The sequence below is a fragment of the Chloroflexota bacterium genome (genome assembly GCA_014360905.1).
In the GTDB taxonomy this organism is placed as follows: Bacteria; Chloroflexota; Anaerolineae; order UBA2200; family UBA2200; genus JACIWX01.
The window spans coordinates 115,343-160,141 of sequence record JACIWW010000003.1 but is presented as its reverse complement, the minus strand read 5'-3'; the positions used below and the strand labels follow the sequence as shown (position 1 = coordinate 160,141).

The 44,799-nt window shown below is 54.5% G+C and carries 38 protein-coding genes, 1 tRNA gene and 1 riboswitch (1 of these 40 running past the window's edge); of the genes, 21 read left to right on the top strand and 18 right to left on the bottom strand.

Features of this window, described 5'->3' with window-relative positions; all coding sequences use genetic code 11:
- From H5T67_02555 to gltA, 7 genes are all read left to right on the top strand, one after another.
- Positions 1 to 169: hypothetical protein (locus H5T67_02555; GenBank protein MBC7244202.1), on the top strand; the 169-nt coding region annotated here is incomplete at its 5' end.
- Between the two features lie 177 nt (positions 170 to 346).
- On the top strand, positions 347 to 4,165 hold the full coding sequence (locus H5T67_02550) for a DNRLRE domain-containing protein (protein ID MBC7244201.1): 3,819 nt from the start codon (positions 347 to 349) through the stop codon (positions 4,163 to 4,165).
- Between the two features lie 243 nt (positions 4,166 to 4,408).
- Positions 4,409 to 6,091, top strand: a complete 1,683-nt coding sequence (locus H5T67_02545; protein ID MBC7244200.1) for a glutamine--tRNA ligase/YqeY domain fusion protein — start codon at positions 4,409 to 4,411, stop codon at positions 6,089 to 6,091.
- A 34-nt stretch (positions 6,092 to 6,125) separates the two neighbouring features.
- Entirely contained in the window at positions 6,126 to 6,413 is a 288-nt protein-coding gene (locus H5T67_02540) for a hypothetical protein (protein MBC7244199.1), read from the top strand.
- A 6-nt stretch (positions 6,414 to 6,419) separates the two neighbouring features.
- A complete protein-coding gene (locus H5T67_02535; protein ID MBC7244198.1) occupies positions 6,420 to 6,623 on the top strand; it encodes a hypothetical protein in 204 nt (67 codons plus the stop codon).
- A gap of 173 nt (positions 6,624 to 6,796) precedes the next feature.
- Positions 6,797 to 7,654 carry a sulfide/dihydroorotate dehydrogenase-like FAD/NAD-binding protein gene (locus H5T67_02530; GenBank protein ID MBC7244197.1) on the top strand — a complete coding sequence of 286 codons (858 nt, stop codon included), beginning with the start codon at positions 6,797 to 6,799 and terminating at the stop codon, positions 7,652 to 7,654.
- A gap of 2 nt (positions 7,655 to 7,656) precedes the next feature.
- Positions 7,657 to 9,075 (top strand): NADPH-dependent glutamate synthase, encoded by a 1,419-nt coding sequence (gltA, locus tag H5T67_02525; GenBank protein ID MBC7244196.1) that lies wholly within the window; start codon positions 7,657 to 7,659, stop codon positions 9,073 to 9,075.
- Between the two features lie 96 nt (positions 9,076 to 9,171).
- Here the strand turns inward: gltA and pstB are convergent, their stop codons facing one another.
- The 7 genes from pstB to H5T67_02490 form a co-directional block, all read right to left on the bottom strand.
- Positions 9,172 to 9,978, bottom strand: coding sequence for a phosphate ABC transporter ATP-binding protein (gene pstB / locus H5T67_02520; protein MBC7244195.1), 807 nt, complete (start codon positions 9,976 to 9,978; stop codon positions 9,172 to 9,174).
- A gap of 32 nt (positions 9,979 to 10,010) precedes the next feature.
- Positions 10,011 to 11,288, bottom strand: a complete 1,278-nt coding sequence (gene pstA / locus H5T67_02515; protein MBC7244194.1) for a phosphate ABC transporter permease PstA — start codon at positions 11,286 to 11,288, stop codon at positions 10,011 to 10,013.
- Positions 11,285 to 12,220 (bottom strand): phosphate ABC transporter permease subunit PstC, encoded by a 936-nt coding sequence (gene pstC, locus H5T67_02510; GenBank protein MBC7244193.1) that lies wholly within the window; start codon positions 12,218 to 12,220, stop codon positions 11,285 to 11,287. Before pstC ends, pstA begins: the two co-directional genes overlap by 4 nt.
- Positions 12,221 to 12,343: 123 nt before the next feature.
- Entirely contained in the window at positions 12,344 to 13,372 is a 1,029-nt protein-coding gene (gene pstS, locus H5T67_02505; protein MBC7244192.1) for a phosphate ABC transporter substrate-binding protein PstS family protein, read from the bottom strand.
- 124 nt (positions 13,373 to 13,496) lie between these two features.
- The gene (locus H5T67_02500) at positions 13,497 to 15,260 is read right to left on the bottom strand and encodes a HAMP domain-containing protein (protein ID MBC7244191.1); all 1,764 of its coding nucleotides are present in this window, start codon (positions 15,258 to 15,260) and stop codon (positions 13,497 to 13,499) included.
- 5 nt (positions 15,261 to 15,265) lie between these two features.
- Positions 15,266 to 15,982: a response regulator transcription factor gene (locus tag H5T67_02495; GenBank protein ID MBC7244190.1), complete on the bottom strand. Its 717-nt coding sequence runs from the start codon at positions 15,980 to 15,982 to the stop codon at positions 15,266 to 15,268.
- A gap of 160 nt (positions 15,983 to 16,142) precedes the next feature.
- A complete protein-coding gene (locus tag H5T67_02490; protein ID MBC7244189.1) occupies positions 16,143 to 16,724 on the bottom strand; it encodes a hypothetical protein in 582 nt (193 codons plus the stop codon).
- 121 nt (positions 16,725 to 16,845) lie between these two features.
- Between H5T67_02490 and H5T67_02485 the strand changes: the two genes are divergently transcribed.
- Both H5T67_02485 and H5T67_02480 read left to right on the top strand, forming a co-directional pair.
- On the top strand, positions 16,846 to 17,433 hold the full coding sequence (locus H5T67_02485; GenBank protein ID MBC7244188.1) for a transposase: 588 nt from the start codon (positions 16,846 to 16,848) through the stop codon (positions 17,431 to 17,433).
- Between the two features lie 304 nt (positions 17,434 to 17,737).
- The gene (locus H5T67_02480) at positions 17,738 to 18,259 is read left to right on the top strand and encodes a transposase (GenBank protein MBC7244187.1); all 522 of its coding nucleotides are present in this window, start codon (positions 17,738 to 17,740) and stop codon (positions 18,257 to 18,259) included.
- Between the two features lie 119 nt (positions 18,260 to 18,378).
- Here H5T67_02480 and H5T67_02475 read toward each other — a convergent pair whose 3' ends face one another.
- The 11 genes from H5T67_02475 to H5T67_02425 all read right to left on the bottom strand — a co-directional run bounded on the left by H5T67_02475 (position 18,379) and on the right by H5T67_02425 (position 31,264).
- The gene (locus H5T67_02475; protein ID MBC7244186.1) at positions 18,379 to 19,968 is read right to left on the bottom strand and encodes a hypothetical protein; all 1,590 of its coding nucleotides are present in this window, start codon (positions 19,966 to 19,968) and stop codon (positions 18,379 to 18,381) included.
- Positions 19,969 to 19,993: 25 nt separating this feature from the next.
- Positions 19,994 to 21,319: a hypothetical protein gene (locus H5T67_02470; GenBank protein MBC7244185.1), complete on the bottom strand. Its 1,326-nt coding sequence runs from the start codon at positions 21,317 to 21,319 to the stop codon at positions 19,994 to 19,996.
- 195 nt (positions 21,320 to 21,514) lie between these two features.
- On the bottom strand, positions 21,515 to 21,802 hold the full coding sequence (locus H5T67_02465; GenBank protein ID MBC7244184.1) for a hypothetical protein: 288 nt from the start codon (positions 21,800 to 21,802) through the stop codon (positions 21,515 to 21,517).
- A gap of 34 nt (positions 21,803 to 21,836) precedes the next feature.
- Positions 21,837 to 23,456 carry a C10 family peptidase gene (locus tag H5T67_02460; GenBank protein ID MBC7244183.1) on the bottom strand — a complete coding sequence of 540 codons (1,620 nt, stop codon included), beginning with the start codon at positions 23,454 to 23,456 and terminating at the stop codon, positions 21,837 to 21,839.
- A 91-nt stretch (positions 23,457 to 23,547) separates the two neighbouring features.
- A complete protein-coding gene (locus H5T67_02455) occupies positions 23,548 to 24,984 on the bottom strand; it encodes a hypothetical protein (protein MBC7244182.1) in 1,437 nt (478 codons plus the stop codon).
- Positions 24,985 to 25,289: 305 nt separating this feature from the next.
- Positions 25,290 to 26,783: a hypothetical protein gene (locus H5T67_02450; protein MBC7244181.1), complete on the bottom strand. Its 1,494-nt coding sequence runs from the start codon at positions 26,781 to 26,783 to the stop codon at positions 25,290 to 25,292.
- Between the two features lie 6 nt (positions 26,784 to 26,789).
- Positions 26,790 to 27,098, bottom strand: a complete 309-nt coding sequence (locus H5T67_02445) for a hypothetical protein (protein ID MBC7244180.1) — start codon at positions 27,096 to 27,098, stop codon at positions 26,790 to 26,792.
- A 300-nt stretch (positions 27,099 to 27,398) separates the two neighbouring features.
- A complete protein-coding gene (locus H5T67_02440) occupies positions 27,399 to 29,102 on the bottom strand; it encodes a tetratricopeptide repeat protein (protein ID MBC7244179.1) in 1,704 nt (567 codons plus the stop codon).
- Positions 29,103 to 29,361: 259 nt separating this feature from the next.
- Positions 29,362 to 30,051, bottom strand: a complete 690-nt coding sequence (locus tag H5T67_02435; GenBank protein MBC7244178.1) for an AAA family ATPase — start codon at positions 30,049 to 30,051, stop codon at positions 29,362 to 29,364.
- A 366-nt stretch (positions 30,052 to 30,417) separates the two neighbouring features.
- Positions 30,418 to 30,867 carry a winged helix-turn-helix domain-containing protein gene (locus tag H5T67_02430; protein MBC7244177.1) on the bottom strand — a complete coding sequence of 150 codons (450 nt, stop codon included), beginning with the start codon at positions 30,865 to 30,867 and terminating at the stop codon, positions 30,418 to 30,420.
- Between the two features lie 323 nt (positions 30,868 to 31,190).
- Positions 31,191 to 31,264, bottom strand: a tRNA-Asp gene (locus tag H5T67_02425).
- Between the two features lie 653 nt (positions 31,265 to 31,917).
- Between H5T67_02425 and H5T67_02420 the strand changes: the two genes are divergently transcribed.
- The 12 genes from H5T67_02420 to mtnA all read left to right on the top strand — a co-directional run.
- Complete coding sequence (locus tag H5T67_02420) at positions 31,918 to 33,597, top strand: NAD(P)H-hydrate dehydratase (GenBank protein ID MBC7244176.1); 1,680 nt, start codon at positions 31,918 to 31,920, stop codon at positions 33,595 to 33,597.
- 44 nt (positions 33,598 to 33,641) lie between these two features.
- On the top strand, positions 33,642 to 33,881 hold the full coding sequence (locus tag H5T67_02415) for a DUF951 domain-containing protein (GenBank protein ID MBC7244175.1): 240 nt from the start codon (positions 33,642 to 33,644) through the stop codon (positions 33,879 to 33,881).
- A complete protein-coding gene (locus H5T67_02410) occupies positions 33,878 to 35,209 on the top strand; it encodes an MFS transporter (protein MBC7244174.1) in 1,332 nt (443 codons plus the stop codon). The genes H5T67_02415 and H5T67_02410 overlap by 4 nt, the downstream gene beginning before the upstream one ends.
- Positions 35,193 to 36,569, top strand: a complete 1,377-nt coding sequence (gene mnmE / locus H5T67_02405; GenBank protein MBC7244173.1) for a tRNA uridine-5-carboxymethylaminomethyl(34) synthesis GTPase MnmE — start codon at positions 35,193 to 35,195, stop codon at positions 36,567 to 36,569. The genes H5T67_02410 and mnmE overlap by 17 nt, the downstream gene beginning before the upstream one ends.
- An 81-nt stretch (positions 36,570 to 36,650) precedes the next feature.
- The gene (locus H5T67_02400) at positions 36,651 to 37,748 is read left to right on the top strand and encodes a glycosyltransferase (protein ID MBC7244172.1); all 1,098 of its coding nucleotides are present in this window, start codon (positions 36,651 to 36,653) and stop codon (positions 37,746 to 37,748) included.
- Between the two features lie 12 nt (positions 37,749 to 37,760).
- Positions 37,761 to 38,480 carry a hypothetical protein gene (locus H5T67_02395; GenBank protein ID MBC7244171.1) on the top strand — a complete coding sequence of 240 codons (720 nt, stop codon included), beginning with the start codon at positions 37,761 to 37,763 and terminating at the stop codon, positions 38,478 to 38,480.
- 128 nt (positions 38,481 to 38,608) lie between these two features.
- On the top strand, positions 38,609 to 39,274 hold the full coding sequence (locus H5T67_02390) for a hypothetical protein (GenBank protein ID MBC7244170.1): 666 nt from the start codon (positions 38,609 to 38,611) through the stop codon (positions 39,272 to 39,274).
- A 73-nt stretch (positions 39,275 to 39,347) separates the two neighbouring features.
- Entirely contained in the window at positions 39,348 to 40,049 is a 702-nt protein-coding gene (locus tag H5T67_02385) for a CpsD/CapB family tyrosine-protein kinase (protein MBC7244169.1), read from the top strand.
- 55 nt (positions 40,050 to 40,104) lie between these two features.
- Positions 40,105 to 41,169 (top strand): glucose-1-phosphate thymidylyltransferase, encoded by a 1,065-nt coding sequence (locus H5T67_02380; GenBank protein MBC7244168.1) that lies wholly within the window; start codon positions 40,105 to 40,107, stop codon positions 41,167 to 41,169.
- The gene (locus tag H5T67_02375) at positions 41,166 to 42,560 is read left to right on the top strand and encodes a B12-binding domain-containing radical SAM protein (GenBank protein ID MBC7244167.1); all 1,395 of its coding nucleotides are present in this window, start codon (positions 41,166 to 41,168) and stop codon (positions 42,558 to 42,560) included. The genes H5T67_02380 and H5T67_02375 overlap by 4 nt, the downstream gene beginning before the upstream one ends.
- A 64-nt stretch (positions 42,561 to 42,624) precedes the next feature.
- Positions 42,625 to 43,656 carry a dTDP-glucose 4,6-dehydratase gene (rfbB, locus tag H5T67_02370; GenBank protein MBC7244166.1) on the top strand — a complete coding sequence of 344 codons (1,032 nt, stop codon included), beginning with the start codon at positions 42,625 to 42,627 and terminating at the stop codon, positions 43,654 to 43,656.
- Positions 43,657 to 44,003: 347 nt separating this feature from the next.
- Positions 44,004 to 44,207: riboswitch (SAM riboswitch) on the top strand.
- A 61-nt stretch (positions 44,208 to 44,268) separates the two neighbouring features.
- Positions 44,269 to 44,799, top strand: the start of a protein-coding gene (mtnA, locus tag H5T67_02365; GenBank protein ID MBC7244165.1) for an S-methyl-5-thioribose-1-phosphate isomerase. 549 nt of this gene lie beyond the right edge of the window; only the first 531 of its 1,080 coding nucleotides appear in the window; its start codon is at positions 44,269 to 44,271; its stop codon lies beyond the right edge, outside the window.

Below are 44,799 nucleotides of genomic sequence, written 5' to 3'. Positions count from 1 at the left end.
CCATTTGGGGTATACTGGGGATGAGCATATCGCCTTGCTACCACCTATCCTGCTCGACCCAATTAGTACCGACCTGCTGCTCGCTTGTGACAAAGAGGCTGGTAACGATCTATTGGCCACTTACAACCACTACTTCAGGCAAGTATTAGTAAGGTTGTTCTACCACTAAACATGCAGACAAGACTTGGCCATCTTACAATCCCTGCATGCTCAATTTGGGACAGTTTTTGTAACCAAATCGTAACAAATGAGATAAATCAGCGTCATACGTTATGAATACAAATACACCATGGACAAAACGCACGTCCATCCACATACTCATGATCATGCAACCAGGAGGTCGTCCATGAAGCGCGTTCGTTGGCCATTGCCTTGCTCCCGCTGCATTGATGGCAAATTGATAGTGCTCTTGATCTGCGCCCTTTGTGCCTTGCTCATAGGGAAAACCATAACCCCGACCAGCCAAGCAGAAACGGCCACTAAATTGCCGCCTTTCCAGATTGATCCCACGTTGCCGGACCAAATTGTCCTGAATCCTGAGCAAGGTCTGGGGCAATGCCATTGGGTCGATCCTGCTATCCTGTCGTATCCCCATGTCAGTTGGGCTTATGACGCAAGCATAGGAGTGAGCGGCTGGCGTACTATCGAGCCACAGAATGGCGTATTCTATTGGGGACCAATAGACGCAAACATCGACAAAGCGCGCAAGTTAGGAAAACGCATCTGGTTGCAGGTCTTGACCACGGAAGGTGCAACGCCACAATGGGCGGTGGATGCAGGAGTGCAACTCATTGGCTCAAGGGGAGGCACTCCTGTCCCCTGGAATACAACCTACCAGAGATTGCTTCGGAGGGTCGTGCATGCCATGGCGGCCCGTTACGACGGCAACCCAACAGTTGAGGCTATTGTGATGATGGCCGGCGGCTGCTACGGCGAGATGACCATCTGCGATAGGGCGAAGGATGAAGCTGCCTGGTTAGCAGCCGGTTATACTGATGCCAAATTCGTAGAAGCTGTCAAGCAGATTATTGACATCTACCTGGAGGAAGAATACATATGGGAAGATGGGAGGCGGACTCATGGCTTCCTCAAGACACCCGTGGTACTCCAATTGGGTGCAGGTTTATATGGCATGGAGGCAGCGCGCAAGCCAGTAGTAGATTATGCCATGGCAAAATATGGTATGCGCGTTTGGCTCAAATTCAACGGTCTTAGTGGCCCAGGCAAAGTGGATGAACTCTACGCCATGTACAACACAACCACTCGAGTGGGCTATGAACCAGCAGCTACCGAGGATTTTCTCAATAGACCCGATTACTACATCCGCATGGCATTGGATCACCATTCCAGTTACCTCTGCTTACAGAGCACCTACTTCAATATCACCGATGCCAAATGGCAGGAAGCGCGCGAACTAGCAGCACGCTATCTAGGGGCACAAATAGTCTTCAAGGGAATCGAAGCCCCATCAGCGGTACTGGCTGGTCAGCAGTACGTCTTTGCCACCGAATGGGTGAACCGGGGTACTGTGCCATTGATGCGCGCACGGCGAGAAGGGATTCGGGACATCCCAGTTTCCTATGACCTCCAGATTGCTTTTGTTGATCGCACAACCAACCAGACCGTGTTCGCGTATAACTTTACCCCTTCCGTACCCACGACAAACTGGTATTCTGCACAGCCGGTGCGTATTGAGCAACCAATCCTCATTCCTGCTTCCATTCCTCCTGGTGAATATGACCTGAGGATCGCGCTGGTGAATATTATCCAGCCAGAGGACAGTGGCTGGCATTATTTCCGCCTAGTGAATACGGAATTGGCTGATGGCAAGGGCAGGTATACTGTGGGTAGGATCACGGTCCTTAGCGATGGCACACCACCGCCTACTGCTATCCCGACCTCTACGCGAACCACGACGCCTACCCGAACCGTCACTCCAACACCGACTCGCACAGCCACCGCTGCCCAAACGGCGACCCTCACGCCTGTTCGCACACCGACATCAACCAGTACCGCAACACTGACTCCATCGCCAACCACTGGCTTTTGGCAGACCACGATCGTTTTGCAGCAAGGACAAAACGGTTATGCCGGTACCGAAGATACCTACATCTATCTCTATGACACTGGCAACAATTATTGTATGGACAGCCTACTGAAAGTTGGACAGAAGCAGCAACTTGCTACTCTCTTGCGCTTTGATCTGTCACCCATTCCGGCCAACGCTCTTGTCACGGAGGCCCGGTTGGAACTGTATGCATTGGGCTGGAGCGGCTTCGATATGACTATTGAAGCCTTCGCTGTGCTGCGCAATGTAAAGCATTGTGAGGCCACATGGAATCAGGCTGCATACAGCAACCTATGGGGACAACCTGGCTGCAATGATCCTGGCACGGATCGGCGGAGTATGCCCGAGAGCAGTGTGCTGACCAAAGGAGTGGGCCAGTGGTATGGGTTCGATGTGACGGCTATTGTACGCTCCTGGCTAGAAGGCAGCTTGGGCAACAATGGAGTGCTCTTGCGAGGCACATCAGCTGTATCAAGCAATGCTTTCTACTTCGCCAGCGCTCAGCACAATACCCTCGCATTGCGTCCCAAGTTGATCGTCACATATCGCCTGACTGGCAGCCCTACACCGACGCCCCGTACCAGTCCAACGCCTACTCTGACCCCATTCGTCACGCCAACCAGTACAATGTCAGGAAACGTTACAACAACCCCCACTGCTACACCCACTCCATCACCTGTACCTGTCGGCACCGAGACTACTATTATTTTGCAACAGGGAGTCAATGGCTATCTGGGCTATGAAGATACCTATATTCATATTTGGAACCCCGACACAAACTATTGCTCATTGAACACGTTTCGCATGGGTTATCGGCAGCAGTACGCAGCCTTGCTGCACTTTGACTTGTCGCCCATCCCGGCCAATGCCTTGGTTACAGAGGCCTACCTCGAGCTTTACGCGGTGGGCTGGAGTGGATTTGACATGGCGATTGATGCGTACAATGTTTTGCGCCACATAAATGCCTGTCAGGCCACTTGGAACCAGGCAAGCATTGGCAATCCATGGGGCGCCCCAGGATGCAATGACACCGTAACCGACCGATCTACCACGCCTGAGGCGAGCGTGACCACTCAGGGTCTTTACAAATGGTATCAATTTCGCCTGACCACGCTCGTCCAGGACTGGATAAGTGGACGCTGGGCGAACAACGGATTGCTTCTGCGCGGCGCTTCGTCTTCATCAAGCAACATATTCTACTTTGCCAGTGCTCAGTATGAACCCGCTGCCTTACGCCCCAGGCTAGTCATCACGTACCGCCTTGCTACAAGCCCTACGTCAACCCCAGGAGCTAGTCCCACTCCAACGTTCCAATTCAGTCCTACTTGCACGCCAACACTCAGCCCTACTCAAACGCTCCTGGCAAGTCCTACAGCGACTTTGCTGGGTAGCCCCACGCCAACACAGACTCCCAGCGCAACGCGCACTATTACGAGCACACCAACCCATAGTCCGACTGCAACTCCTACAGTGAATACTCCTACCCCAGGTGCAACATCAACGCCGGGTGGTATTGAGACAACAGTGACTCTGCAGCAGGGCAACAATGCGTACATAGGCTGCCAGGACACCTACATATTCCTGCAAGAACCGGATAACAACTACTGCACACTCAATACGTGGAAGGTCGGCTACCGACAACAACACACCGCTTGGCTCCATTTCGACCTGTCCCCCATACCTGCCAACGCCATCGTCACTCAGGCTTCCCTCCAGATATATGCTGTGGCCTGGGGAGGCTCCGACATCGCCATGGAAGTCTACCGCGTCTTGCGCAAGGTCAACGCCTGCGAAGCAACCTGGAACCAGGCAGAGGCAGGCAACCCTTGGGGCGCACCAGGCGCCAACGATACCAAGACCGACCGCGCCGCCCTGCCAGACAGCAATGGGACAACCTGGGGCATCCCCGGTTGGTACGCCTTCGACATCACCATGCTGGTGCAGGATTGGCTCAACGGGCATTTTGCCAATTATGGCCTGCTCTTGCGTGGGGCATCGCCCACGGCTACTGGCATCTTTTACTTCGCCAGTGCCGAGCACCAATCGGTAGACTTGCGCCCCAAACTGGTCATTACTTATTTTGAACCTACACCTTAGCCTTCGCTGTCCGTGTCTGCAAGAGATGCGACGACAGGCAGCTCATCCTCTGGCCTTCTTTCCCAATGCCAAGGATAAATCACGTGGGCTTGCCGAGGGCTCAAAAACGTGATATAATTGCCATGCTGGCTCGCTAAAGTGCGTCGCCTTAAGCTTCTGTAGTCGAGCCATTCACTATGCCTTATGGTGATGCGACAGCAGAGCTTGCTTGGATCATTTCAACCCAAAAGCGAGGAGTATGGCATGACTGAGTCCACCCCCTCTGATTTCATCCGAGACATTATCCGAGAAGACTTGAGAACGAATAAATACGGCGGCCGAGTGCACACGCGGTTTCCACCGGAGCCAAATGGTTACTTGCACATTGGTCACGCCAAGTCAATATGCCTCAACTTTGGTGTGGCAGAGGAATTCAGCGGACTGTGCAACTTGCGCTTCGATGACACGAATCCTACCAAAGAGAGCAGCGAGTACGTCGAAGCTATCAAACACGATATCAAATGGCTTGGCTTCGATTGGGAGGACCGAGAGTACTACGCGTCCGACTACTTCGAGCAGCTTTACGAATACGCGGTACAGTTGATCAAGGCAGGCAAGGCTTATGTGTGCGACCTGAGCCAAGAGGAGATCAAGGAATATCGAGGCACCCTCACCGAGCCTGGCCGAGACAGCCCGTACCGCAATCGCTCGGTGGAAGAGAACCTGAATTTGTTTGCGCGCATGCGTGCTGGCGAGTTTCCGGATGGTGCTCGTGTCCTGCGTGCCAAGATTGACATGTCTTCGCCCAACGTACTCATGCGCGATCCGGTGATCTACCGCATTCTCCATGCCACGCACCATCGCACCGGTGATAAATGGTGCATCTATCCCATGTATGACTTTACCCATTGTCTCTCGGATTCGATTGAAGGGATCACGCATTCGCTCTGCACGTTGGAATTCGAGAACAACCGTGAGCTATATGACTGGTTCCTCGACCAGTTGGGAGTGTACCATCCACAGCAGATCGAGTTCGCGCGGCTCAATCTCACTTACACAGTGATGAGCAAGCGCATCCTGAAGCAACTGGTGGAAGGAGGTTACGTCCGGGGCTGGGATGATCCTCGTATGCCTACTCTTTCTGGCCTGCGGCGACGTGGCTATACCCCAGAGGCTATCCGCAGCTTCTGCGACACCATCGGCGTGGCCAGGACCAACAGTGTTGTTGACATTGAACTGCTTGAGCACCACGTGCGGGAGGATCTGAACAAACGGGCCCCTCGTGTTATGGCCGTGTTACGCCCGCTGCGGTTGGTCATAGACAACTATCCAGAGGGTCAGGTAGAAGAGGTAGAGGCGGAGAACAACCCTGAAGATCCTTCCATGGGGACGCGCAAGGTGCCATTCTCACGTGTACTCTATATTGAGCGGGAAGACTTTCAGGAAGATCCGCCGAAAGGATGGTTTCGCTTGGCGCCGGGTCAGGAAGTGAGACTGAAACATGCCTACTATGTGAAATGCGTACAGGTTGTTAAAGATGAACAAACCGACGAGGTCATTGAACTGCACTGCACCTATGACCCTGTATCTCGAGGCGGTTGGACTAGCGACGGTCGCAAAGTCAAGGGAACCTTGCATTGGGTTTCTGCTGCTCATGCGCTGCAGGCCGAGGTGCGCCTGTACGACCGTCTCTTCACCGTGCCCAACCCGCTTGACCAAGGGAACGATTTCTTGAACTATGTGAATCCTAACTCCCTAGAGGTTTTGACATCATGTCGGGTAGAGCCAAGCCTAGCTGGTGCCCAGCCTGGAAGCAAGTACCAGTTCTTGAGACTAGGCTACTTCTGCGTTGACCCTGATTCGTGTGATGGGAAGCTCGTCTTCAATCGCACGGTCTCGTTGCGCGATACATGGGCCAAGATTCAGCAGACCAAGCAAGCAGAGTAGACGAGCTGCATTCTGTGTCGTGAAGGTACAGCAGATGGATGCAACGAGATTGACTCTCTGGCGTGACGCTGCCCTGATTCTTCTCACCTTGGAGGCTATTGCCCTGGTCCTGCTGCCAGGGGTTGCGTTATATCGGATCCTGCCTGCTGTGCGCCAATTGAGCATGCAGGCACGGACATGGCTGTTCAAAGGACGCTTGACAGTGTGGAAGATCCAGCGGGTAACGCAGCGCGTTATGGGTACAGTGGCTGCACCGTTTATCTGGTGGCGTAGCACCACAGAGGGTATCAATCGGGCTTTCAAGCACCTAGGCTGGAGGTGAGTTGCGATGAGGTACGGTAGACAAAGGCGCACAGCGTTGTTGGGTGCCATCCTGGGAGCATTCCTTGGTTCCATGCTTGCTCTGCTTTACTATCGTTGGGCTAGCCAGCGTCAACAAGAAGAAGGTGAACCAATTGAGGCCAGGCAGATCATCCGTTTTAGTTTGTCTCTCATTCCTGTATTGCGTCAGTTCTTGAAGCTGATCTCGTAAAGCCCAAACCTAATAAGGGGAAACGCTTTACCTGGGCTCGATTTGATTGACTTGTCAAAACTTTAGTCTAAAATAATGCACGGTGTATGTCGAAGAACTCGAAACGCACGATCATCTTGAGCTAGGCAGACTATGGCGGCTATAGACATCATACAACACAAGGAGGCTAGAAAGTGTATCGCATCACTGCCAAGGAAGTGCTGGCACCTGTAACAAAGTTGTTCAAAGTACATGCCCCGGAAGTAGCACGAAAGGCCAAAGCAGGACAATTTGTTATCGTGCGCGTGGATGAAAGGGGAGAGCGCATCCCGCTCACCATCGCTGACTACGACCCTGATTCTGGCGAGCTAACCATGGTATTCCAGGAAGTAGGCAAAACGACCAAATATCTGGGCACGAAGAATGTCGGCGATGAACTGGCTAGCCTAACTGGCCCCTTGGGGCGCCCGACGGAGATCGAAGATTACGGCACGGTCATCTGCGTCGGCGGAGGAGTGGGTATTGCCCCCATTTATCCCATTGCTCGCGCTCTTCGCGAGGCAGGCAACACCGTTATCTCCATTATCGGTGCACGGAACAAGGACCTGCTCTTCTGGGAGGATAAGATGCGCTCGGTGAGTGATGAATTGATCGTCTGCACAGACGATGGGAGTTACGCTCGCAAGGCCCTGGTAACGGAACCGCTTAAGGAGGTCCTCGAATCGGGACGCAAGGTAGATATAGTATGGGCTATCGGCCCGGCGATCATGATGAAGTTCTGTTCCCTGACCACAAAACCCTTTGGGGTCAAGACCATCGTCAGCCTGAACTCGATTATGGTGGACGGCACGGGAATGTGCGGTGCATGTCGGGTCGAGGTCGGGGGCAAGACGCACTTTGTCTGTGTGGACGGGCCGGAATTTGATGGGCATGAGGTAGACTGGAATCTGCTACTGGAGCGCCAACGCATCTACCTAGAGCAGGAAAAGCGCGCCCTGGAGAAGTTCGAGCGAGAACATCAACAGGCATGCCCTTGTGAGGAGGTTCGGTAAATATGGCTAAAGTTGCACCTAGGAATGAGATGCCGCGTCAGGACCCCAAAGTGCGCGCCCGCAACTTTAACGAAGTGGCACTGGGCTACAGCCATGAGCAGGCAGTAGCCGAAGCGAATCGCTGCTTGCAGTGCAAGAAACCCACGTGCATTGAGGGTTGCCCGGTGCAAGTACGCATCCCCGAGTTCATCTTCGCTCTGCGCGAAGGGGATATGTGGGGTGCTGTAACGGCATTGAAGGACAAGAATAACCTACCAGCGATTTGTGGGCGCGTGTGTCCGCAAGAGACCCAGTGCGAAGCATCCTGTGTGTTGGGCAAGAAATTCGAACCCGTAGCGATTGGCCGTCTGGAGCGGTATGTGGCCGACTGGGAGATTGCACAGGGCGTGCGCACGCCCACCGTCGCTCCTCCCAATGGCAAGAGCGTGGCCGTGATTGGTTCTGGCCCAGCCGGGCTGACCTGTGCTGGCGACTTGGCTAAGATGGGCTACAGGGTAACCATTTTCGAATCGCTACATGCGCCGGGTGGCGTGCTCATCTACGGCATCCCCGAATTCCGCTTGCCCAAGTCCATTGTAGCTACTGAGGTCAAGTACGTGCAGAGCCTGGGCGTGGAGATAAAGCTAAATACGGTAGTCGGCAAGTTGTACACCGTGGACGAACTGCTCGCCCATGGCTACGATGCTGTTTTCCTTGGGACAGGAGCAGGTCTGCCCATGTTTATGAACATCCCTGGCGAGAACTATAACGGGGTATACAGTGCCAACGAGTTCCTGACCAGGGTCAACTTGATGAAAGCCTACCTGTTCCCCGAATACGATACTCCTATCATGATTGGACGACGGGTGGCGGTGATCGGCGCAGGCAATGTGGCGATGGACGCTGCTCGCTGCGCTCTGCGCCTGGGCGCTGAAGAGGTGCACATCATTTACCGCCGCACCAAAGCAGAAGCGCCTGCACGCGCTGAGGAATTGGCCAATGCCGAGGAAGAGGGCATCCAGTTCCACTATCTGACTACGCCAGTCGAGGTCTTGGGCACAGAGAAAGGCTGGGTGCGCGGCATTCGCCTGCAGAAGCAGCAATTGGGCGAGCCTGATGCCAGCGGCAGGCCGCGGCCTGTACCCATCCCGGGCTCGGAGTACGACATGGAAGTGGACATGGTCATCATGGCTCTAGGCACACGCCCTAACCCCATGGTTTTCACTGACACGCCGGATTTGGAGCGAACTAAACATGGTACAGTAGTGGCAAACGAGGAAACAGGGCGCACCAAAAAACCACGGGTGTGGGCTGGTGGCGACATTGTAACGGGTGCTGCCACAGTCATTAGCGCCATGGGCGCCGGTAAGCGCGCGGCCGCAGACATTGATGCCTATCTGAGGGACCCCTCACAACCATGGTGGGTAGAGAAAACAGAATAGGAATGTAAAACGGGGGCTGGTTTTCAGCCAGCTCCCGTTTCATATCCTTCCTAGGTTTTTCACGGGTAGAAACTCGATGCATTCCATGACCTGTACTCATCCAAACCTTCCTGTTATGTAATCTTCTGTGCGTTTGTCTCTCGGATTAGTGAAAACATCGCGAGTTAAGCCATATTCCACCAAGTATCCTGCTCGATCTGTATCCATCATCAAGAAGGCGGTATAGTCCGAAACACGAGCTGCCTGTTGCATATTGTGTGTCACGATGATGATGGTGTAATTCTGTACCAACTCCTGCATGAGATCCTCTATCTTGAGCGTGGCGATAGGGTCCAATGCGGAAGCCGGTTCATCCATGAGGATAATCTCAGGACGGATCGCAATAGCACGGGCAATGCACAATCGCTGTTGCTGCCCGCCTGATAGGGTCAGGGCATTCTCACGAAGCTTGTCTTTCACCTCATCCCACAAAGCAGCCTGGCGCAGGCATTGCTCCACTAAGGTGTCCATATCTCCGCGGAACCCGTTGATACGTGCACCCCAAGCAACGTTTTCATAGATCGTCTTGGGAAATGGGTTGGGCTTCTGGAAGACCATGCCAATGCGTCGTCGCACCTCCACCGGATCAACATCCGGTTCATAAATGTTGTGCCCGGCAAAGAGCACTTGCCCTTCCACGCGGCTGTTTGGAATCAAATCGTTCATGCGGTTGAAAGTGCGCAGCAAAGTGCTCTTTCCACACCCCGATGGCCCAATAATTGCGGTGATCTTGCAGCGCTGAATGCTCATATTGATATCCTTGATAGCGCGAAAGTCGCCGTAGTATACGCTTAGTCCACGTGTCTCAATGGTATAATCCCCTTCAGACTCCATAGCACAGGAACCTACTGAGGACGGCAACATGCTATGATCCACAATCGTAGTGATTAGATTCATTACACTGACCTCCTGTATCGGTTGCGGAGCAACACAGCGAATGAATTGAGCGAAAGAAGCAAGAGCAATAGGACAATGATCGCTGCCGCTGCAACATGGCGGAATTGGCTTTGAGGTCGAGAGGTCCATTGGTATATCTGAACCGGCAAAACAGTAAACTTGGAAAACGGGCTAGCGGGGTCTAGCGAGACGAAAGTGGATGCTCCTACTACTACGAGGGGCGCAGTCTCTCCAATGGCTCGCGAAATCGCTAGAATAGTACCCGTGAGAATGCCCGGCATAGCATAGGGAAGCACATGGTGCCAGGTTGTCTCCCATCTGGTTGCACCCAAAGCATAACTCGCCTCACGAAGCGATCGAGGCACCGCCCGAATAGCTTCTCGAGCATTGGTGATAAGCAAAGGAAGAACAAGCAGGACCAATGTCAAGGAGGCAGAAAGCACCGTACGCCCGTTGGCGGTGGCAGGGTCGCCAACTCCAAAGATGGCGCCGCTTGTCAATGGCTCCAAAGCCCGTACAAAGACTGCCAAGCCCAGCATTCCGTAGATGATGGACGGCACACCGCCCAGATTGCTAATGTTCGTTTGGATAAAGCGCGTCACGACATTGTCTTTTGCATATTCTTCCAGATAAATGGCTGCACCCAGCCCCAGTGGAAACGCTACTAGAATGGTGATGGAAATTACCCACAAAGAACCAAGAATAGCGGTGCGAACGCCTGCTAGGGCTGGCACGCTGGACTGATGCCCGCGAATAAAATCGGGATTGATCCATGCGCGGAACTGTAACTTTCCCTTCGGGTATTGTTCCGCAACAAGGGCTGCGATCTCATTTCGATGAAGGATGGATTCCGTAAGCCGCCAAGTCAGCACAATCTCGGGTCTAATCACCCTTTCCTGCACCAGTTGATAGACATTTTCCCAGTCGCGCACGGCAAAGGGGATTTCGCTTTCCAATCGTCGCATCACTCCCTTGGAAACGTACTGCTCTAGAATAGACACCAGTTGTTCTTTAGTCAGATTCTCCAGAGGAACTCCATTGATCGCAAGGGTCTCTGGATCGATCTGATTCTGAACGACCACTAGGCCGAAAGACTGGTCTATGATATTGTAGAGCAGAGCCGTCAATACAATGATTCCGATAATGGTAGATGTTAAAAACAACCAATGCCATACCTTGCCTTTCCGGTGGCGCAAGGCGATCTGGTGCTGAAGGGATTCTCCCTCAGGAAGATAACCCTCTAAAGGATATACTCGACATTTCACGGGGGTGTTCATTCATACACCTCCCGGAAACGCTCTACAAAAAGACGGCTGATGAAGTTGAGCGTCAATGTAATGAGGAACAGCAGCAATCCGAGAGCAAATAGACTGTTGTAGTCAATGGAATCATAACTCAGATCGCCACCGCTGATGCGCACGATGTGTCCGGTCATGGTCTCTGCGGCTTTGAACGGGTTGAAAGTGAAGGCTGGTCCCGCACCTGCAGCAATAGCCACGATCATCGTTTCGCCGACGGCGCGTGAGACTGCTAGGATAAATGCAGCCGCGATGCCCGAAAGCGCTGCCGGCACTACTACCTGCACTGCCGTTTCCAGTTTGGTCGCTCCCATAGCATACGAAGCCTCACGCAACGAACGCGGAACGGCGCTAAGTGCATCCTCGGACATGGAACTGACCAAGGGTAAGATGAGAATGCCCATGACCATGCCCGCCGAAGCCGTGTTGTAGATCTCCACCACGTTGTCTCCGAAGATAGCCCGCAGGAGAGGAGTCATAAAGGTAAGTGCAAAGTACCCATAGACAACCGTTGGAATACCAGCCAGTATCTCCAGGGTAGGTTTCAGTACGCTGCGCGCACGCTCAGAAGCGTACTCGCTAAGATAGATTGCTACGGCCAGCCCTAGTGGAAGAGCAACGAGCATTGCGATGGTTGTGGTCATCATCGTGGCATTCACCAGAGGCCAGACTCCAAAACGTCCAATGGCCGGTTGCCAAACCGTGGTGGTGAAAAACTCGCGGAGATCAACCTCGTGGCTGCCAAAGAAAAGCCAGGATTCCTCCCCTAGCACGATCACCAGTGCAAGCGTTGTTAGAATCGAGACTCCCGCGCAGAAATAAAGAAAGGTCTGAATAAGGCTTTCCCTTACGCGTCTGCGCTTGCGCAGATAGCGTGGGGCTGTCTCTTCCTTCTTACTTCGTGTGCCCATTTGTAAGTCATTTATTCGGGTGTGCACGCTGATAGCCCTCCCATCTCCGGGGATTGTGCCAATAGCAGAAAAGGGGAAAGGGGAAGGAAGTGTGCCTCCCTTCCCCATATTGGCGAAAGTCCGCTACTGACCCACTGCTTCTAGCCAAGCTTTCTTGGAAGCATTCAGGGCCTCTTCGCTGGCCGGGAAGTATCCAACCTTGCGGATCACCTCGTTGACATTGGTCAGGTAGTAGTTGATGAACGCTGCCACCTGAGGCTTCTCGCGCATGATCTTCGCTGTTGAGTAGATGAATAGTGGTCGTGCCAATGGATACTTGCCACTGTCCACTGTCTCTGGCGTAGGAGCAATTCCATCAATCGAAAGCACGTTCATCTTGTCTGCATTCTCCTGATAATAGGCAAAGCCAAAGTACCCGATCGCATACGGGCTGCCCAACACACCCTGCACAAGCACATTGTCATCCTCGCTGAGCTGCAGATTGGCTGCTTCCAGCAACAACTCTTTCTTCTTGCCTAAGACCTCTTCCACGAAGAAGTCAAACGTGCCACTGTCCGTCCCAGGACTGAAGCGCAGGATGTTCTCCTTCGGCCATGATGGATCTACATCCGACCACCTCATTGCTTCGTTCGAAAAGATTTTTGCCAACTGCTCCATAGTCACATTCTGTAAGAAGGTGTTCCTCTTGCTAACCACTACCGCTACTGCATCCGTGCCAATGCGAAACGCGATGGGCTCGCGACCAATTGCCCGACAAGAATCTACCTCGCTGCTCTTGATCGGACGGCTGGCGTTGGCAATGTCCGTCTCCCCTGCCTTGCAGAAGCGCTCAAATCCCGCACCACTGCCAATGCTGTCAATGGTGATGTTTCCTTTGTATCCTTCATCTTTGAACATCTCGGCAATCGCCTCGGAAAGAGGGTACACAGTAGAACTGCCTGCCGTTACAATATCGCCCTTGACCTCGAGAGGATTCACCTCCGGAAGTACAATACCCGTGGCAGGCTTGGTCGGCACTACGGTGGGCGCTTGCGTTGGTGTGCTCTTCGGTACGAGGATAGGCGATGGTGTGGGTGTTGCCGTTGGCTGTGCGGGGGTGCACGCCGAAAGCAGTAACGACAACAGTAGGGTTACAAACAGAATTCTGCGCATGGTAGTCTCCTCCTAATTTCTTGCTAATTTTCATTCTATCCAGAAGAGATACTACCACACGGAGTTTAACGCTGTATCAAGGATATGTTAAAGCTTTGTTAAACTTTAGCCAGAACTACTCCATTTAATCGTTCCACAGAGGCAATGTAAAAGAGAATGTGCTTCCCTGATCCTCACCTTCGCTCTGAGCCCAGATGCGTCCGCCATGAGCTTGAACAATGTGCTTTGCAATGGCTAGCCCAAGTCCCGTGCCCTCACCAGATCGTGCGCGGTCTGCTTTGTAGAAACGTTCAAAGATACGAGGCAGGTCCTCCGCAGAGATGCCCATACCGGTATCACGCACGGAAATGACCATCTCCTGCCCTACAACCTCCGCCGAGATTTCCACTTGACCGCCCGATGGAGTGAATTTGATCGCATTGTGCACCAAGTTCGTGATGACTTGTTGCACTCGTTCGATATCCGCATGCACAGGGGGAAGAGCTGACGGAATAGTAACACTCAGATGCAACCCGGCACGCTCAGCTTGAGGGCGCAGCCGCTCCACGGGCGGCAATACCACCTCTGCTACCGCCGCAGACGTCAATTGCAAAGGAACTTGCCCTGACTCAATACGTGACAACTCTAACAGCTCCTTCACCATCTGAGTGAGTGCATCCACCTCGGTCTCCATGCGGTTTAGAAAGCGCAGGGCCGCTTCCTTGTCATCTAAAGCTCCATCGCGCAGTGTTTCTACTAATGCCTTCAGCGAGGCAAGAGGAGTACGGAGTTCATGCGAGACGTTGCTGACAAAATCGCGTCGTATCGTTTCTAGCCGCCGAATCTGGGTAAGGTCTTGAAGAATGACCAGAATTCCGGCTTTGCCTCCACCACGGATAGGGGTCACGATAACCCGCAGGAAAGGCCCTTGGCGGTACATCTCAACAGTGTCCTCTTGTTCCTGGCCGTCATCCTGGCTGCGTCGTACCAACTCGATTATTCTATGATGTCGAACTATCTGAGCAAAAGAGCGCCCCATTGCCTCTTTTTCAGTTGTGCCCAGCAGCCTAGCCGCAGCAGCATTGATCAATAAAATTCGCCCGGCACCATCCACGATGAGCGCACCATCCGCCATGTACGCCTGAACAGTAGCGAAAAGGTTCTTCTCCTCTTCCAACGCGGTCATCTTTTCCCGAAGTTGCGCCGCCATGCGATTGAAAGCTCTGCCCAATTGCCCTATTTCATCGCGTGTGACTGGAGTTACCGAAACGCTCAAATCACCTCCCGCCATTTGTTCGGCCTCGCTGGTTAGCCGACGAATAGGACTCACAGTGCGCTCGACAATGAGCAAGGCAAGAAATGCTGCAACTACGGACGCTGCTATTGCAACTAACAAGATGCTCTGATGCAGTCGCGCCGTATAGAGCTCGACCTGGCGTAAAGGACGCGCCACTCGGACAATAGCCGTGATTGTCTCATCCGACTTTACCAGAACTGCAGTGTACATCATCTCGTACCCTAGGGTTGCACTAAAACGCGCGCTGTTACCTCGTCCCTCAGCCAGGGCTTGTTGAACTTCTGGCCGCCACAGGTGATTATCCATGCGCGCCCGATCTTCATGCGAATCGCCCAGCACAACGCCATCGGGTGCAATAATGGTGATACGTGCCTCGATCTCACGTGCCCATTGACTAGCCAAGGCGTCCAATTCATCTGCTGTTGCTCCTTGTGCTATAGATCGTTCCAAAGCATTGCCAACCAAACGCGCTTCGGAAAGAAGCTGCGCTTGCACATCAGCCTTGTACACCTCGTGCAGGAAATGGTTCAGATAGATTGTGAGGGCGATCATGATCAAGGCCACAAGCAGTATATAGGGAATGGCTATACGCCAACGGATGTTGTGGAACATGGCATCTATCCTTCAAAACGGTATCCAAGGCCACGCACAGTAACAATGCGCGTCGGGTGTGCGGGGTCAGGTTCGATCTTCTCGCGCAACCAGCGGATATGCACATCTACCGTTCTGGTTCCCCCAGCAAAGTCCCAGCCCCACACACGCTCGAGGATCAAATCACGGGACAAGACCCTGCCACGGTTACGCGCTAAGAAGACAAGAAGTTCGTACTCCTTTGGCTTGAGGGGCACAATCGTACCTGCTCGCCGCAGCTCAGCTCGGGTCAGATCCAGAACCAGATCACCAAAAACGAACCTTTTGGCATCAGGCGCGGCCGCCATTGCCATATCCTCTCTGATCAAGCGCACGCGGCGCAGCAGAGCCTTCACTCTAGCCAGGAGCTCTCGCATGGAAAAAGGCTTGGTCATGTAATCGTCCGCACCCACTTCCAGGCCTACAACCTTGTCAATTTCCTCATCACGAGCGGTGAGCATGAGAATGGGTATGTTCATCTCCTGGCGCAAGATGCGGCACACCTCAAACCCATCTATCTTGGGAATCATCACATCCAGGAGGATTACATCTGGGCGTTCCCTTCGGGCTAGCTCTACCGCACTCATCCCATCGGTGGCTGTGATAACCGAATAACCTTGACGGCGCAGGTTGTACTGCAGCGTCTCGAGGAGAATAGGATCATCCTCTACGACCAAGATCTTGTCCTTGACTTCTGACTCCATTTTTACACTATCCACCAATTCTCTTGCAGAACAGAAATCGTTAAGTCATTTTAACATAGATATTTACACCGAGCAAAGATGCGCTAATCTTAGGCGGTTGCATATATTGTTGCTGGAGTTTAAAGATGACAGGCGGCCCGATCTCTGGCAAATAAGGAAGCTATACAGCCAGGAGGTCGAGGCCGCCATGAATGTTATCGAGAGTGCACGGGAATTTGTCAAGGAGCTGTTGGAGCCCACTGATCCGCGGCGTTGTCCCTACTGCGGTCGGCGCATGACCAAGAGGCATGGCTTCTACATCGTCACCATCCGTGATGTGGGCGGAGTGCACCAGGAGAAGGTGCAGCGCTATTGGTGTCATCTTTGCCGGTGCAGCTATTCCCCACCTGACCCCCGCCGCGAAGCACGGGCCCGCTACACCAGGCAGGTGCGGCGCAAGGCCCTCGATCTGTACTTCCACGTCGGTGCTTCTGTGCGCGCTGCTGCGCAGTGGCTGCGCTCGGAGATCAACCAGGGCACAGAACGCGCTTTGATCTGGAATCCTTTGCTGCCTCTCAGCCCTCCTGCGGAAACGACCGCCCGCTTGAGCCACACCAGCGTTTGGCGCTGGGAACAGCAGGCGGCTCAGCAAGTCGAGAAGCAGGCCCAACAAGGCCGTTGGCAGCACTTGATCCGCTTCAGCGGCGCGCTGGTGGCCGCTGCGTCTGCCAGCTACATCCGTGGCGTGCCTACTCCGCTGCACCTCATCGCCGATGCTGTCACCCGTGTCGGCCTGGTGGTGGGTCGCTTGCGCACGGAGAGCGAGGCCGTGATCGCCGGTCAGTTCCGTCTCGCTCTGGCCTGGTGGGCCTTGGGCAGAAGATGTGCGCGTGCTCGTGAGCGACGGAGCCGTTTCTTATCGCTATGTCTTGGATCGGGTCTTGCGCTGGGCCAAACAGCAGCGCAGCCTCTTTCACCTGTGGCGCAACATCAGCCCGCACCTGCAAGCCTTCGCCGAACGAGCCGCCGACGAAGCTATGGACATCCTCCAAGATATGCTCCATGCCGTCTGGGATGCACTCTCCCTCCAGGAAGCCCAAGAAGCTTTCTCAGCCCTCCAAAGCGTATGGTCTCATGTCCCCTCCTTGCAGCCAGCCATTCAACTCATCGGCAAGGCCCTAGAAGAAGCCCTGTTGCACACTAGCCAGGTGGTAGACGGCATGGGCCGTACCAGTAACGTCGCTGAACGCTTCTTCCGACGCTACCGACAACGAGTGCGCCGCATGGGTTGCTTCATGAGCAACGGCGGATGCGATGCTTTCAACCTCCTCTGGCTCACGTACATCAACCTGGAGCCTTATCAACTGCGCCGGGAGCAAAAACGAACCTATCGCTATCCCGGTTTGTGCCCGCTGCAGGTGGCAGCAACAGATACGCAAGCCGTCACCTGGCTAGATGCGCTCGGCATCTGACCAGCCCAGGCATCCTGCCTCGTCAACCGCGCCCTTCTGCCCTATGCACACCTCTGTTGCTCCTCCGTGCCTTTTTGTCCTATTCGCACCCCCGCAGCAACATTCAACGCAACCGCCTAGTACTGAGGGTGTTGAAAGTCTCGTTTTTGAGGACAAGCCAGAAGGGGTTAAACTGTGGTATAGCCAATGCCATAAGTGGGGGGATGAAGATGAGACACGAGAGATTCAAACCGCACACCAACAATTCCTTTTTCGGTGACTTTCTGTATGAGCAGGTTGTACCGTACCTGCGGATCACTTCTTAGTGCAACTGAAGCAGGTCATCCCCTGGCAATGTTTCACCTACAAACTGATTAAGTATTACCAAGGGCAAGGACAGCAGGGCCGACCGCCTTACGATCCCGCCCTCGTGCTCAAGATGCTTCTGCTTGCTTACCTCTACAACCTCTCGGAGCGCCAAGTGGAAGAGTATAGCAACTTCTACCTGCCTGCCAAGCACTTCTTAGCGCTTTCTTTCAGCACGCAAAATGTCACTAAAATGTTACGGTTCAGTCAAATGATAATATCACCGAGGGAACCGTGCCTAATAGAGAAGATGGCCATTGACGAGCGATACAAGTATCCACGCGTCAAGCAGAAGCCATATCTCCGGGAAGCGCAAGGAACACAGCCAGATGCGAGACGAGATGGAGCAGGTCACTGGAGCGGAGTTGCAGCCGGCCTGATCATCACAGTTCGTCGCCAGCATGCTACGCGAGTTGATCGCGTCGGGAGCAATCGGTGGCATCAACCGCGAATGGGCCTGGGAAGGCTCAACTGGCCGTGAGGTGCGCGTCGCCGTCGTGGACAAAGGGACTAGACCCCCCGAGCGGAGCGGCTGCGCTTGAGCCACAAGCCCTGGGGCTCCTCTTTGGACAAAAAACTCTTTACCTCGCCAAGTGCATCTCAGGGAATCTTGAGTTCGCCACCATTTTTCAAGATAAATTGGGAGGCTATTTTCATGCCTTTGGTAATTTCTTCATTGGAGACAAACTTTATCGTTCCTGTCCTCCCATCTGCATTCAGAATGCCATTTGCTTTGATTTTCCCACCTGAAACAAATCTCACTGTAACACCATGGCAAACAGTTAGAATCTCGCCAGCAGGAACAGTTACAGTACTTGAAACAAGATAGGGGATTTTGGCCGAGCACAAAGGGCCCAACCTTCTATCATAGATTTCTCCTTCCAAGTGCCACAAGATAGCACCATTGGCTTTATCCAGGACTAATTTGGGATTGAGTGGTGCGTTGCTGGCCTGGTTGTACCAAGCAGTGTATGTACTCCCGTCGAATCCTTGGAAGACGGGCCCACGGGGGCCGCTAGATATGATGCCTATGCTTCCCCATCGCCCCGAATAGCGAATAAACACCTGCCCATTCAATGGGCGAAACTGACCAGCAAGGAGCGTACTGGCTTGTTTTGTCCCCTGGCAGGTCGAGGAGGTGCAGGGATTGTACTCGCCCATGTTGATCAAGCCGCCGTGTCTGCTAGGATTCGGATTAATGGCGTGTTCTACCGATCCAGCCTGTCGCACGTCCCCACTGGTCCAGGTCTTCCACACAGTGCCACCAGCTACATCGGAGGAATCGCGCGGGTCACAGAAACCTAGTCCCCCAGGCACCCTATGGAGCTGACTTGGATTATCGGGGTTGTCGCCCCAGACAATAGTGCCCATATGGGAGCCCCCTGTGTTGTAGTCACACCAGTCTTGTGGAGAAGCAAAAGCGGCATGTCCACCGCCGTCAATGGCCATCAGAATATGCGTGCCCTGGTATAGAGTAAGTTCCGTCACCGATTTGAAAGTACCTGGATGATCATCACGGTGTCGCGAAAACCATGCACCCTTTAGATCGAGGTTGTTATCAAGCTGCACGTGAATCGTTGCATCCCAATCACCACCATGATCACCTACAGTAAAGTCGTTGTAAGAAAAAGCATGCCAATACTGAATCATGACCCCACGCTCAGAAGTGGGATAGGCGTGAAAATATGTTACCCATTCTCTCGGATCCAGGCTGCCAATGCGATAAGCCTCAGCGACATCTGGGAGAACGAAAGTACTTTGATCCGAGTAGCCAGTGGAACCTTCACCATCGGGGTCCTCTGCAATAGTTGAAATGCGTCGATGGTGGGGAGGGTCGCCACAGTGCCGCTCAGGGTGTCCCAATCCCCAACTGTCGGGATGCACCCATGGAGGCCCGATAAGCCTCTCCTGGGAGCCAACCGTTGTGAGTACCAGTTCATTGATGTCGGGCCAGCAATCCTCGTAATACCAAAGGCTGGATCGTTGCAGGATCCAGCCAACGTTGGCCGGGTAGTTGGACTCGCCAGGCTCTATATAAACTACTGGGGCAAATTTCTCCGCCAGGAACTGCTCCACCGCATCATCAATGCCATCACGGTCATCGTCAACGAATGACTCCCCCGCCACACGAGGGCTGACGGCAAGGGTTGCCGCCAGGGCAGCAATTATTATAGCTTCCCTAATTTCCATCAATGCAGTCCTCTTTACTGCTTCATCAATAGACCTTTAGACTGCCACCGTTGCAGATATTTATGGCCCCTTTGGTCGTTAAGCGAACGCGCCCTAGCATTCCGATAGTGGCGGCCCCGTCTCCAGCAAGTAATTGTATCCGTTTGGAAAAGGTAAGCGCCTCCCAATAGGGGCCTATACTAACTGGCTTGATTTTGATCCGTGCGCCGTTCCAGGCCAGGTCGTTAGCCTCACCGACGGTGTTGAACGGCTTGTGTGGTTCACCCGTCTCCTCACCCATATAGGAAGAATCCACATAGATCGTGTTAATATAGTGGTACAGATAGACATCATCCGCGGTCAACTCATTATCAAGCAAGCCGACATGGAGTTGCCCCCCAAATCCTGGTGCCCGTCCGTCATCCAGGTCCCATATCGTTATCCCTTCCGGTTCGTCGAATGCTGGGAAACCTGCACTGTAGCGATAATTAAAGTGACCGAAGCCATTCGTGGATTGGGCTACCCTATGCCAGGTTCGGGTGTCAAACACACTTATTCCGTCATTGCGGTACTGGAATACGCCGCTTTCGCTACCAGACACTATATAAAGTAGACGTCCACTTTCTGAGAACACTCCGCCCTGCGTACGTCCTAACATCAGCGGGGTGCCATCTTCGTCCAAAAGGTTGATGCTAGCAAGAAGTGTCAGATTCACCGGTTTGTTCGGCAGATCGGCCCAGTTTAAAGAGAACTTGTAAATCGACCACGTACAATCCCCCGAAGAATACAGGTTTCCGTCTGGATCTACCGCAACCCACCCCAATGACCGGCCTTCAGGATCTCGACAAGCTCCGAAATTTGGCACACTGGTCATGTTTACATATGCAAGATCATTCGCTCTAAAGAAGGCAAGAACGTTAGGCACCGTATAGGACCTTTCCTTCTCCACGGGCACGATGATATAACCCTGTCCTGCATATCGGTAGTATGAGATATCACCAAAGTGGTTATACCCAAGCTGGGCAAGAGGAGTTTCAGATATCATACGACGAATGACTCCCGGGTATTGATTCTGGTTGTCCGTCACATGTCTCAAATCATATTGCACGGGGACTTTCCAAAGCTGGGGCACTTCATGTGTGTTTGAGGACAAGAACCAATTGTCCTGATCGTGAGTCAGCCCTTGAAACTCATCGGCATAAGGGGTTCCCTCCTGGTCAGGATAGGCTCCATGGAAGAGAAAATAGGACTCATAAGGCTTGCATCCAGGGGACAGGGACGGCTGGGACCAGCCTCCCTGCTCTAGGCTCAGGAGAAGGCAAAAAGACAATAAGACCGTCCACTTGATGAATCTGTATATTCGATTGAACATGGCAAAACCTCGCTCCCTCTTGTCTTGACCTGACATCTGCAATCGAACGATGCTCTGCACTCATGGGAGCACAGACCTATAATGGCGCACAGCGGTCTGCCGTTGAGCTGGAAGCACTGGTTGTGCTCCTTGAGCACGAAACGCTTTACCTTTCCAACCCCTACCCTCTCCCATTTGTGAGAGGAGGACAACGGGCTAACGATTCCTCAACAACGACGGCAGGTAGACCCGGTACCCCGCCACGGCAACACCTACCCCGCCGCTCCAGAAGCCACCACTCAGGGTATAGGGGCCGCCGGCAAGCGCACCTGTATGCGCCTGGCCCACGGTGCCGCTCACGATATAGCTGGACGACACGGATTGGCCTCCCCCGCCGGCGATGACGTGCCAGCTCAAATCGAAGTCGGCCATGGACGCTATCGTTTCTGTGGCAACCAAACAAGCCAGCACTAAACTGGCAGCTATGAAGAGTGTTCTTCTCATGGCTATCTCTCACTTTCTTGCATCGGTTTCCAGATCAACGCACGCGGATACTGCCGTTGCTGTGTAGCTTGATCTTGCCGCCGGCGGCGACCTTGAGCCCGCGCGTGGTAAGGCCTTCTGAGTAAAAGCGGGTCTCGCCCGGCGATCTCCCCTCAATGGTAACGGCCGAAGCGGAACCACCTGTGATGCTAGTGCCCGGCAGGAATTGCACCCATGCGCCGCCCTGGATTGTCGTGTTCACGAAAATCACATCACAGTAAATGTAATGGGGAAGATCGGTGGCGCTATTCCGCGGCCCCAAAGTCCCCCAGGAGACTCCACAATGTCCGGTGCGCGGGTAGATATGACGAATCAACTCCTCTTCGTCCCAAGAACACCCACCCTGCCAACCCGGCGCATTGTCGCAGTCAAAGTTGTCCAAAGTATACCAGGCGGTGTGTGGATCATCCCAACCGTAGTTAGCATGTACCTGATAAAGCCCCCCGGTATTGTCGTACCCATCCACCACTATGGCATGATCAAAATCTGATATAAACACCGCTCCAGTTGCGATACGATATACCACCGGCCGATTGTTATCAATTTCCTGTTTTATTATGTTCCACCACTCATCCAGGCTATAACTATCACGCTCCTCGCAATACGGTTGGTCCAGATCTGGGTTGGAGTAGAAAAAATCATCCTCCAGAGCATCTCTTGCATCGTCAACCAACCAATGGCAGAGCGCGCCATAAGTGATGTCACAGCCATAATCCGTATACATGGCTTGCCCAGCGATAGCACAAAGGGCAGCTACAGCATCAATTTGAGCTTGCGTCACTGGATTGCCATTTTCGTCATTGAACCAGCCATTTGCTCGAACGTACCGGTTGAGCATATTCGGCCAGTCAAAGTAAAAACGAAAGGCTCCAGAATAGTACGGAGGCCAATGAAAGTAGCGCATGACCTGTGCCGTAGCCAGTTGTACACAGCCAACCACCGCATTCGCACATGCTTCATCGCCAATCATCTCTGGACAAGAGAAATTGTAAGGAGCCCTTTGATGCCAACTGGTCTTCAGAAGCGGGCCAACCTGGACGCTGCTTTGAGCATAGAGAGAACGAAGGTTCGTCGGCAGTGAACCAGCGCCTTGCAGAAGGTATAACCATGCCAGGCGGTTGGCAATCGAGGCGGATTCGTCTATTTCCTCCGTTCTCGCTTTCTCCAGCCCGCCGAATTGCTGGATCAAGAACTTTATTTGAGCCTCCGCCACATCTTTCAGCAGATCCGCCATTCCTCCCTCAGCGTCGGGATTCAAGCTGCTATCTATGGAATAGGCACGGATGGGTGGAAAATCCTTCAGAAACGAGATGACGACGTATCCCTGTGGTTGAACCGACGCATAATAGCCCAGGAGCAGATCCCCCCTCCTGAGCTCGGTCAAGTTGTCTATAGAAGGGTGCTTTTCTCCACTCCACTGACCGTCTCGTTCCACAATCAACCGAAGCCAGTTTTCGGCCACGGTTCTGGCCTCTTCGCACGTGGCGATATGGTCATTGTCTGGAGGCGCTGCCATCCCTGTGTAGCGCATCAGTGCGCTGGAAAGGGTGAAGGTTAGCGCCACCACAATGGAGAACAGGGACCGATACGCCCATACGATGGATTTCTCAGACATATGGAACTCCGTATCATTATTTCGCTAGGTAAAGGCCGGCAGCCATCTTCTTGCCAGAAAGAGACTCCCTGGCATTTCGGCGGCACTCATCCTATTGCAAGGTTACCAGGACAAGGATCTGCCCTTTCTGGCCAGCGGGCAGCCCTTCCATCGCCTTACCCAGGATGGCACCCTGCGCCTTCTCATAGTCTTTGGCCACCATGGCATAGCCAGGGGTGGGTGACGTAGTCAACAAGTCTCCAGGCGATACTGCGCCATAGGTCGTATCCACGTTGCAGTAAACCCGGCCGGCCAGCGCCACGTCGTAGTCGAACTGATCCACTCCCAGGCGCACGCCAGAGCCTAAGCCCTTGGCCCCAGTCACGATCCCGGCAACCTTGCGATCATAGGGCGTATTGCTCACGGTCAGTTTTCCGGGCTGGTCAGGGTCTATCACCAGCACGGTACCGGGGAGAATTTCTCCCTGGTCCGAAACATCAAAACCCTCGGCATAATCAAGCCCCTCGCCAAGTTCCAGAATGGTGGCGCCCGTGGCGCGACTGAATACCGCTACATTTCCTCTGAAGCCTCCAGCGTATCCGCTGCTGCTGGAGCCATACACACCGAAGCCGCTGCCGGTATTGACGCCGTACACGCCGCTCTTGTTGGCCCCTGAGCTCTGACCGCGCACGCCGTCGCCGGTGCTGCTGGAGCCAGTCACGCCAGTGCCGCTACTGGTATTGACGCCAGACACGCCAGTGCCGGAGGTGCTGGCACTCTCACCATACACGCCGATGTTGGCGCCGCTGGTAGCGGTGGCGTAGCCAACCACGCCGCGCCAGGGAGCAGTTGCATACACGCCGACGCCGCCGCTGCCGTTGCTGGCGCCATACACGCCAAAGCCGTTCCCGGTATGGAGACCGTACACGCCGCTTTTGTTAGCCCCTGACGTCTCGCCGCGCACACCGTCGCCCGTGCTGCTTATGCCAGTCACGCCGTTCCCGCTGCTGCTGGAGCCATACACACCGAAGCCGCTACCGGTATTGACGCCATACACGCCGCTCTTGTTGGCCCCTGAGCTCTGACCGCGCACGCCGTCGCCCGTGCTGCTTATGCCAGACACACCGTTGCCACTGCTGCTTTGGCCAGCCACCCCGTTGCCGCTGGTATTGCTGAGACCGTACACGCCCGTGCCAGCAGGGCTGTTGCTGGCGCCCTTCACGCCATAGGCCACGCCGCTGGCGGCGCTGGCATAGCCGTACACGCCCGACCCAGAGGTACTGTCACTCTGGCCGTACACGCCGGAAGCGAAGATGTCGCTGGCAGCGGTGTTACGCAGGCCCAGGATTGCGCCGGAGATGTCACCGGTGACATTGGCACCGGGCCGCAGTCCCAGCGCATAGGGCGCCGGCAATAGCGGCTGACGGGGCGAGAGCCACTCGCCGCCGACCCGAATGCGCAGCCAGAGCGCCTGGCCGTTGAAGGCACTCTGTGGCACATCCAACTCTACGGTGAACAGGCCATTGCTCACGGGCACACCACTCTTCACGATGTCGCTCCCTACCTGGCTGCCGGCCGTGGCGTCATTCCAGAGCTGGAACGTCAGGTTGTAGCTGCCACTGAGCGGGTTGCCGGCCGCATCAGTTAGCCGGCCTTGATAGCTGATCTTGTTGGCAACCGTGCCGGCCAGTTGCACGTTCCCCTGCTGCGCTTGTCCTGTCTGCGACGGGTCAGCCACCACACTGCGGCCGGCTATCGCAAGCAAGGCCAGGACCACCATAGCGGCTGTCACAACTGTCGCTGTTTTGCTTTTCATTTTTCAGTTCTCCTTTCTTCTTCTCCTCGTCCGCACGGTTAGCGAAACTTTATCTGTCCGCCATTCCGCACTCTCAACTGTCCGCTCACCTTCATTCCATGAACAATGCAATCTGCCTGAGGGTCTGCCGCCAGAGACATGAAGTAAACCGGCATATCGGATGTCCCATCCACGTTCAATCCATGGCTGGAGTCTACGCCTAGCGTAGTAATCTTTCTCCCGTTCTCCATGAGGATGGACGCATAGGGGAGAACCGTCAATGTTCTTCCTGCCGGCACAGTCACATCTCCAGTGACGCGATAGCGCATATAGCCGAACCAGGGACCACCACCCCAATCCCATACGGAATTACTTACGGCCGAGGTAAAAGCGCCGCCAATGATTAGAGAGGGATCACCGAATAGAATGAGCTTGTGGGGTTCGTCGAACATGTGGCCGACATCCCATTCCGCCGGCTGGCGCGACCAGGTGTGGCTTTGGCCGAGGTTATGCTGGTTGTAGTATTGTTCAATCATGTACTTCCACATGTCCCCCAAGACGACTATATTCTGAGCATGGTAAGCGTAAAAGAAGTGGGTATCAAGAGCGGTAACCCAAGGACGCCCTCCGCTTCTCTCACCCAAGTAGGCGATGGCCCCCGTGGGGCCCACCGGATTGCCGAATAGAATGGACTCTGCAAAGCAAGGGGGATCCAATGGGCACGTCGTGCACAGAGGGCGCTCAACAACGGCAGGACATGTCACCACGCCGTTTTGCAGGGGCGCCGGACGCGGTAGGGAAGTGTGAGGACAAGGGCCGGGATTGAGCACTTCGCCGTTAGCGGTTCCACAATGCGTTACCCCTGCGGTGTCCACGTAAGGGTGCAGACGAGCCAACCAGGCGAACATGCCTGTGTCGCACGCGCCGGCGAATACGACCGGCAGTCTGTCCGTGTTGGTCAGATTGTTGAGAACAGGACTGTAGAAACCCAGACAGGCCCACCCGGAAGAGTTCCCATGTCCTAAATAATTGACGAAGCCAACGCCGTAATTGAAATCGTCGCAGATCACGTCGGGCACGCCGGTCGGAATTGCCGGCTGCCCGACCTTAATCCATAACGTATACCGCTTTATCAGCGCGAAGCCGTCGTTAGCCAGAGCATTGCCCAACGTGTCTTTCAGATCATTGGCATTGAACCACGTTCCTGTGTAGAGAGCAGCCCTTTTGAACCAGGCGCTGGTGGGTACGGTCTTCAATTCATAAGCGATGACCTTATTGACGTAGGCGCTGACCTCTGCCGCCGTTGACGCTGGAATCCTTCCCACGGCGACATCGGGCAGGATGTCTATCTGATCATTGTTGATCTTGCCATCGGGAGCGAATTCGATCTCCGCGTAGAGTCTGTTATTGTTCATGTCCCAATCGTCAAAGACGGTCGTCCCGTGCTTGTAAAGGTCGGCATAGTAGAGATCGCTAACCGCCCAACCTTCCTGTTCTGGCAATCCCCACCATCTCCACCTGGCGGGGAATCGGTCAATGTCGCCCACGAGCATGACATATCATATCTCGTTGGCGCTTTTGTAGTGTTCGATAGCGTACTTCACCTTTTCTGCTTGATCGGCGCCAGGAAAACTGTTGTAGATTTGGGCCAGGCTCACTAGGATGGTGGGTCGGCCACTGGCGTCCTTGAACCGTTTCAGGGGCTGCAACTCATCCATGAAATCATCCGGAGCGATGACGAGCAGCGTGTACTGAGTCAGGGTAGAGACCTCGCCTTGGGAGACTGCTGGCAATGGAATCAACCATAGAGCCAACGCCAACAAAGCTGCTACGATCAAGTTATGAATGATTACTTTCTGATGGCACATCGTTAGTCACCTGAGATTCAAATGATGTGACAAAACGTGCGATGAACGCTAGCAGTTGACGCGCGTTATAAAATGTAATTCCTTGACCACTCTGCACATGCTCGATGCGCCCACGCCAGCCTCTCGCTCGATCTGCTTTCCCTCCTCGCCATTCCCTCCAGAAACGGACGACGAACGTGTTTTGCGGCAGTTCCGCGTGGTCAGGCATTGACCCTCGGTACCCTCCTGCGCGCTGAGCAGTTGGCGGGAGGGTGAGATAAAAAAGACAGCTCTTTCAAAGAGCAGTTTATCATGCGGGTATCAAAAAACTATCAAAAGGCGAACACCCTTCAAATCACGGCTCACGGCTTCCAGGTAGCGCTGCCGCTGCTGAGGATCGGGGATGCGACCGGCCTTGGACGCGATGATGGCCTCGACCCGCCGGACCTGCTCGCCTGCCGCCTCAACCCGGCCCAGGGCGCGCAGGACCCGGGCGTGGGCCTGGTGGACTTCTTCGGTGCCGACCCAACTCTCGTCGCTCCGAGACACCAAGCCAACGGCACGCTGGGTGTGCTCTAGGGCTGCTTCAGGATTGCCCTGAGCCAGCCCGGCAAGTCCCATCTCCAACTCACCCCACATCTCGCAGACTGGCACGGCGATCTCGCGGGCAATTTGCACTGCCTCTGCCGCGTGGGCTAGGGTCAGCGCGAGATCGCCCAAGTGCCGTTCGGCGCGCGCCAGCGCTGCCAGCCCGGCGGCCAGGTTTCCCCGCGATTCGATGTCGCGGGCTAGGGCCACCGCTTCGGTCAGGGCACCGTGCGCGGCTGCGAGCTGCCCGGCGGCGATCTCCGTCAGTCCCAGCCCAATGAGCGCTTCCATCAGACGCCGGCGGTGTCGGATCGGGCGCACTCGTTCAACGGCCTGCTTTAGCCAGCGCTGCGCTTCGGCCAGATCGCCCAGATGGTAAAGGGCGAGTCCGGTTCCTACCTCGGCAGCCACGCGCCCATGTTCGGTGCGCAACTCCTCCTGTATAGATAGAGACCGCTGAAAGCAATCTACTGCCGCCACATAGTTACCCTGGCACAGTTCCCAGGAACCTGATTGGATCAACCCATACGCTTCGGCAGACCGCGCGCCAATGCGACGAGCCATGTTCAGATGCTCCGTCACGTACTGCCCCGCCTCGGCCAAGTGTCCCATCTTCAGATAAGTAGCTGCAATGTCTAAACCGGCCCAAGCCATGCCATTGTAGTGGCTAAACGCCTTATGACTGGCATAAGACTCTTGCTGATAAGCGAGGAAGCGGGCATAGTTCCCCAGGTGAAAGTGCACGTAGCCCAGAGTATGCGTAATATGTCGGCGCGTCTCACGGTCCCCTTCTGGGGTCATCGCCAAAGCAGATTCGAGGGCGGTCAGTGCTGGCTGTGGCTGTCCTAAGAAGTAGTGGGCAAAGCCGATCTGGGTGAGCAGGTAGCATCGAGCCGCCATATCCTTTAGATGGTTGGCCAGAGCTAGGCCCTCTTCAGCTGCGGCGATGGCTTTCTCATACTGCGCATCCAGGTTCAGATAACGGGCGCGCTGTATCCAGGTTTGTAGGTGCAGATAATCATCGCCGCTGGCCTTAGCTAGAAGGCCCAGTGCCGTCAGATCGGCATCGCGCTCGACAAGGTGAGCCTGAAGGAAGCGCGATTTGGCGCGGTCGGTCAGCATTTGCCCACGACGACGCAGACAGTCTGGTCGCCTGCGATCGGGATCGAGTTGCTCCAACAATTGCAGCATCCGACTCTGATGTACTTCAGCCTCTCGCCAGGCAAACAACGAGGCCGCCCCCTGCGCCGCCAAACCATGGTAATGCAGTGCTTTCTCCACTTCGCCTGCGGTATCAAAGTGGTGAGCGAGTGCGCCGGCGATGGCGGGTTGATCCGCATGCAGGCTCTCCATCGTCTCGCCGATCAAGCAATGTAGTCTCCGCCGCCGACGATGGTGTATGCCTGTGTACGTCACTACTTGCACCAGGTAATGCACGAACTCATAGTCACGTCTTCCAAGGCTGCGTTTTCATCCACACCCCTGGCACAGCGGACGAGATCAAAATCAAACGTGCGCCCTGCCACTGCCGCGCACGCGACTGATTCTCGCGCCGGCGCAGATAGATGCCCCAGCCGTGATCTAATGAGTGCACGCACATTGCCGGGTACAGGCAGAGGGCCCTCCGACAACTGAGCCTCCGCGAGCGCACGCAGTGTCTCAATTAATAAGAAGAAAGCATTGCCTTCGGTATGTGCTATAAGCGCTTCACAAACTCGGCATTCGCATCAACCTTCCATGTGCGCCGCACTAACTCGGAGATCGCCTGCACCGAGAGTCTTTCCAACGTCAGATGCTGCGCCAAGCCGTCGCGTGCAAGTTGTGAGGCCATCGTCGCCAGTGGGTGGGTCTCACCGACTTCCTCCGGGCGAAATGTGCCAACACTCAACACGCGCATGTCAACCATCTGGCGCGCCAGATAATGAATGGCAGCGAGCGTCGAATCAGTCGCCCAGTGCAAATCTTCCAGCGCAATTAACAGCGGCCTGCGCGATGCAAAATGGCGGATGAATGCGGCAATGGCGTGGAACAGAATGGCTTGCCGTTCTGGCTGTACAGAACTGGGCGGAGGCTCAGGCTGAGTCAATGAGGTGACCAGTTCTGGGACGAGGCGGGCGAGTTCACCGTGCACCCACGCAGGTAGCGCCAGCGCCACGCGCTCCTCTTGCATGGTCAAGTCGCGCAGTATCTCTGCCAACGGTTGGTAGGGCAGGACGTGCTCTGGCTCATAGCAGCGTCCACACGCCACCATTCCACCGCGCCAGCGCACCGCGGCGGCAAATTCTTCAATCAGGCGCGTCTTGCCGACGCCGGCTTCGCCGCTGATCAAGACCGTGCCTCCCTGCCCCTGCGCCACCTGCTCCCACCGTGCCCGCAACGCGTCCAATTCGCGCGCGCGTCCAACAAACGGCGGTTTCTCGAGATCGCCCCACCGCGGCAGCCCCTTCACCGGAGCAGGTGCGACCGGCAGAGGAATGGTGAACGCTGCGCCGAGGATGCTTTCGGCCTGTTTGAGCATTTCGGGGGAGGGAGGCGCGTGGAGTTCCTGCTGCCGCGCTCCGGCCAGGTCACCTGACGCGACGAGGGCGCGCATCGCCGCCAGGTGAATCTGCTCCGCCAATGGGTCGCGAGCGAGATACTTCTGCGCGTATGCCAGCACTGCCGCGGCATCCCCCTGCCTTTCGTGCCAGACAACAAGCCGACTCAGCATGTCCAGGTACAGAGCTCCCAGGCGATAGCGTTCCTCAAGGCATCAATCGTCGTAGAATCCTTCCAGGAGATCGTTTCGATAGAGGTCAACCGCTTGTCGCCAATGACCGGCGGCTCGTTTCTCGTCTGGCTCCTTGCGGCCCAGGGTCAAGTGCTTTTCGAATTTGGCTACGTCGAGCCAGAATGGTCTAGTAGGGTTGAATTGCACGGAGCTAGAATCGGCTAGGAGATACCCTTCACCGAGCAGTCGGCGGATGCGCCATAGCGCCGTGGCAAGGGAACGACGCACATGAACATCGTCTTGATCGCCCCAAAGGAGCGCGGCGAGTTGGTCCCGCGAATGAGGTCGCTGGCGATGAAGAATAAGATAAGCCAGGAGCGATTGGGACTTGTGCGTGGCTAGAGGAGGCAGCGCCTCATTGCCACGCCGAAACTCTGGGTGTCCAAAGAGATAGATGGCCAACCGCGGGTGTGTGCACTTTTCTGCGTGCATGCTAACGTAACGTGACCTCCCCTCAGACGGAATGCCATTACAGCCTGTTCCGTTCAGTCAGCCTACTTACCATCCTGTTCTCTGCGGAGGCTGGAACAACTGGTGACTGCCGTATGCTCAGCTGTGTAGCACATGGCAGCCATAGCAAAAATTTTAGCACAAATGCGAGCTGCTGTAAAGCACCGTGTTCGATCACGCGAAAATGCCGCTGCAATGGCCTAGTTCACTCAGGGAAGCCATGCGTGATTGTGGAACAAGCCAGCCAATGCAGGAACACAAAAGGACCCCAAGGGCTGGAAACCTTGGAGTCCTATTGCCGGTTACGGGAGCGACGGGATTCGAACCCGCGGTCTCCTCCTTGACAGGGAGGTATGCTTGGCCGCTGCACCACGCCCCCACAGATAATACATATTAGCACAGAAAACTGTATTAGTCAAACCAAATGGCGCTTGAGAGTGTTGAAAAAGTCGGAAAGACTTTACAATAGCCACAATATGTTGTATGGCCAAGCATTGTAAACACAACATGTGGCTATGATTTCAAATAACTCCTATATTTTTCAACACCCTCATGGCGCTTGCGCCAACAGATCGTTACCAGGTGATGCAGGCGATCGCTCCCAGGCTTAATTGAGGGTGTTGAAAAACGGGGAATGAAGTAAGCAAGCAGAAGCATCTTGAGCACGAGGGTGGGATCGTAAAGCGGTCGGCCCTGCTGTCCTTGCCCTTGGTAATACTTGATCAGTTTGTAGGTGGAACGCTGCCAGGGTAGCAGCTGTTTCAATTGAACCAAGAACTGATCCCTGGGCACCACCTGCTCATACCAAAAGTCACCAAAGAAGGAGCTGTTGGTGTACGCTTTAAATCGTTCGTTACTCGTCTTCGTCTCCCCTCGCTCATGGCTTATACTATACTACAGTTTAACCCGTTGTGCCTTGTGCTCTAAACTGGGTTTTTCAACATCCTCTATTGCTTTCTTTGACAGAAAGCCGCTTATTCTCTACAATGCCAAAGCATTGACAGAGATGAGCAAGGAAAGGAAATATCGGCGATGAAAATCGTCACAGTGGAGCAAATGCGTGCCATCGAGAAGGCAGCAGATGCACAAGGACTGATCTATGCTACGATGATGGAGAACGCCGGCCGTGCCGTAGCAGCCTGGATGGAACGCAAAGGCGTCAGGGACAAGCGTATCCTGGTGCTGGTTGGACCAGGCAACAATGGTGGCGATGGCTTGGTCGCTGCATATTATCTGCATCAAGCTGGCGCTTCTGTCTCCGTGTATTGTTGGAAACGCGAGACGCAAGGGGACGACAACTGGAATCGAGTCCAAAATGCTAGTATCCCGACCTACCAAAGCGAAGAAGACGAACGCTATAAGCAACTGCGCCGCCTGGTTGCTCAGGCAGATTGGATACTGGATGCCCTGCTCGGCACAGGGGTCTCCCGACCTATTACGGGTACGCTACAGGAAATCCTGGCTGCAGTACGCAAAGAAATAGAGCGCAGGAAAACAAGCAAGGAGCCAGCCGGTTTTGTTCAAGCATTACCAAAGAAAGCGGAGCAAATCAGCGAGGCGCCAACTATTGTTGCCTTGGATGTGCCCTCCGGATTAAACTGCGATACCGGTGAAGTAGACCCTGCTACCCTACCAGCAGATGCAACGGTAACCCTCGCCTTTCCCAAAGTAGGGCTGTTTCTCTTCCCAGGTGCCAACTATGTAGGCGAACTGGTAATCGCTGATATCGGTATTCCAGCCAAATTCGCCGGGGATGTTCCTTTGGAGATGATCACCCCCGCCATGGTCAGAACCCTTCTGCCCAAACGTCCCAAGGATGGGCACAAGGGTACCTTTGGCAAGGTCATGGTCGTGGCTGGTTCAGCAAATTACACTGGTGCTCCATATCTGGCTGCTAGCGCTGCCATGCGCGTCGGGGCGGGATTGGTAACCCTTGGCATCGTTGCCAGCATACATCCTATTCTGGCTGCCAAGTTGAGCGAAGCCACTTTCCTACTTCTGCCACACGAGCTTGGTGCACTGGTACCCGAAGCAGTCAAAGTACTGCAGGAAGAGCTTGGAGGTTACGATGCGCTGTTATTGGGACCCGGGATCGGACGTGATGAAAAAACAGTCGAATTTGTAGCTCGGTTGCTGTCCTTGCCCATGGGCGAGAAAAAGGGACGCTTGGGCTTTCTGGAATCAGCAACCGTTCAATCGGATACAGGAGAAATTTTGCCCCCGCTGGTCATCGATGCAGATGGGTTGAATGCCCTGGCCGATATCAAAGGCTGGTCACAGTTTCTGCAACGTCTCCCCCACGGTGTGGTGCTAACGCCGCATCCTGGCGAGATGTCGCGCCTGCTGGGCACCTCAATCGAAGAAGTGACAACGAACCGCATTGCATTAGCTCGCCAGGCAGCACAGGAATGGGGTGTCGTGGTGGTGCTAAAAGGGGCATACACGGTTATTGCCTCCCCCAATGGTTCTGCTTGCATCAACCCATTTGCCAACCCTGCTCTAGCTACAGCCGGTACTGGCGACGTGTTAGCTGGCGCAATAGCTGGCTTGTTGGCACAAGGATTGCCTCCATTCGAAGCCGCTGTGGCTGGAACCTATTTGCATGGTCTTGCCGGGCAAATAGTGAGCGAGGAGATTGGCCTGGCTGGAGCAGTAGCTGGAGATTTGCTCCCCAGACTGCCGCTAAGCATCCGACGTATTACAGAAACGTGAGTTACATCTTAGACAGATGATCACGAGCAAGTTCAGAGTAAGAAATGCCAATAGAAGTATTCATTGACGACATTGTACGCCTGCGCAAAGTCCATCCATGTGGTAGCTACGAGTGGCGGGTGGTGCGCATCGGGGCCGACATCGGCCTCAAATGCCTAGGCTGTGGGCGACGAATACTGCTCCCTCGTAGCACATTTGAACGCCGCCTGAAAGCTTTCGTTGCCCGTGCTCCTCGCTATGAGAATGGGCAGCAACCTCCCTTGCAGGACAAGGCAGCACTATGAGCACTTGTCCCACAGATCGCCCACCCGAAGAGAATAATCTTGCGGCTATCTTCAAAAACCGCAATTTCAGATTGCTGTGGACCTCACAGGTTTTTGGCCAATCTGCCCAAAATGCCATCCTCTTCGTGCAAATGGTGATGGTCGAAGGGCTGACGCGTTCCAGCGGCCTCGTAGGGCTGATGGTGCTCTTTTACAACCTGCCCTCGATTCTTTTCAGTTTGTTTTCTGGCGTAATCATTGACCGCTTTCGCAAGAAGAGCATCCTCTTGTTCTGTAACATATCACGCGTCTTTGTCGTTGCTACCTTTATCCTCTTATACCGCTATGCCCAGGGAACGGGAATGCTAAGCGCCGTATATGCCTTGACTTTCATCCTCTCCACAATCGGGCAATTATCTGACCCGGCTGAGTCAGCCATGGTGCCTCTGTTAGTTCCACCGCAACAACTGCTAACGGCAAATTCGGTCTTCCACCTCCTCTTCAATGTCGCTCAGGTCTTGGGATTGCTCTTCCTGGCACCTTTGGCGCTGAAGCTGGGCGGGGTTGAAGGTGCTTTTGCCACGATTTCTCTGACCTATTTGATCACTGCGTTGCTCCTTTGGCCCATATCCGCCCACGAGCCGCTTCCTGATCCTCGGCTAGTCCAAAATGTATTGCCCAACCTTTGGAACGAACTAAAAGCGGGATGGCAATTCGTCATCGCTCAGAAATCGGTCCTAATTGCTATTTGCCAACACGCCCTTATCACCATGCTCACTATGATTATCGCTGTACTCGCCCCAGGCTTTGCCGCCCGCGTGCTTGGCATGCAGCCAACTGATGCTATCTATATCTTCTTCTCGGCTGGATTGGGCATGTTCCTCGTTACTATGTGGACAGGACATCTGGGTCATCGCTTCCGTCGTGAGATGTTGGTCATTGCTGGCCTGCTCATCACAGGCCTCGCCCTACTGGGCTTCACCATTGTGGCCTGGACCAGCGAGACTGCCGCAAGCACGCTGGCCAAACCCACCCAACAGGTAATTACGTTAGTCATTGTGATGGCCTTGGCACTGGGCGCAGGAGGCACGCTGGCCATAGTAGCGGCCCAGACCATTGTACAGGAGCGCTCACCAATCGCGCTGCGAGGACGGGTGATCACGGCCGAGTTCCTGTTTGCCAACGTGGTTGGTCTTCTGCCCATGCTGGTCATCAGCGGTCTAGCCGACTTTATCGGTATTCCCACTGTCTTGATGGGACTTGCTACTCTGGTCATTGCCAGCGCATTGCTCAGTTTGCGCTTTGGCTACAAGCCCAAAAGGAAGCTTCCCTATGTGGACTCTAGATGATACCATCGCAGCCATTTCTACTCCCATTGGCGAAGGTGGCATCGGCATTATCCGCTTGAGCGGGCCAGATGCAAGGGCAATCCTCTGCAAAGTCTTCCTACCCGCTGGCAGGGAAAGCCCCTGCTCTTTCGAACCGGAGTCGCACCGCTTGTACTACGGCCACGTGATAGACCCCGACACTGGCGTCGTAGTGGATGAAGTGCTGGCCGTGCTCATGCGCGCACCACGCACCTACACTCGGCAGGATGTGGCCGAGATCCATTGCCATGGGGGCATTGTCCCTCTACGACGCGCCCTTGAACTTGTGCTGCGCCACGGAGCACGGCTTGCCCAACCCGGCGAGTTCACGCTACGTGCTTTTCTCAATGGACGCATTGACCTGGCCCAAGCCGAGGCAGTTTTGGATATCGTGCGCGCCAAAACCGAAGTCAGCCTGCGCGTGGCCATGGAGCAACTCGACGGTCACATTTCAGACCAAGTGCGCAAGATACGTTCCATGCTGGTAGAAGCACTTGCCTATCTGGAAGCGTCGCTCGATTTCCCCGAGGATGAGATTCCCCCTCTGGATCTGAGCTCAATCTTGACACAGGCTAAGGAGCAGATCAAAGCATTGCTAGCCCAGGCTAATCAGGGCATGATCTATCGTCAGGGTGTGCGCACGGCCATTGTGGGTCGGCCCAATGTAGGCAAATCAAGTTTGCTCAATGCCTTGCTCCGCACTAGTCGTGCTATTGTTACTCCCATCCCAGGAACGACGCGCGACACCCTGGAAGAGACCTTGAACTTGCGCGGTATTCCACTGTGTCTCGTGGACACAGCCGGCATCACCAAAAGCACCAACCTCATCGAAAAGCTGGGCATCGAGCGCAGCCGCCAGGCTTTGCAACAAGCCGATTTGGTCTTGTTTGTGATAGATGGAAGCGAACCACTTCGAGCAGAAGACTTTGAACTCGCTGCTGCGGTGCGGAACAAGAGTGTGATCGTGGTCGTCAACAAACTAGACTTGCCTGCGGTAGCAGACGCGGACTCGCTCTTGCCTGAGGCCAGGCATGTCCACCTCTCTGCCCTTACAGGTGAGGGGGTGAATACACTAGAGGATGTGATTGTCGAGACAATATTCTGCGGCCAGGTGCAAACGCCAGATGTGCCCACTATCAGCAACCCCAGGCATTGCGCAATTCTGAACCGCGTCCTGGCCCATGTGGCTGATGCCGAGAAGAGCTATCAAGCCGAATGCGCTGCAGATTTGACCGCTATAGACCTCACCGCTGCCGTGAATGCCCTGGGGGAAATCACCGGTGAAACTGCCAGTGAGGATGTGTTGGAAGTTATTTTCAGCAACTTTTGTCTTGGCAAGTGATGTCGCTTGCCCGAATGCGCTCTTACGTTTATACTGCGGAGGAACCAACCTGCTAGCCATGCATCAATTGGGGTTTTGGCTTTGAAAGTTGCGATCGTTTGCTCATGGTTAAACCAATACGGGGGAGCCGAACGAGTGCTAGAGGCTGTGCATGAGATATTCCCCGAAGCCCCCATTTACACGTCTATCTTTTGGCCAGAGGCTTTGCCGCCTGCCTATCAGGATTGGGACATACGGACTTCCTTTCTGAATCGTTTCCCCTTTATCCACCGCCATCACCAGTGGTATCTGCCTCTCTACCCATACGCCTTCGAAGGGTTTGATTTCTCTGAGTACGACTTGGTGCTGAGCATCACCAGTGCCTTCGCGCATGGCATCATCACCAGTCCCAAGACCTTGCATATTTGTTACTGCCTGAACCCTGCGCGTTTCCTCTGGGACTATCACGCCTACATAGCACGTGAAAATATTGGCTATCTGGTGCGCATGATTTTGCCCCTGTTCCTCTACAATTTGCGGCTATGGGATCGCCTAGCAGCAGACCGCGTGGATCATTTTTTGGCCATTTCTCGAACTGTTCAGCAACGTATCCTCAAGTTCTACGGGCGAAACGCAGAAATCATTCATCCACCGGTTGATGTCCGGCGTTTTTCTCCCTCCTCCGAACATGGCGATTATTTTCTGATCATCTCTAGATTGGTGCCTTACAAACGCATTGATCTAGCTGTGCAGGCGTTCAGCCAGCTTGGCTTACCCTTGTATATTATCGGAGATGGACGAGACCGCAATACCCTCGAAGCCATGGCTGCCCCTAATGTGCGTTTTCTAGGACGTGTTGACGATGAGGCAATTGCACAATATCTGAGCAAATGCCGTGCTTTCATCTTCCCTGGCGAGGAGGACTTTGGCATCGCTCCTTTGGAAGCTCAGGCCGCTGGCCGTCCTGTGATTGCCTACGCTGGAGGGGGTGCTCTAGAAACTGTAGTAGATGGAAAGACAGGCCTATTCTTCTACGAGCAAACACCCGAAGCGTTGGCTGAAGCAGTACAGCGTTTCGATGAAACCTGTTTCGATTCCGATGCAATTCGGGTGCACGCTTTGCGCTTTGATCGCAAAGCGTTCCAGCGCAAATTGGCCGACTTTGTGTATATGCAATGCGCCAAAGGCGAATCCGCATAAGGAGGATAGATTATGGAATTACGCCAATACTGGCAAATCGCTCGCCGCAGGCTGTGGATCGTGCTTTCTCTGCTTTTCATCGTCCTGCTGATCAGCTTGTTGACGCATCGCACCCGCCCTCCAACCTATGTCGCCACGATGCGTTTTATGATGGGTCTAGAACCAGAAGCCAGTAATGGAGAGTATTATACTTATGACAAGTATTATACCTGGCTCACCGCCGAGTATTTGGTGGATGATGTCTCTGAATTGGTGCGCAGCGCTGTCTTTGCCCAAGCGGTGAGCGAGCATCTGACCAGCGCCGGCATTCGTGTGCCTGCTGGAGCAATCAACGGTGCCACACAAGCAGGCACGCTGCACCGCATCCTCACTGTCACCGTAATCTGGGGGGACTCGGAGCAACTGGCCAACATTGCTAATGCCATCGCCTCTGCCCTGCCTGCGGAAATTGCCCGGCACTTTGCCCAGGTGGGCACCAGCGGTGTACATGCCAGCTTGATTGACCCGCCAACGATTAGCGCCGTGGGACCAAGCCTGAGAGAGAAGTTAGATTTGCCTATTCGGCTCTTCTTGGCCTTGGTGATGGGACTGGCCTTGGCTTTTGTACTAGACTATCTCGATAACTCAGTACGTGATAGGGTGGAACTAGAGCAAAGTGGGTTGGAGGTTCTGGCAGAAATTCCGCCTGTCAAGGCAAGGTGGCTAGGATTCCTACGCGAACGGTTGCCCTGACCAACTGCCTTTGTATGAAAAGGCGGATTATGCTAAAATAGAAAGACAAGAAAATGATTTTTTCCCAATCGTGAGAACAGACTAGGTTTTGGACGAGTGGGATTGGATTGATTCTTGAGGAGGATGGTATGGAGCTAAAAAACTATCTCAATGCCCTAATCAAGCGAGGTTGGATTATCCTACTCGTTGCGCTAATCACGGCAAGCAGTGCCTTTGTCTTTAGTAAAATGCAAACAGTAGTCTATCGCTCGACCATCCAGCTGAATGTCTGGCCAGGTCGACCGGATTGGGGACTGCAACAGACGATCAAGGGATTGATGCGCAACTACAGCGGCCAGATTAAATCGCGCACCACCGCTCAGGCTGTTATTGATCGCCAGCACCTTGACCTGACTGTGGATGAGGTACTGGATAAGATGACGGTCAGCCCCATCGAATCTGACTTCCTTATCCAGATTGACGTGGACGATATAGACCCACAACGTGCCCAAGTGATCGCTCAAACTGCGGCGGAGGTGTTTGTCGAGACCATCCGGGTGTACATGCTGGAGCAAGATAAACGCGATCGCGTGGATGTCTTTATACGAGACAACGCCACACCTGCGCGCGTCTTCTCACCCAAGACTGGCTTGCTTGTCGTGGCTGGAGGACTTTTTGGCCTGTTCGCCGGAGCGTTAGTTACCGTTGGATTAGAATGGCTAGCTGCGGACATTGTTCGCAGTAGCCGGGATGTTGAACGCTATGCAGGCCTGCCTGTGTTAGGATCCATACCCAAAATGGTGAAATCCCAATGAGAAATGACCCATGGCTCAATCTAGACTCCTGGGATTGGGTCATCGGACTTTTAATTCGCGGAGAACGATGGACATGACCGAAAACCGAACGGCAACACCAAGCGACTTGCTGGTTACCTTGTCCAGCCCTCGCTCACCAATTAGCGAGTCCTATCGCACGCTGCGCACGAACCTGCAGTTCGTCAGCCTGGACAAACCCCTGCAGACCCTGCTCATCACCTCGCCAGGGCCTGAGGAAGGCAAATCCACCATGCTAGCCAACCTGGCTATTGCTCTCGCTCAGGGGGAGAAAAGAGCGATCATGGTGGATTGCGATCTGCGGCGTCCTAACTTGCACAAACTATTCGGGCTTAGCCACCAGAGAGGGCTGACGACCATGATGGTGGATGACAAAGCGATGCTGGACCCCCCATTGCAGGAAACTGGCGTGCCCGGTCTGCAATTGCTGGCCAGCGGCCCCCTTCCGCCAAGCCCACCAGACCTTCTGGGTTCGCAGCGCATGGACCGCGTGCTCGCTGTACTGAAGGAGCGGGCGGACATTGTGCTTCTCGATGCTCCCCCTGTGGTAGCTGTGAGCGATGCCGCCATACTGGCGACCAAGGTTGACGGTGTGCTGCTTGTCGTTAGCGCCGGACAAACCAGACGGGACAGCGTGCAAGCAGCCAAAACCAGGCTGGAAAAGGTGAACGCTCATCTCATCGGGGCTGTACTGATGAACGTGCCTTTGGATATGAGCCTGCAACGGTATTACTATGCCCGACGAGAGGAAGAATAAAAGGCCTATCAAAGTAGAAATAGAAAAGGCCTATCCTATAAAAGGGGAGATGGGAATGAAAGGTCTGATTCTCAGCGGAGGCAAAGGTACACGCTTGTACCCTCTTACTTACACCTGTGCCAAGCAATTGGTGCCCGTGGCTAACAAACCCGTCTTGTTTCGTGTCATTGAGGCAATCAAAGAAGCGGGCATCACCAACATCGGCATCGTGGTTGGCGATACGGCGGCGGAAATCAAGGAAGCTGTAGGGGATGGCTCGCGCTGGGACGTGAACATCACCTATATCCACCAAGAAGCCCCACTTGGGCTGGCTCATGCTGTAAAAATCGCCCAGGATTTCATTGGTGACGAGCGTTTCGTGATGTTCCTGGGAGACAATGTAATCCAAGGTGGCATCGCGGGCCTGGTCAAGCAGTTTGTGTCAAGTGACTACAATTGCCAGATTGTCCTGACACGCGTTGCCCACCCTCAACAATACGGTGTAGCGGTGCTGAAAAACGGCGCCGTCGTCCGTCTCGTGGAAAAACCGCGTGATCCACCCAGCAATCTGGCACTGGTGGGCATCTATATGTTCGACCATCACGTCTTCGAGGCGGTCAACAACATCAGGCCCTCCTGGCGTAATGAACTGGAAATCACCGACGCCATCCAATACCTGGTGGACCATGATTACAAGGTGTATCCGTATATCCACGAAGGATGGTGGATTGACACAGGCGCTCCTGGGGATATGCTGGATGCCAATCGCCTGGTACTGGATGACCTAGTGCCCAAGATAGAAGGCTATGTTGACCGCGACTCGAAATTGATTGGCAAGGTAACCATTCAGAAGGGAGCCGAAATCATCGGCAGCGTCATCCGCGGACCAGCGATCATCGGTGAAGAAACGCGCATTGTAAACTCCTACATCGGCCCATTCACTTCCATTTATCACCACGTCGTGGTGGAAAAGAGCGAAATCGAGCATTCCATCGTTTTGGAACACAGCCGTATCATAGACATTCCGCAACGCATTGAAAACAGCCTCATTGGACGCAATGTGGAGATCGTTCGCTCACCACTGCTCCCCAAGGCTTATAAGATGACCTTGGGTGATCACAGCAAAGTGGGATTGCTATGAAGACAACACTAGTATATCCTGGCATCACGGGCAAGGGCTTTAACAGCCTGGGGCAGGGCATGGACTCGGGTTGGATCTGCCATGGCTTGGCCATGCTTGCCGCTTGTGCCAAGCAAAAGGGCTTTGAAGTGAACTTGCTCGACCTGCGCGCCATGCGCGACTGGGATCACTACCGAGACGAATTGCTTGCGCGTCGCCCAGACGTGGTAGGCGTGAGCATGATGAGCGTGGACTATAACCCTGCCATGCAGAGCTTGCAGATCGTGCGCCAAGTGCTCCCAGAAGCAACCACCATCGTGGGCGGTCCTCATCCCACGCTGATGCTGGATGAAGTCAAAGATGACCCTAGCATAGACCACATCTTCCTAGGCGAGTCCGAGATCACCTTTCCTGAGTTCCTAGCCCGTCATCAGCGCGGAGAACCATCGGAGCGCATCATCCCTTCAATACACCCAGACCTAGATGCTCTTCCCTTTGCCGACCATGAGTTCTTCCTGCAAGAATGGCGCAAATGGGGCTACAATCTGGATTCGCCCGAGGCACCTTTCGTGCCCGAGTTGCCGCCACCTTTTGTCACGATCATCGCCGGGCGTGGCTGCATGTACAACTGCAGTTATTGCCAGCCTGCTGAGCGCCTCATCTTTGGGCGCCAAGTGCGGACGCGCAGCGTAGCCAACGTCATCGCCGAACTGAAGGAACTGCGCGAGCACTACCACTTTAACAGTTTCATGTTCCACGATGACTGCCTGACCGAAGATCGCGATTGGGTCATCGAGTTCTGCCAAGCCTACCGCGCTGCCGGGTTCACGCAGCCCTTCTTCTGCCAGAGCCGTGCGGACATCATCGTCAAAAACGAAGACATGGTGAAAATGATGGCGGAAGTGGGCTTGCGTGGCTATCTAATCGGCTTCGAGAGCGGCAGCGACCGCGTGCTCAAGTTCATCCGCAAGGGAACCAAACGCTGGCAGAACCTGGAAGCGGCGCGTATCTGCAAGAAATATGGCATCTCTATCTGGGCCAATTACATGCTGGGCTTGCCTACCGAGACCCAAGAAGAGGTCATGGAGACCATCAGCATGCTGAAGCAAATTGACCCCGATTACTACAGCCCAGCGTTCTACACACCCCATCCAGGCAGCGACTTGTACACGTACTGCATTGAGCATGACCTTTCCCTGATCAAAAGCCACGATAGTTACCGTCGCAATCCCAATGAACCGAAAATCAAGGGGATAGATTATCAGTGGCTGCAGTGGGCGCTTGCCGAATCACAGCGCCGCACCTGGCCCAATCAACTGCGGCGCCAGGCGCGGTATTACTGGAAGCGCTACGCTCAGCCCAAAAAAATCGCACGCAAACTGCGTCAACTCATCGTCGGAAGTAGCGCCTAGCCAGGCATTAGTGGCGGGCTTTTCACTGTTTTGCACTATAGACGTCGAAAGGAGTAACCACACATTGCGCAACCTACTCATCGCCGGCGGAGCCGGGTTCATTGGCAGCAACTTTGTGCACTATATCCTGGAGAAATATCCCAACTATCGCGTAGTTGTCTATGACAAGTTGACCTACGCCGGCAACCTGGATAACCTCAAGGGGCTGGAGCACGATCCACGCTACACTTTTGTGCACGGCGACATCTGCGATGCCGACAAAGTCGCAGAGACCATGCGCCAGCATAAGATTGATGCCATAGTCAACTTCGCCGCAGAAAGCCATGTGGACCGCTCTCTCATGTCGCCGGGCAGTTTCATCCAGACCGACATATACGGAACCTATGTATTGTTGGAAGCGGCAAAGCAGTTCGGCGTCGAACGCTATCACCAGGTTTCGACCGATGAGGTATATGGCGAAGTGCTTCAGGGGTCTTCGCGGGAGAGCGATGCGCTGGCTGCGCGCAGCCCCTATGCCGCCAGCAAAGCCGGCGCTGACCTCATGGTAAATGCTTACTTCATCAGTTTTGGTGTGCCCGCTACGATAACCCGCGGCTCCAACAACATTGGGCCGTACCAATACCCGGAGAAGGTCGTGCCGCTGTTCATCACCAATGCTCTCGATGACCTCCCACTGCCGCTGTACGGCGATGGCCGGCAGATGCGCGATTACCAGTACGTGTGGGATCATTGCGAAGCCATTGACATCGTGCTGCACAAAGGCAAACCCGGCGAGATCTACAATGTGGGCACGGGCGTGGAAACCTGCAATATAGATATGGCACGCATGATCCTCCAATTGCTCAACAAGCCGGAGAGCCTCATTCAGCACGTAACCGACCGCCCAGGCCACGACCGCCGCTACTCCCTCAACTGCGATAAACTGAAGGCGCTGGGCTGGCGTTCTGCCCATACCTTTGAGCAGGCATTGGAAAAGACCGTGCGCTGGTATGTGGACAATGAATGGTGGTGGCGCAAGATCAAATCGGGGCAGCATTACCGGGAATATTACGAGAAAAATTACGCTCAGCGCCAGGTACTGAGCGTCAGAGATTGAAAATCCCTGGCTGAAAGCGAAAAATCCCGCAGGGGTTGGTGCCTGAGTTTCTCTGCGTTTTCAGCGTTCTCAGCGGTGAGTGGCACGGCGGACTGTTGTCCGCTGTGAGCGTGGGAAGCGAATGCGTGGTGTGGGCTGTTGCCCACGCCACGGCCAAAAGCCCTGCAGATGCTAGTGCCTGCGGGCACTTTTTCAGTTTAAGCCAGGGAATGAATTCCCTGGCGCTTTGATGCGCTATGAGCGCTGAAGCGCTCACTACAAACTACTATTACGGTTTTGTAAAGTTTGACAAATCCACGCTTCTGTGCTAGGATAGCCGCGTTCACAAACTGAATAATATATGCTCACTCTTATCTAGAGGGGTGGAGGGACCGGCCCGGTGAAACCCCGGCAACCAGAATAGTCCGATAGTCTTTAATCAAATAATCCGAGGATAGAAGCCCGACGATATGACTATAGGATTAAAAATTTAGACTAAGTGGCTATTCATGGTGCCAATTCCGGCAGCCCTGCTGTTTCTTCTAGGAGCAGCAGGGACTGAAAGATGAGAGGGAAGTTTGGATCTTCTCTCCCATCGGGAGAGAATTTTTTTGCCCGAAACAAGGAGGATGAGTGCGTACCATCGAATGGCACGACGGTAAAGTCAGGCTCATTGACCAACAACGACTGCCACACGAGTTCGTTGTCCTGGAATACACGGATTACCGCGATGTCGCCGAAGCAATCAAGACGATGAAGATCCGCGGTGCACCAGCGATTGGTGCGGCTGCAGCTTTTGGCCTAGCTCTGGCGGTCGTGCATTGCCATTCCTGTTCACGCCCGCAAGTGCTCGCAGAGTTTGAGCGCGCTGCGGATCTCCTTGCACAGACCCGCCCTACGGCGGTCAACCTCTTCTGGGCCATTCGGCGCATGAGCGAGGTGGCGAATAGCCCACAATGGAAAACGGCGGAGCAGGTCATCCACGCAGTCGTACAAGAAGCGCAGCGCATCGCCGATGAAGATGTCGAGATTAATAGGCGCATGGGAGAGCATGGCGCAACCCTGATCCAGGATGGCGATAACATCCTGACGCACTGCAACACCGGTGCGTTGGCCGTCGTGGACTATGGCACAGCCCTAGGCGTAGTGCGCACCGCCCATGAA

Bases quoted from the DNA above. Each gene is read 5' to 3' on its own strand.
- H5T67_02550 (MBC7244201.1), top strand. From the start codon at position 347: ATGAAGCGCGTTCGTTGGCCATTGCCTTGCTCCCGCTGCATTGATGGC.
- H5T67_02545 (MBC7244200.1), top strand. From the start codon at position 4,409: ATGACTGAGTCCACCCCCTCTGATTTCATCCGAGACATTATCCGAGAA.
- H5T67_02540 (MBC7244199.1), top strand. From the start codon at position 6,126: ATGGATGCAACGAGATTGACTCTCTGGCGTGACGCTGCCCTGATTCTT.
- H5T67_02535 (MBC7244198.1), top strand. From the start codon at position 6,420: ATGAGGTACGGTAGACAAAGGCGCACAGCGTTGTTGGGTGCCATCCTG.
- gltA (MBC7244196.1), top strand. From the start codon at position 7,657: ATGGCTAAAGTTGCACCTAGGAATGAGATGCCGCGTCAGGACCCCAAA.
- pstB (MBC7244195.1), bottom strand. From the start codon at position 9,978: ATGTTGCCGTCCTCAGTAGGTTCCTGTGCTATGGAGTCTGAAGGGGAT.
- pstA (MBC7244194.1), bottom strand. From the start codon at position 11,288: ATGAACACCCCCGTGAAATGTCGAGTATATCCTTTAGAGGGTTATCTT.
- pstC (MBC7244193.1), bottom strand. From the start codon at position 12,220: ATGGGCACACGAAGTAAGAAGGAAGAGACAGCCCCACGCTATCTGCGC.
- pstS (MBC7244192.1), bottom strand. From the start codon at position 13,372: ATGCGCAGAATTCTGTTTGTAACCCTACTGTTGTCGTTACTGCTTTCG.
- H5T67_02500 (MBC7244191.1), bottom strand. From the start codon at position 15,260: ATGTTCCACAACATCCGTTGGCGTATAGCCATTCCCTATATACTGCTT.
- H5T67_02495 (MBC7244190.1), bottom strand. From the start codon at position 15,982: ATGGAGTCAGAAGTCAAGGACAAGATCTTGGTCGTAGAGGATGATCCT.
- H5T67_02475 (MBC7244186.1), bottom strand. From the start codon at position 19,968: ATGGAAATTAGGGAAGCTATAATAATTGCTGCCCTGGCGGCAACCCTT.
- H5T67_02470 (MBC7244185.1), bottom strand. From the start codon at position 21,319: ATGTTCAATCGAATATACAGATTCATCAAGTGGACGGTCTTATTGTCT.
- H5T67_02465 (MBC7244184.1), bottom strand. From the start codon at position 21,802: ATGAGAAGAACACTCTTCATAGCTGCCAGTTTAGTGCTGGCTTGTTTG.
- H5T67_02460 (MBC7244183.1), bottom strand. From the start codon at position 23,456: ATGTCTGAGAAATCCATCGTATGGGCGTATCGGTCCCTGTTCTCCATT.
- H5T67_02450 (MBC7244181.1), bottom strand. From the start codon at position 26,783: ATGCTCGTGGGCGACATTGACCGATTCCCCGCCAGGTGGAGATGGTGG.
- H5T67_02445 (MBC7244180.1), bottom strand. From the start codon at position 27,098: ATGTGCCATCAGAAAGTAATCATTCATAACTTGATCGTAGCAGCTTTG.
- H5T67_02430 (MBC7244177.1), bottom strand. From the start codon at position 30,867: ATGCACGCAGAAAAGTGCACACACCCGCGGTTGGCCATCTATCTCTTT.
- H5T67_02420 (MBC7244176.1), top strand. From the start codon at position 31,918: ATGAAAATCGTCACAGTGGAGCAAATGCGTGCCATCGAGAAGGCAGCA.
- H5T67_02415 (MBC7244175.1), top strand. From the start codon at position 33,642: ATGCCAATAGAAGTATTCATTGACGACATTGTACGCCTGCGCAAAGTC.
- H5T67_02410 (MBC7244174.1), top strand. From the start codon at position 33,878: ATGAGCACTTGTCCCACAGATCGCCCACCCGAAGAGAATAATCTTGCG.
- mnmE (MBC7244173.1), top strand. From the start codon at position 35,193: ATGTGGACTCTAGATGATACCATCGCAGCCATTTCTACTCCCATTGGC.
- H5T67_02395 (MBC7244171.1), top strand. From the start codon at position 37,761: ATGGAATTACGCCAATACTGGCAAATCGCTCGCCGCAGGCTGTGGATC.
- H5T67_02390 (MBC7244170.1), top strand. From the start codon at position 38,609: ATGGAGCTAAAAAACTATCTCAATGCCCTAATCAAGCGAGGTTGGATT.
- H5T67_02385 (MBC7244169.1), top strand. From the start codon at position 39,348: ATGACCGAAAACCGAACGGCAACACCAAGCGACTTGCTGGTTACCTTG.
- H5T67_02380 (MBC7244168.1), top strand. From the start codon at position 40,105: ATGAAAGGTCTGATTCTCAGCGGAGGCAAAGGTACACGCTTGTACCCT.
- H5T67_02375 (MBC7244167.1), top strand. From the start codon at position 41,166: ATGAAGACAACACTAGTATATCCTGGCATCACGGGCAAGGGCTTTAAC.